Origin of the sequence: Streptomyces sp. NPDC127100, assembly GCF_042724095.1 — a bacterium.
Taxonomy (GTDB): domain Bacteria; phylum Actinomycetota; class Actinomycetes; order Streptomycetales; family Streptomycetaceae; genus Streptomyces.
The window spans coordinates 181,019-237,836 of sequence record NZ_JBHXFL010000002.1 but is presented as its reverse complement, the minus strand read 5'-3'; the positions used below and the strand labels follow the sequence as shown (position 1 = coordinate 237,836).

At 73.2% G+C, this 56,818-nt stretch carries 46 protein-coding genes and 1 tRNA gene (1 of these 47 only partly in view); 27 read left to right on the top strand and 20 right to left on the bottom strand.

Features of this window, described 5'->3' with window-relative positions; genetic code table 11:
- Nucleotides 1-988, bottom strand: the 5' portion of a protein-coding gene (locus ACFWJB_RS03915; RefSeq protein WP_386920087.1) for a HEAT repeat domain-containing protein. Its footprint begins 302 nt before the window's first position; the window shows 988 of its 1,290 coding nt (coding positions 1-988); its start codon is at nucleotides 986-988; the stop codon falls past the left edge of the window.
- A gap of 240 nt (nucleotides 989-1,228) precedes the next feature.
- Between ACFWJB_RS03915 and ACFWJB_RS03910 the strand changes: the two genes are divergently transcribed.
- Nucleotides 1,229-2,041 carry an endonuclease I family protein gene (locus tag ACFWJB_RS03910; RefSeq protein WP_385461917.1) on the top strand — a complete coding sequence of 271 codons (813 nt, stop codon included), beginning with the start codon at nucleotides 1,229-1,231 and terminating at the stop codon, nucleotides 2,039-2,041.
- A gap of 58 nt (nucleotides 2,042-2,099) precedes the next feature.
- On the opposite strand, the gene ACFWJB_RS03905 is transcribed toward ACFWJB_RS03910, so the two are convergent.
- From ACFWJB_RS03905 to ACFWJB_RS03895, 3 genes are all read right to left on the bottom strand, one after another.
- The gene (locus tag ACFWJB_RS03905) at nucleotides 2,100-3,785 is read right to left on the bottom strand and encodes a thiamine pyrophosphate-binding protein (RefSeq protein ID WP_386920085.1); all 1,686 of its coding nucleotides are present in this window, start codon (nucleotides 3,783-3,785) and stop codon (nucleotides 2,100-2,102) included.
- The gene (speB, locus tag ACFWJB_RS03900; RefSeq protein ID WP_385461923.1) at nucleotides 3,782-4,753 is read right to left on the bottom strand and encodes an agmatinase; all 972 of its coding nucleotides are present in this window, start codon (nucleotides 4,751-4,753) and stop codon (nucleotides 3,782-3,784) included. Before speB ends, ACFWJB_RS03905 begins: the two co-directional genes overlap by 4 nt.
- A 61-nt stretch (nucleotides 4,754-4,814) precedes the next feature.
- Nucleotides 4,815-6,284, bottom strand: a complete 1,470-nt coding sequence (locus ACFWJB_RS03895; RefSeq protein ID WP_385461926.1) for a sodium:solute symporter — start codon at nucleotides 6,282-6,284, stop codon at nucleotides 4,815-4,817.
- A gap of 227 nt (nucleotides 6,285-6,511) precedes the next feature.
- Between ACFWJB_RS03895 and ACFWJB_RS03890 the strand changes: the two genes are divergently transcribed.
- Both ACFWJB_RS03890 and ACFWJB_RS03885 read left to right on the top strand, forming a co-directional pair.
- On the top strand, nucleotides 6,512-8,056 hold the full coding sequence (locus tag ACFWJB_RS03890) for a PucR family transcriptional regulator ligand-binding domain-containing protein (protein ID WP_385461929.1): 1,545 nt from the start codon (nucleotides 6,512-6,514) through the stop codon (nucleotides 8,054-8,056).
- Nucleotides 8,057-8,145: 89 nt separating this feature from the next.
- Complete coding sequence (locus tag ACFWJB_RS03885) at nucleotides 8,146-8,937, top strand: phosphatase (RefSeq protein ID WP_385461932.1); 792 nt, start codon at nucleotides 8,146-8,148, stop codon at nucleotides 8,935-8,937.
- A 77-nt stretch (nucleotides 8,938-9,014) separates the two neighbouring features.
- Here ACFWJB_RS03885 and ACFWJB_RS03880 read toward each other — a convergent pair whose 3' ends face one another.
- The 3 genes from ACFWJB_RS03880 to ACFWJB_RS03870 all read right to left on the bottom strand — a co-directional run bounded on the left by ACFWJB_RS03880 (nucleotide 9,015) and on the right by ACFWJB_RS03870 (nucleotide 11,823).
- A complete protein-coding gene (locus ACFWJB_RS03880; protein WP_385461935.1) occupies nucleotides 9,015-9,887 on the bottom strand; it encodes an acyl-CoA thioesterase in 873 nt (290 codons plus the stop codon).
- 10 nt (nucleotides 9,888-9,897) lie between these two features.
- Entirely contained in the window at nucleotides 9,898-11,055 is a 1,158-nt protein-coding gene (locus ACFWJB_RS03875; RefSeq protein WP_385461938.1) for an acyl-CoA dehydrogenase family protein, read from the bottom strand.
- Between the two features lie 144 nt (nucleotides 11,056-11,199).
- The gene (locus ACFWJB_RS03870) at nucleotides 11,200-11,823 is read right to left on the bottom strand and encodes a TetR/AcrR family transcriptional regulator (RefSeq protein WP_386920081.1); all 624 of its coding nucleotides are present in this window, start codon (nucleotides 11,821-11,823) and stop codon (nucleotides 11,200-11,202) included.
- A gap of 97 nt (nucleotides 11,824-11,920) precedes the next feature.
- Here ACFWJB_RS03870 and ACFWJB_RS03865 point away from each other — a divergent pair, with 97 nt between their 5' ends.
- The 10 genes from ACFWJB_RS03865 (at nucleotide 11,921) to ACFWJB_RS03820 (ending at nucleotide 24,992) form a co-directional block, all read left to right on the top strand.
- On the top strand, nucleotides 11,921-13,537 hold the full coding sequence (locus tag ACFWJB_RS03865; protein ID WP_385461944.1) for a carboxyl transferase domain-containing protein: 1,617 nt from the start codon (nucleotides 11,921-11,923) through the stop codon (nucleotides 13,535-13,537).
- Between the two features lie 38 nt (nucleotides 13,538-13,575).
- Nucleotides 13,576-15,591 carry an acetyl/propionyl/methylcrotonyl-CoA carboxylase subunit alpha gene (locus tag ACFWJB_RS03860; RefSeq protein ID WP_385462003.1) on the top strand — a complete coding sequence of 672 codons (2,016 nt, stop codon included), beginning with the start codon at nucleotides 13,576-13,578 and terminating at the stop codon, nucleotides 15,589-15,591.
- On the top strand, nucleotides 15,588-16,535 hold the full coding sequence (locus ACFWJB_RS03855) for a hydroxymethylglutaryl-CoA lyase (protein WP_385461947.1): 948 nt from the start codon (nucleotides 15,588-15,590) through the stop codon (nucleotides 16,533-16,535). The genes ACFWJB_RS03860 and ACFWJB_RS03855 overlap by 4 nt, the downstream gene beginning before the upstream one ends.
- 5 nt (nucleotides 16,536-16,540) lie before the next feature.
- Nucleotides 16,541-17,701, top strand: a complete 1,161-nt coding sequence (locus tag ACFWJB_RS03850) for an acyl-CoA dehydrogenase family protein (RefSeq protein ID WP_385461950.1) — start codon at nucleotides 16,541-16,543, stop codon at nucleotides 17,699-17,701.
- A gap of 118 nt (nucleotides 17,702-17,819) precedes the next feature.
- Nucleotides 17,820-18,869 (top strand): ABC transporter substrate-binding protein, encoded by a 1,050-nt coding sequence (locus ACFWJB_RS03845; RefSeq protein WP_385461953.1) that lies wholly within the window; start codon nucleotides 17,820-17,822, stop codon nucleotides 18,867-18,869.
- Nucleotides 18,870-18,900: 31 nt separating this feature from the next.
- A complete protein-coding gene (locus ACFWJB_RS03840) occupies nucleotides 18,901-19,773 on the top strand; it encodes a siderophore-interacting protein (protein ID WP_386920077.1) in 873 nt (290 codons plus the stop codon).
- Between the two features lie 183 nt (nucleotides 19,774-19,956).
- Complete coding sequence (desA, locus tag ACFWJB_RS03835) at nucleotides 19,957-21,411, top strand: lysine decarboxylase DesA (protein ID WP_386920075.1); 1,455 nt, start codon at nucleotides 19,957-19,959, stop codon at nucleotides 21,409-21,411.
- Nucleotides 21,395-22,678: a lysine N(6)-hydroxylase/L-ornithine N(5)-oxygenase family protein gene (locus ACFWJB_RS03830; protein ID WP_386920073.1), complete on the top strand. Its 1,284-nt coding sequence runs from the start codon at nucleotides 21,395-21,397 to the stop codon at nucleotides 22,676-22,678. Before desA ends, ACFWJB_RS03830 begins: the two co-directional genes overlap by 17 nt.
- Nucleotides 22,675-23,226 carry a GNAT family N-acetyltransferase gene (locus ACFWJB_RS03825; protein WP_385461965.1) on the top strand — a complete coding sequence of 184 codons (552 nt, stop codon included), beginning with the start codon at nucleotides 22,675-22,677 and terminating at the stop codon, nucleotides 23,224-23,226. The genes ACFWJB_RS03830 and ACFWJB_RS03825 overlap by 4 nt, the downstream gene beginning before the upstream one ends.
- Entirely contained in the window at nucleotides 23,223-24,992 is a 1,770-nt protein-coding gene (locus ACFWJB_RS03820; protein ID WP_385461968.1) for an IucA/IucC family protein, read from the top strand. Before ACFWJB_RS03825 ends, ACFWJB_RS03820 begins: the two co-directional genes overlap by 4 nt.
- Before the next feature lie 66 nt (nucleotides 24,993-25,058).
- Here the strand turns inward: ACFWJB_RS03820 and ACFWJB_RS03815 are convergent, their stop codons facing one another.
- The gene (locus tag ACFWJB_RS03815) at nucleotides 25,059-26,663 is read right to left on the bottom strand and encodes a beta-N-acetylhexosaminidase (RefSeq protein WP_385461970.1); all 1,605 of its coding nucleotides are present in this window, start codon (nucleotides 26,661-26,663) and stop codon (nucleotides 25,059-25,061) included.
- Nucleotides 26,664-26,740: 77 nt separating this feature from the next.
- Here ACFWJB_RS03815 and ACFWJB_RS03810 point away from each other — a divergent pair, with 77 nt between their 5' ends.
- The 3 genes from ACFWJB_RS03810 to glmS all read left to right on the top strand — a co-directional run bounded on the left by ACFWJB_RS03810 (nucleotide 26,741) and on the right by glmS (nucleotide 29,884).
- Entirely contained in the window at nucleotides 26,741-27,646 is a 906-nt protein-coding gene (locus ACFWJB_RS03810) for a DUF4429 domain-containing protein (RefSeq protein WP_386920070.1), read from the top strand.
- Nucleotides 27,647-27,770: 124 nt separating this feature from the next.
- A complete protein-coding gene (locus ACFWJB_RS03805; RefSeq protein WP_385462006.1) occupies nucleotides 27,771-28,028 on the top strand; it encodes a hypothetical protein in 258 nt (85 codons plus the stop codon).
- Between the two features lie 38 nt (nucleotides 28,029-28,066).
- Nucleotides 28,067-29,884: a glutamine--fructose-6-phosphate transaminase (isomerizing) gene (gene glmS, locus ACFWJB_RS03800; protein ID WP_385461975.1), complete on the top strand. Its 1,818-nt coding sequence runs from the start codon at nucleotides 28,067-28,069 to the stop codon at nucleotides 29,882-29,884.
- A 75-nt stretch (nucleotides 29,885-29,959) separates the two neighbouring features.
- Here glmS and ACFWJB_RS03795 read toward each other — a convergent pair whose 3' ends face one another.
- Nucleotides 29,960-30,487, bottom strand: a complete 528-nt coding sequence (locus tag ACFWJB_RS03795) for a universal stress protein (RefSeq protein WP_385461981.1) — start codon at nucleotides 30,485-30,487, stop codon at nucleotides 29,960-29,962.
- Nucleotides 30,488-31,298: 811 nt separating this feature from the next.
- On the opposite strand from ACFWJB_RS03795, the gene ACFWJB_RS03790 reads away from it, so the two are divergent.
- From ACFWJB_RS03790 to ACFWJB_RS03780, 3 genes are all read left to right on the top strand, one after another.
- Nucleotides 31,299-32,660: a helix-turn-helix domain-containing protein gene (locus tag ACFWJB_RS03790; protein ID WP_386920067.1), complete on the top strand. Its 1,362-nt coding sequence runs from the start codon at nucleotides 31,299-31,301 to the stop codon at nucleotides 32,658-32,660.
- 55 nt (nucleotides 32,661-32,715) lie between these two features.
- Complete coding sequence (gene orn / locus ACFWJB_RS03785; RefSeq protein ID WP_385461987.1) at nucleotides 32,716-33,318, top strand: oligoribonuclease; 603 nt, start codon at nucleotides 32,716-32,718, stop codon at nucleotides 33,316-33,318.
- Nucleotides 33,319-33,417: 99 nt separating this feature from the next.
- A tRNA-His gene (locus tag ACFWJB_RS03780) sits at nucleotides 33,418-33,490 on the top strand.
- Between the two features lie 83 nt (nucleotides 33,491-33,573).
- Here ACFWJB_RS03780 and ACFWJB_RS03775 read toward each other — a convergent pair.
- From ACFWJB_RS03775 to ACFWJB_RS03755, 5 genes are all read right to left on the bottom strand, one after another.
- Nucleotides 33,574-34,629: a LacI family DNA-binding transcriptional regulator gene (locus ACFWJB_RS03775; RefSeq protein ID WP_385461990.1), complete on the bottom strand. Its 1,056-nt coding sequence runs from the start codon at nucleotides 34,627-34,629 to the stop codon at nucleotides 33,574-33,576.
- 178 nt (nucleotides 34,630-34,807) lie between these two features.
- Nucleotides 34,808-36,262 carry a GH1 family beta-glucosidase gene (locus tag ACFWJB_RS03770; protein ID WP_386920064.1) on the bottom strand — a complete coding sequence of 485 codons (1,455 nt, stop codon included), beginning with the start codon at nucleotides 36,260-36,262 and terminating at the stop codon, nucleotides 34,808-34,810.
- 157 nt (nucleotides 36,263-36,419) lie between these two features.
- Nucleotides 36,420-37,346, bottom strand: coding sequence for a carbohydrate ABC transporter permease (locus tag ACFWJB_RS03765; RefSeq protein ID WP_385461996.1), 927 nt, complete (start codon nucleotides 37,344-37,346; stop codon nucleotides 36,420-36,422).
- A 14-nt stretch (nucleotides 37,347-37,360) separates the two neighbouring features.
- On the bottom strand, nucleotides 37,361-38,353 hold the full coding sequence (locus ACFWJB_RS03760; protein ID WP_385461998.1) for a carbohydrate ABC transporter permease: 993 nt from the start codon (nucleotides 38,351-38,353) through the stop codon (nucleotides 37,361-37,363).
- 522 nt (nucleotides 38,354-38,875) lie between these two features.
- Nucleotides 38,876-40,195: an ABC transporter substrate-binding protein gene (locus ACFWJB_RS03755; RefSeq protein ID WP_385467525.1), complete on the bottom strand. Its 1,320-nt coding sequence runs from the start codon at nucleotides 40,193-40,195 to the stop codon at nucleotides 38,876-38,878.
- Nucleotides 40,196-40,688: 493 nt separating this feature from the next.
- On the opposite strand from ACFWJB_RS03755, the gene ACFWJB_RS03750 reads away from it, so the two are divergent.
- The gene (locus tag ACFWJB_RS03750; protein WP_385467522.1) at nucleotides 40,689-41,732 is read left to right on the top strand and encodes a LacI family DNA-binding transcriptional regulator; all 1,044 of its coding nucleotides are present in this window, start codon (nucleotides 40,689-40,691) and stop codon (nucleotides 41,730-41,732) included.
- A 154-nt stretch (nucleotides 41,733-41,886) separates the two neighbouring features.
- Nucleotides 41,887-43,314: a GH1 family beta-glucosidase gene (locus tag ACFWJB_RS03745; RefSeq protein WP_385467519.1), complete on the top strand. Its 1,428-nt coding sequence runs from the start codon at nucleotides 41,887-41,889 to the stop codon at nucleotides 43,312-43,314.
- Nucleotides 43,315-43,399: 85 nt separating this feature from the next.
- On the opposite strand, the gene ACFWJB_RS03740 is transcribed toward ACFWJB_RS03745, so the two are convergent.
- The 3 genes from ACFWJB_RS03740 to ACFWJB_RS03730 form a co-directional block, all read right to left on the bottom strand.
- A complete protein-coding gene (locus tag ACFWJB_RS03740; protein WP_386920060.1) occupies nucleotides 43,400-44,872 on the bottom strand; it encodes a cellulose binding domain-containing protein in 1,473 nt (490 codons plus the stop codon).
- Nucleotides 44,873-45,002: 130 nt separating this feature from the next.
- The gene (locus ACFWJB_RS03735) at nucleotides 45,003-46,412 is read right to left on the bottom strand and encodes a sensor histidine kinase (protein WP_386920058.1); all 1,410 of its coding nucleotides are present in this window, start codon (nucleotides 46,410-46,412) and stop codon (nucleotides 45,003-45,005) included.
- Entirely contained in the window at nucleotides 46,409-47,128 is a 720-nt protein-coding gene (locus ACFWJB_RS03730; protein ID WP_385467512.1) for a response regulator transcription factor, read from the bottom strand. The genes ACFWJB_RS03735 and ACFWJB_RS03730 overlap by 4 nt, the downstream gene beginning before the upstream one ends.
- A 131-nt stretch (nucleotides 47,129-47,259) precedes the next feature.
- Between ACFWJB_RS03730 and ACFWJB_RS03725 the strand changes: the two genes are divergently transcribed.
- Nucleotides 47,260-47,832 (top strand): hypothetical protein, encoded by a 573-nt coding sequence (locus tag ACFWJB_RS03725; protein WP_385467509.1) that lies wholly within the window; start codon nucleotides 47,260-47,262, stop codon nucleotides 47,830-47,832.
- Nucleotides 47,833-47,845: 13 nt separating this feature from the next.
- Here ACFWJB_RS03725 and ACFWJB_RS03720 read toward each other — a convergent pair whose 3' ends face one another.
- Together ACFWJB_RS03720 and ACFWJB_RS03715 are read right to left on the bottom strand one after the other, a co-directional pair.
- Complete coding sequence (locus ACFWJB_RS03720; protein WP_385467506.1) at nucleotides 47,846-48,715, bottom strand: spermidine synthase; 870 nt, start codon at nucleotides 48,713-48,715, stop codon at nucleotides 47,846-47,848.
- 81 nt (nucleotides 48,716-48,796) lie between these two features.
- Complete coding sequence (locus ACFWJB_RS03715) at nucleotides 48,797-49,201, bottom strand: hypothetical protein (RefSeq protein ID WP_385467503.1); 405 nt, start codon at nucleotides 49,199-49,201, stop codon at nucleotides 48,797-48,799.
- Nucleotides 49,202-49,498: 297 nt separating this feature from the next.
- On the opposite strand from ACFWJB_RS03715, the gene ACFWJB_RS03710 reads away from it, so the two are divergent.
- A complete protein-coding gene (locus ACFWJB_RS03710; protein WP_386920055.1) occupies nucleotides 49,499-50,941 on the top strand; it encodes a hypothetical protein in 1,443 nt (480 codons plus the stop codon).
- A 140-nt stretch (nucleotides 50,942-51,081) separates the two neighbouring features.
- Here ACFWJB_RS03710 and ACFWJB_RS03705 read toward each other — a convergent pair whose 3' ends face one another.
- Nucleotides 51,082-51,684, bottom strand: a complete 603-nt coding sequence (locus ACFWJB_RS03705) for a histidine phosphatase family protein (protein ID WP_385467497.1) — start codon at nucleotides 51,682-51,684, stop codon at nucleotides 51,082-51,084.
- A 193-nt stretch (nucleotides 51,685-51,877) separates the two neighbouring features.
- On the opposite strand from ACFWJB_RS03705, the gene ACFWJB_RS03700 reads away from it, so the two are divergent.
- From ACFWJB_RS03700 to ACFWJB_RS03685, 4 genes are all read left to right on the top strand, one after another.
- Nucleotides 51,878-52,831 carry a phosphatase PAP2 family protein gene (locus tag ACFWJB_RS03700; RefSeq protein WP_385467495.1) on the top strand — a complete coding sequence of 318 codons (954 nt, stop codon included), beginning with the start codon at nucleotides 51,878-51,880 and terminating at the stop codon, nucleotides 52,829-52,831.
- Nucleotides 52,728-53,921 (top strand): hypothetical protein, encoded by a 1,194-nt coding sequence (locus tag ACFWJB_RS03695; RefSeq protein WP_385467492.1) that lies wholly within the window; start codon nucleotides 52,728-52,730, stop codon nucleotides 53,919-53,921. Before ACFWJB_RS03700 ends, ACFWJB_RS03695 begins: the two co-directional genes overlap by 104 nt.
- Nucleotides 53,912-55,516 carry a hypothetical protein gene (locus ACFWJB_RS03690; RefSeq protein WP_386920052.1) on the top strand — a complete coding sequence of 535 codons (1,605 nt, stop codon included), beginning with the start codon at nucleotides 53,912-53,914 and terminating at the stop codon, nucleotides 55,514-55,516. Before ACFWJB_RS03695 ends, ACFWJB_RS03690 begins: the two co-directional genes overlap by 10 nt.
- Nucleotides 55,513-56,818: AAA domain-containing protein (locus ACFWJB_RS03685; protein ID WP_386920050.1), on the top strand; the 1,306-nt coding region annotated here is incomplete at its 3' end. The genes ACFWJB_RS03690 and ACFWJB_RS03685, both read left to right, overlap by 4 nt.

Sequence of the window (56,818 nt, the reverse complement as noted above, 5' to 3'; positions counted from 1 at the left end):
CCTCGGCCACCGCCCAGCCCGAGCCGCCGCCGTGCTCGCCGAAGTGGTACGCCTGGGCGCGGCCGTAGCGGCGGCTCAGCGCGGTGACGGCGCCGAGCACCCCGTCGGCGCGCTCCGGGTCGACGGGGTTGCACCACGCGCCCACGACCAGCGTCCAGCCGTCCACCTCGGGGGTGACGTACACGCGGCGGGGGTCGGGCCAGTCCTCGCTGTCGTGGGCGACGACGCTGTGCCCCAGCGCGAAGGTCGCTAGCCGTTCGCCGTACAGGCCCAGCGACTCGGTGATGCCCGCCCGGTCCCCGCCGGGAACGGCGATCCAGGACGTGGAGCAGTTCTCCAGGGGCTCGGCCCGGTCGTCGAGCGCCTTGATCCGGATCAGCCGCGCGACGGCCGCCCGGTCCCGGTCGGACAGGGCCTCCTCGCCGCCGGCCGAGACCAGCGCCGCGAGGGCCGGGGCACGCAGGGCACCCGGGCCGTCGCGGCGTGTCCGCCGCAGCGGTTCGAGGACGGCGTCCCCCAGCATCGGCAGCACCCACCGGGCGCGCTGGGCCACGCCCGGGTCCGGGTCGGCCACCAGGGGGATCAGCGCCTCGATCACCGGCCCGAGGTCGCCCCGGTACGCGGGGGTGCGGCCGTACGCCACCGAGCACGCGGACTGGATGCCGAAGGCGGCGGACTCGCGCACCGCCGCCGCGGGGTGCGACAGTGCCTCGGCGTAGCGCTCGACCGCCCCCAGACCGCTGAACGCCGCGCCCGCCCGCCGCCGCGCCTCCCCCTCGGGCGCCGCCTCCAGGGCCGCCAGCACGTCCTCGAAGGCCGCCGGCCCGACGGCGTGCAGGAGCAGCTTGATCTGGAACCAGTCCACGGGCGAGGACTCGTCCAGCATCTCGCGCAGCAGGGCGGGCACCGCCGACGGTCCCCGGGACGTCAGGGCCTTGCGCGCGGCCTGCCGCCGCCCCGGGTCGGCCAGGTCCCTGATCAGCTCCACGTCGCCGCCTCCTGTCGCTTCGGTGCGCGGGCGACGCCTCCCGTCGGCCCGGTGCACGAGGGACGCCCACTATGCCCGGGACGCGTCTGACGCCCGGTCACCGGGGGGCGGGCGACGGAGGGACCCTCGTCACGCAATCGCCACCTTCCCTTCACGCGCCTGATCGCATGTCCATGTCACTCTCTGCGGTATCACTCGGACATCAACCCGCGTAGATCCCGCGTAGATCGGACACCCCACATGCTCGCGATCCGCATATTCGCAGGCCGGCGCCGGAAAGCGGTGGCGCTCGCCACGGCCGCCGTGCTCGCCGGCCTCGCCGCGCCGGCCCTGACCGCGGCCCCCGCCACGGCCACCACGAACGACTACGACACGACGTACTACAAGAGCGCGATCGGCAGGACGGGGAGCGGGCTCAAGGCCTCCCTGCACACGATCATCAGCGACCAGACGAAGATCTCGTACTCGGCCGTCTGGAACGCCCTCAAGGTCACCGACCAGGACCCGGCCAACAGCAACAACGTGATCCTGCTGTACTCGGGCACCTCCCGCAGCAAGTCCCTCAACGGCGGTGACGTGGGCGACTGGAACCGCGAGCACGTCTGGGCCAAGTCGCACGGCGACTTCGGCACGGCCACCGGGCCCGGCACCGACCTGCACCACCTGCGGCCCGAGGACGTCCAGGTCAACGGCGTCCGGGGCAACAAGGACTTCGACGACGGCGGCAGCGCCGTGAGCAACGGCGGCGGCAGCCTCACCGACTCCGACTCCTTCGAACCCCGTGACGCGGTCAAGGGCGACGTGGCCCGCATGATCTTCTACATGGCGGTGCGCTACGAGGGCGGCGACGGCTGGGCCGACCTGGAGGTCAACAGCAGCGTGAACAACGGCAGCAACCCGTACATCGGGAAGCTGGCGGTGCTCAAGCAGTGGAACGACGAGGACCCGCCGGACGCCTTCGAGGAGCGCCGCAACCAGGTCATCTACGACTCCTACCAGCACAACCGCAACCCGTTCGTCGACCACCCGGAGTGGGTGGAGGCGATCTGGTAGGCGCCCTCACGCCGGCCGGGGGCGCCTCGCGGCCGCGCGGAGCGCCCCCGCCGCCCGCTCAGTCCAGGTGCGTCGGCGCGAACATCCGCAGCACGGCCGGGAGGACGACCACCGACGGACCCGGTGACGCCAGCGCCCGTGCCAGGTCCGCCTCCAGGGTCCGCGGGGACGTCCGCACGCCCGGCACGCCGAAGGACTCGGCCAGCGCCACGTAGTCCGGGCGGGTCAGCTCCGTCGCCGTCGGCTGCCCGAAGGCGTCCGTCATGTACTCGCGCAGGATGCCGTAGCCGCCGTCGTCGACGATCAGCCAGGTGACGTCCAGGCCGTACTGGCGGGCGGTGGCCAGTTCGGCGATGGAGTACAGGGCGCCGCCGTCCCCCGAGACCGCCAGCACCGGGCGGGTCGGGTCGGCGGCCGCGGCTCCGAGTGCCGCCGGGAAGCCGTAGCCCAGTCCGCCGGCGCCCTGGGCCGAGTGCATGGTGTTGGGGGTCCCGGCGTCGAAGGCCGACCAGGCCCAGTAGGCCAGGATCGTCATGTCCCAGAAGGACGGGGCGCCGGCCGGGAGGGCCCTGCGGACGGCCGCCAGGACGTCCTGCTCCAGGGTGAGGTCCTGGGCGGCGACGCGTTCGCCGACCTTGTCCAGCAGGGTCCGCACGCGCTCCGGGGCCGCCGGGTCGTGCCGTTCGCCGACCGTCTCCAGCAGGGCCTGGAGGGCGAGGCGCGCGTCGGCGTGGATGCCGAGGGCGGGGTGGTTGGACTCCAGCTTGCCGAGGTCCGCCTCGATCTGGATCACCCGGCCGCGCGGCGCGAACGTGTGGTAGTTCGAGGAGAGTTCGCCCAGGCCCGAGCCGACCACCAGCAGGACGTCCGCGTCCTCCAGGAAGTCGGTGGTGTGGCGGTCCTCCAGCCAGGACTGGAGGGAGAGCGGGTGCGTCCACGGGAACGCGCCCTTGCCGCCGAAGGTCGTCACGACCGGGGCCCCGAGCCGCTCCGCGAGCTGCCTGAGCTTGCCCGAGGCGTCGGCGCGGACCACTCCCCCGCCGGCGATGATCGCGGGGCGTTCCGCGCGGGTCAGCAGGTCGGCGGCGACCGCCGTCAGCTCGGGGCGCGGGGGCAGTTCCTCCGGGAAGGTGTCGCCGCCGGTGACCTGCGGAACGAGCGTCTCGGCGAGGAGGACGTCCTGCGGGATCTCCACCCACACGGGACCGTGCGGGACGGTCAGCGCCGACGTCCACGCCTCGGCGATCGCCGACGGGATCTGGGACTGGGTGCGGACGGTGTGGACGGACTTCACCACGCCCCGGAACGAGGCTGCCTGGTCCGGGAGTTCGTGCAGGTAGCCGTGCCGGCCGCCGCCCAGCCCTGCCGTCGGGACCTGGCTGCTGATCGCCAGCACCGGGGCCGACGCCGCCCGCGCCTCCTGGAGCGCGGCGAGGGAGGTGAGGGCTCCGGGGCCGGTGGACAGCAGCAGCGGGGCCGCCTCACCGGTGATCCGGCCGTACGCATCCGCCGCGAACCCGGCGTTGTTCTCCACCCGCAGGCCGATGTAGCGCAGGTCCGAGCGGCGCAGGGCGTCGAACATGCCGAGGGCGTGCTGGCCGGGCAGGCCGAAGACGGTGGTCGCGCCCAGCCCGGCCAGGGTCTCCACGACCAGGTCTCCGCCGTTGCGGCCGGGGGGAGGGTTCAGCGCGGCCTCCGTCTGGGCGGCGGTCGGACGGAGCACCAGGTCGTGGTCGTGGGTCACTTCGCTGCCTTCTCCTGGGCGATCCGGCGGGACATGATCGTGGTCAGTTCGTACGCGGTGTGGGACGCCGCCACCGACGTGATCTCCGCGTGGTCGTACGCGGGGGCCACCTCGACGACGTCCGCCGACACCAGGTTGCAGGAGGCCAGGCCGCGCAGGATCTCCAGCAGCTCGCGCGAGGTCATGCCGCCGGCCTCGGGCGTGCCGGTGCCGGGCGCGTGGGCCGGGTCGAGGCAGTCGATGTCGATGGAGATGTACAGCGGGCGGTCGCCGATGCGCTGCCGCAGCTGGTCGGCGATCTCGTCGGCGCCGCGGCGGTAGACGTCGGCGGAGGTGACGATGCCGAAGCCCATCTTCTCGTCGTCCGTCAGGTCCTTCTTGCCGTACAGCGGGCCGCGGGTGCCCACGTGGGAGAGCGCCTCCGTGTCGAGGACGCCCTCCTCGACCGCGCGCCGGAACGGCGTGCCGTGCGTGTACTCGGCGCCGAAGTAGGTGTCCCAGGTGTCCAGGTGGGCGTCGAAGTGGAGCAGGGCGACCGGGCCGTGCTTCTTGGCGACCGAGCGCAGCAGCGGCAGGGCGATGGTGTGGTCGCCGCCCAGGGTCATCAGGCGGGCGCCGGTGCCGAGCAGGTCGTCGGCGGCGGCCTCGATCGTCTCCACGGCCTCGTTGATGTTGAACGGGTTCACCGCGATGTCGCCGCCGTCGGCGACCTGGGCGAGGGCGAAGGGGGAGGCGTCCTGCGCCGGGTTGTAGGGGCGCAGCAGCCGGGAGGCCTCGCGGATGGCGTTGCCGCCGAACCGGGCGCCGGGCCGGTACGAGACGCCGGAGTCGAACGGCACACCGACCACGGCGACGTCGGCGGTGCCCACCTCGTCCAGGCGGGGCAGCCGGGCGAAGGTCGCGGGCCCGGCGTACCGCGGGACGCGGGAGGAGTCGACGGGGCCGCGGGGCGTCTCGTTGCTGCTCATGAATTGCCTTCCTTCTTACGCTTCTTCGCGTATTTACTGCTCTGTACCGCTCGGTACGACTCTACTGGTGGGCCGGTACCGGTCCGGGGGCGGATTCGGGGGCTTCGGGGGCGCGGCCCGCGAGGCGTGCGCGCCATGCGGCCAGGACGGCCGCGTCGGTGGGCCGGGTCGCCAGGGAGACGGCGACGTAGGCGGCGAGGGAGGCCGGCAGGCCGTAGTACACGGGCTCGTTGGCGAGGATGCCGTAGCCGGCCATGAGGCCGACGACCGCGAGGCCGCCGACCACGACGGCGGCCAGGGCGCCCTGCGCGGTGCCGCGCTTCCACAGCAGGCCGCCGAGGATGGGCACCAGGAGGCCGCCGACGAGGAGGTTGTAGGCGACGGTGAGCGCCTCGACGACGTCGTTCAGGGCGATCGCGGTGCCGATCACGGCGAGGCCCATGACGAGGATGAAGGCGCGGTTGCCCCGGACCTCGTCGTGCTCCTCGTCCGTGCCGCGCACCGCGCCGCGCAGCCGGGACCAGATGTCGTTGTTGGCGACGGTGGCGCAGGCGATGAGGGCGCCGGAGGACGTGGACATCACCGCGGCCAGCGCGGCGGCCAGCACCAGGCCGCGCACCCCGACGGGGAGTTCGTCCTTGACGATGGTGGCGAAGGCGTCGTCGGGGCTGCCGAGCTTCGGGTAGAGGACCTTGGCGGCCGTGCCGATGACGGCGCCGGCGACCGCGTAGACCAGGCAGTAGGTGCCGGCGACGGTGCCGCCCCACTTGGCGGTGCGGTCGCTGCCGGCGGTGAAGACGCGCTGCCAGATGTCCTGCCCGATGAGCATGCCGAAGGTGTAGATCAGGACGTAGGTGAAGATCGTCTCGCCGCCGACGCCGAGCGGGTCGAAGTACGAGGTCGGCAGCTTGGCCCTCATCTCGCCGAAGCCGCCGGCCTTGACGACGGCGATGGGCAGCAGCAGGAGCAGCACGCCGATGGTCTTCACCACGAACTGCACCATGTCGGTGAGCGTGATGGACCACATGCCGCCGAGGGTGGAGTAGGCGACGACGATCGTGCCGCCCAGGACGATCGCGACGGTGCGGTTCACGTCGAAGAGGACGTCGAAGATCGTGGCGTAGGCGATGGTGGAGGTGACGGCCAGCATCAGCGTGTACGCCCACATGACCAGGCCCGAGATGACGCCGGCCCGGCCGCCGTAGCGCAGGTCCAGCATCTCGGAGACGGTGTAGACCTTCAGGCGGGCGATGCGGGCGGAGAAGAAGAGCGACAGGGCGAGCAGGCCGAGGCCGATGGTGACGACCATCCAGGCGCCGGAGAGGCCGTACTGGTAGCCCAGGCCGACGCCGCCGATGGTGGACGCGCCGCCGAGGACGATCGCCGCCATGGTGCCCGAGTACATCGCGGGGCCGAGGCGGCGCCCGGCGACGAGGAACTCGCTCTTGGACCTGGCGCGGCGCATGCCCCACCAGCCCATGGCGAGCATGCCGGCGAGATAGACGACGATCACTGTGTAGTCGACGGCCATGGGGGCCTCCTTCGCGCACTCGGTCGGTGGCGTGTCGTGCTGACGGGAGTGGTCCGGACGGACGGTCCGGTCGGCGCCTCGCGGGGACATCCGCCCGTACCCGCGGCAGCCGGCCCCGATCCCGGGGGTGGGGATCGCGGTCCGGATCGACACTAGGTGGCCGAAAAGCGGCTGCGAAGTGTACGTTTCATCCACTCGGAACGGCTTGAGTGGAGGGATCGTCCATCATGCGGGAACCGGTCGCTCCGCCCACACCCCCCGTGTCCCTCGCGGCGCTGCTGTCCCGTGAGGACCTCGCCCTGCGCCAGATCGCCGGGCCCCCCGCGGCGGAGGTGGCCGTCCACTGGGCGCACACCTCCGAGATGGCCGACCCCTACCCCTATCTGCTGGGCGGCGAGCTGCTGCTGACGGCCGGCGTGCACATCCCGCCGGAGGCGGGGGCGGACTACTTCGAGGCGTACGCCGCCCGGATCGTGGCGGCCGGCGGCGCGGCCCTCGGCTTCGGGGTGGCGCCGGTGCACGACACGGTGCCCCCGGCGCTGGTCGCCGCCTGCGAGGAGCACGGGCTGCCGCTGGTGGAGGTGCCGCCGCGGACGACGTTCTCCGGCGTGGCCCGCGCCGTGTGGCAGCTGATGGCCCGGGAGCGGCTGGCCGAGCTGCGGCGGGTGTCCGAGGCCCAGCAGCAGCTGGCCGCCGCCGCCTCCCGGCCGGACCCGGTGCCGTCGGTGCTGCGCCGGCTGGCGACGCGGCTCGACGGCCGGGCGGTGCTGTACGGGCCGGAGGGCGCCGAGATCGCGGCGGCCGGGCGGGAGCCGGGGGACGAGGTGCGCGGGGCCCTGGCGGAGCTGGCCCGGTTCGTCACCAGCCGGGCCTCCACGACCGCCACCGACACGGCCGACGGCACCCGTCTCGCGGCCTACGCCCTCGGCGCCGGCGGGGGCTTCGTCCTCGGGGTCGCGGCCCCGCGGCGGGGGGCCGGGGACCACACCATCGCGTCGGTCGCCGCGGTGCTGCTCTCGCTGCTGACCGGCGAGCACCAGAGCGGCACGGGCGCGGCCCGTTCGTCGGCCCTGGTGCGGCTGCTGCTGGGCGCCCGTCCCGAGGAGGTCGCGTCCCTGCTCGGCGGCGAGGGCACCCGCTGGCACGTCGTCCACGCCCGGCCGGACTCCGGCGGCCCCGACCCGGTGGCGGCCTCCGCCCTGGGCGCCGCCCTCGGCTCCCCGCTGGTCGACCCGGCCGGCGACGTCGTACGCGTCCTGGTGCCGGCCGCGCCCGGGACGCCGGGCGGGACGAGTGCCCCCGCCGGGCCGGGCACCCCGGCGACCGCGCCCCGGGCGGAGGCCCACGCCGGGCCCGGTGCCTTCCCGGTCGCGCGGCGGGGCTGGACGCTGGGGGTCAGTGCCGCCGTCGGCCCGGCGGACTGGGCGGTCGCCGACGGGCAGGCGGCGCGGGCGCTGGCGCGGGCGCGGGCCACCCGGGTGCCGCTGGTGCGGCATGCCGCCCGGCCCGCCCTGGCCGACCTGGTCCCGGAGGCCGAGGCCGAGGCGCACGCCCGTGCGCTCCTCGCCCCCGTCGCGGCCGTGCCGGCGCTGACGGAGACGCTGCGCGCCTGGCTCTCCCTGCACGGCAACTGGGACCGCACCGCCGTCGCCCTGTCCGTGCACCGCAACACCGTCCGCCAGCGCATCGCCCGCTGCGCGGCCCTGCTGGAGGCCGACCTGGACGACGCGGACGTGCGGATGGAGCTGTGGTTCGCGCTGCGCGGCCCGTGACCGGCGCGCGGGGCAACACCCCGTGTCCCGGCGGGGGATACCCCGGATACCCCGAAGACGCCGACGGTCGGCTGCCTCACAATGGAGCCATGCCGATACCCGGGACACCCCAGCGCGCCGAGCTCGTCGAACACCTCGTCAGAACGCGTATCGCGGGCGACGTCGCCACTCCCCGCGAGAACAACCTCTCCCACTACCGGAAGCTGGCGAACGGCGACCGCAACTACTGGCTCGGGCTGGAGCTGGGCGACCGCTGGAGCGACGAGCAGGACGTGCTCGCGGTGATGGCGGAGCGGGTCGGCGTCAACGACGACCCGGAGTACCGGTACGGCCAGGACACCATCGACCCCGAGCTGACCGTGGCCGCGCTGGAGCGCCTGGCCGGGCGGCTGCGCAAGGCCGCGGACGGCGGGCAGCGGGTGCTGTTCGCCACCGGTCACCCGGGCGGGCTGCTCGACGTGCACCGCGCCACGGCCGACGCGCTGCGCGCCGCCGGCTGCGAGATCGTGGTGATCCCGGAGGGGCTGACCACGGAGGAGGGCTACGTCCAGCAGTTCGCGGACGTGGCGGTGCTGGAGCACGGCGCCTCGCTGTGGCACACGCACTCCGGGGAGCCGGTGAAGGCCATCCTGACCGGTCTGGAGCGCGCCGGCCGCCCGCTGCCCGACCTGGTCGTCGCCGACCACGGCTGGGCCGGCGGTGCCGGCCAGTACGGCGTCGACTCCGTGGGGTACGCCGACTGCAACGACCCGGCGCTGTTCCTCGCCGAGTCCGAGGGGACCGTCCAGGTCGCCGTGCCGCTGGACGACCACGTGGTCAGCCCGCGCCACTACGACCCGATGACGGCGTACCTGCTGGCGGAGGCGGGGCTCGCCCGGTGACGCGGGCCCGGATCGCGGCATGACGAAGGCGGCGGGCACCGTGCGGGTGCCCGCCGCCGGTCCGGGCGGCCTGCCGCTCAGCGCTCCCGCGGGACGCGCACCAGGCCCTCCTGGATGACCGAGAGGGCGAGCCGCCCGTCCTGCGTGTAGATGCGGGCCTGGCCGAGGCCCCGGCCGCCGGACGCGGACGGCGACTGCTGGTCGTACAGCAGCCACTCGTCGGCGCGGAACGGCCGGTGGAACCACATGGCGTGGTCCAGCGAGGCCCCGACGACGTCCCCGACGGCCCAGCCGCCCCGGCCGTGCGCGAGCAGCACGGAGTCGAGGAGGGTCATGTCGGAGACGTACGTGGCGAGCACGACGTGCAGGAGGGGGTCGTCCGCGAGCTTGCCGTTGGTGCGGAACCACACCTGGGAGTGCGGCTCGCGCGGCGCGCCGAAGTCACCGAACGGCGGGTCGTCGACGTAGCGCAGGTCGACGGCGGCCCGGGCCTCGAGGAACCGTTCCACCGTGTCGGCGGGCAGGTGCGGGTAGCCGCGCAGCCGCTCCTCGCCGGTGGGGAGGGTCGCCGGGTCCGGGGCGGCCGGCATCGGCGCCTGGTGGTCCAGGCCCTCCTCGTACGTCTGGAAGGACGCCGACAGGCCGAAGATCGGCTTGCCGTGCTGGACCGCGACCACCCGCCGGGTGGTGAAGGAGCGGCCGTCGCGCAGGCGGTCGACGTTGTAGACGATGGGCGCGCCGGGGTCGCCGGGACGCAGGAAGTACGCGTGCAGGGAGTGCGCGAACCGGTCCTCGGGGACCGTGCGCCCGGCGGCCACCAGGGCCTGGGCGGCCACCTGCCCGCCGAAGACCCGGGGGACGACGGCGGAACGGGAGTGGCCGCGGTAGATGTCCTCCTCGATCCGCTCGAGGTCGAGCAGATCGAGGAGGGACTGGAGTGCCTCGCTCATGTCCCGCGGCTTACAGGCCCATGTTCTTCGCGATGATCGACTTCATGATCTCGCTGGTGCCGCCGTAGATGCGGTTGACGCGGTTGTCCGCGTACAGGCGGGCGATCGGGTACTCGTTCATGTAGCCGTAGCCGCCGTGGAGCTGGAGGCAGCGGTCGATGACGCGGTGGGCGACCTCGGTGCAGAACAGCTTGGCGCTGGCGGCCTCGGCGGGGGTGAGCTCACCGGCGTCCAGGGCCTCGGTCGCGCGGTCGGCGACGGCCTCGGCGGCGTCCACCTCGGCCTGGCAGGCGGCCAGCTCGAACTTGGTGTTCTGGAAGTGGGCGACCGGCTTGCCGAAGACGGTGCGGTCCTGCACGTACTGCTTGGCGAAGCGGACGGCGGCCTTGGCCTGGGCGTAGGCGCCGAAGGCGATGCCCCAGCGCTCGGAGGCCAGGTTGTGGCCGAGGTAGTAGAAGCCCTTGTTCTCCTCGCCGAGCAGGTCCTCGACGGGGACCTTGACGTCGACGAAGGCGAGCTCGGCGGTGTCGGAGGTGCGCAGGCCCAGCTTGTCCAGCTTGCGGCCGACGGAGTAGCCCTCGGACTTGGTGTCCACGGCGAACAGGGAGATGCCGTGGCGGCGGTCCTCGGCCGTGGGCGCGGCGGTGCGGGCGCAGACGATGACCCGGTCGGCGTGGACGCCGCCGGTGATGAAGGTCTTGGCGCCGTTGAGGACGTAGTGGGTGCCGTCCTCGGAGAGCCTGGCGGTGGACTTCATGCCGGCGAGGTCGGAACCGGTGCCCGGCTCCGTCATCGCGATGGCCCACATCTCCTCGCCGGTGACGAACTTCGGCAGGTAGCGCTTCTTCTGCTCGTCCGTGGCCAGCATGTTGATGTACGGCAGCGCGAGCAGCACGTGCACGCCGGAGCCGCCGAACTGGACGCCCGCGCGGGCGGTCTCCTCGTAGAGGACGGCCTCGAACTTGTGGCTCTCCATGCCGGCGCCGCCGAACTCCTCGGGCACGTTGATGCCGAAGATGCCCAGCTCACCGAGCTTGTAGTAGAACTCGCGCGGCGCCTGGCCCGCGGCGAACCACTCGTCGTAGACGGGGACGACCTCGGCCTCGATGAAGGCCCGGAGGGTCTCCCGGAACGCCTCGTGGTCCTCGTTGAACACCGTACGGCGCACGGCGCCACCTCCAGGGTACGTGTCTAAGCGCTTGCTCAGACTTCACCGTACCGGCGGGTAGGGAGAGGCGTCCAGAGCGGGGGGCGGGTAACCCTCGTCACTCCGGGGCGGCCGGACGCCGCCCCCGCCCCTACGCCTCCGCCCCTACGCCTCCGCCACCGCCGCGAAGGCCCCCCGCGCCATGCGGTGCAGCAGCGCGGCCGTCACCGCGCGGCCGGGGAGGGAGCCGGGCCGGCCCAGGTGCGGGGTGGAGTTCAGCAGGCCGAAGACCGAGTGGACCGCCGAGCGGGCGCTCGGTTCGGCCACGGCCGGGTACACCTCGCGCACGACCCCGACCCACAGCTCCACGTACTGCCGCTGCAGCTGCCGCACCATCTTGCGGTCGGCGTCCCGGAGGCGGTCCAGCTCGCGGTCGTGCAGGGTGATGAGCGGGCGGTCGTCGAGCGCGAAGTCGATGTGCCCCTCGATGAGCGAGTCGAGGACCGCCTCGGAACCCGTCCCGGACCCCCCGCCGGAGCCGGCCACCCCCTCGGCCTCCGCCAGCCGCCGCCTGGCGCCGGTCAGCAGCTGGCCGCTGATCCCGACCAGCAGCTCGGCGAGCATCGCGTCCTTGCCGGGGAAGTGCCGGTAGAGACCGGGGCCGCTGATCCCGACCGCGGCGCCTATCTCGTCGACGCCGACGCCGTGGAAGCCGCGCTCGGCGAAGAGCCGGGCGGCTTCCTTGAGGATCTGCTCGCGGCGGGTGGGGGCGTCGGTTCTGGTGGCCATGGGATCGATTCTAGACAGGGAGGTTAGCGGTCGTTAACCTGAGGGAAATGCGTTAACGCTCATTAACTGGTCGACCACTGGGTGAGGGGACCGCAGGATGCACGAGGCACCGGAGCTGACGAGCGCGGCAGATCCCGCGTCGGAGGCCTTTCGGGCCAACGAGGAGGCGCACCGCGTCCTCGTGGAGGAGCTGCGCGCCAAGCTGGCGGCGGCCCGGCTCGGCGGCGGTGAGCGGGCCAGGGCCCGGCACACCGCGCGCGGCAAGCTGCTGCCGCGCGACCGCGTGGACACGCTGCTGGACGCGGGCTCGCCGTTCCTGGAGCTGGCGCCGCTCGCGGCCGACGGGCTGTACGACGGCCAGGCCCCGGCGGCCGGCGTGATCGCCGGCATCGGCCGGGTCGGCGGCCGGGAGTGCGTGATCGTCGCCAACGACGCCACGGTCAAGGGCGGCACCTACTACCCGATGACCGTGAAGAAGCACCTGCGCGCGCAGGAGGTGGCGCTGGAGAACCGGCTGCCGTGCCTCTACCTCGTCGACTCCGGGGGCGCCTTCCTGCCGATGCAGGACGAGGTCTTCCCCGACCGCGAGCACTTCGGGCGGATCTTCTACAACCAGGCCCGGATGTCGGGCGCCGGCATCCCCCAGATCGCCGCCGTCCTCGGCTCCTGCACGGCCGGCGGGGCGTACGTCCCGGCGATGAGCGACGAGGCGGTGATCGTCCGCAACCAGGGGACGATCTTCCTGGGCGGCCCTCCCCTGGTGAAGGCGGCCACCGGCGAGGTGGTGACCGCGGAGGAGCTGGGCGGCGGTGAGGTCCACTCCCGCGTCTCGGGCGTGACCGACCACCTCGCCGAGGACGACGCGCACGCGCTGCGGATCGTCCGGCAGATCGTCTCCACCCTGCCCGAGCGCGGCCCGCTCCCCTGGAGCGTCCAGGCCTCCGTCGAGCCGAAGGCGGACCCGCAGGGGCTGTACGGCGCGGTCCCGGTGGACTCCCGTACCCCCTACGACGTCCGCGAGGTCATCGCGCGGGTGGTGGACGGCTCGCGGTTCGCCGAGTTCAAGTCCGAGTACGGGCAGACCCTCGTCACCGGCTTCGCCCGCATCCACGGTCACCCGGTGGGGATCGTCGCCAACAACGGCATCCTGTTCTCCGAGTCCGCCCAGAAGGGCGCCCACTTCGTCGAGCTGTGCGACCAGCGCGGCATCCCCCTGGTCTTCCTCCAGAACATCTCCGGCTTCATGGTCGGCAGGGACTACGAGGCGGGCGGCATCGCCAAGCACGGCGCCAAGATGGTGACGGCGGTCGCCTGCACGCGCGTGCCGAAGCTGACCGTCGTGGTCGGCGGGTCGTACGGCGCGGGCAACTACTCGATGTGCGGCCGGGCGTACTCGCCGCGCTTCCTGTGGATGTGGCCCAACGCCAAGATCTCCGTGATGGGCGGCGAGCAGGCCGCGTCCGTGCTGGCCACGGTCAAGCGGGACCAGCTCGAGGGACGCGGGGAGGACTGGCCCGCGGAGGAGGAAGAGGACTTCAAGGCGCCGATCCGCGCCCAGTACGAGCGGCAGGGGAACGCCTACTACGCGACCGCCCGCCTGTGGGACGACGGGGTCATCGAGCCCGCCGACACCCGGCGGGTGCTGGGGCTGGCCCTGACCGCGTGTGCCAACGCGCCGCTGGGCGACCCCCAGTTCGGCATCTTCCGGATGTGAGGAGGGGACCCATGGGAAACACAGACGAGGCTTCACGCATGTTCGACACCGTGCTCGTCGCCAACCGGGGCGAGATCGCCGTCCGCGTCATCCGGACGCTGCGGACGCTGGGCGTGCGCTCGGTGGCGGTCTTCTCCGACGCCGACGCGGACGCCCGGCACGTACGGGAGGCCGACACCGCGGTGCGGATCGGCCCGGCTCCGGCGGCGGAGAGCTACCTGTCCGTGGAGCGGCTGCTCGAGGCGGCGGCCCGCACGGGGGCGCAGGCCGTCCACCCGGGGTACGGCTTCCTCGCCGAGAACGCCGGTTTCGCCCGGGCCTGCGAGGAGGCGGGGTTGGTCTTCATCGGGCCGTCCGCCGACGCCATCGCCCTGATGGGCGACAAGATCCGGGCCAAGGAGACGGTGAAGGCGGCCGGGGTGCCGGTGGTGCCCGGCTCCAGCGGCAGCGGCCTGACGGACGCGCAACTCGCCGACGCGGCCCGCGGGATCGGCATGCCGGTGCTGCTGAAGCCGTCGGCCGGCGGGGGCGGCAAGGGCATGCGGCTGGTGCGGGACGCCGCGGTGCTCGCCGACGAGATCGCCGCCGCCCGCCGCGAGGCCCGCGCCTCCTTCGGCGACGACACGCTGCTGGTGGAGCGGTGGATCGACCGGCCCCGGCACATCGAGATCCAGGTCCTGGCCGACGGCCACGGGAACGTCGTGCACCTGGGCGAGCGCGAGTGCTCGCTCCAGCGCCGGCACCAGAAGATCATCGAGGAGGCGCCGAGCGTCCTCCTCGACGAGGCCACGCGGGCCGCGATGGGCGAGGCGGCCGTGCAGGCGGCACGCTCCTGCGGCTACCGGGGCGCGGGCACGGTGGAGTTCATCGTCCCGGGCGGCGACCCCTCGCAGTACTACTTCATGGAGATGAACACCCGCCTCCAGGTGGAGCACCCGGTGACCGAGCTGGTCACGGGCCTGGACCTGGTGGAGTGGCAGCTGCGGGTCGCGGCGGGCGAGCCGCTCGGCGTCGCCCAGGCGGACGTCCGGCTGACCGGGCACGCGGTCGAGGCCCGGCTGTGCGCGGAGGACCCTTCGCGCGGGTTCCTGCCGTCCGGCGGCACGGTGCTGCGGCTGTACGAGCCGGAGGGCGACGGCGTGCGCACCGACTCGGGGCTCAGCGAGGGCACCGAGGTCGGCAGCCTCTACGACCCGATGCTGTCCAAGGTGATCGCGTACGGCCCCGACCGCGCCACGGCGCTGCGCAAGCTGCGGGCGGCCCTCGCCCGGACGGTGACGCTGGGCGTGCAGACCAACGCCGGGTTCCTGCGCCGGCTCCTCGCCCACCCGGCGGTGGTGGCGGGCGAGCTGGACACCGGGCTGGTGGAGCGGGACGTGGACAGCCTCGTCCCGGACGAGGTGGCGCCGGAGGTCTACGCGGCGGCGGCGCTGCTGCGCCGGGCGGCGCCGGCGCCGGCCGCGCCCGCCACCGGCTGGTCGGACCCGTTCGACGCCGCGGACGGCTGGCGCCTGGGCGGGGAGCGGGCCTGGACCCCGTACCACCTGCGCGTGCCGGGCCGGGATCCGGTCACCGTGCGGGTGCGCAGCACGCCGGACGGCGGGACCGAGCTGCTGGCGGAGGGCGCGGAGGAGCCCCTGCGCGCGTCCGCGGTCACCCGGTCGGGCGACGGGCACCGGTACGCGTTCCGGCTCGACGGCGTCACCCACACCTTCGCCGCGCTGCCGGACGGCACCTGGCTGGGCCGCGACGGCGACGCCTGGCAGGTGCGCGACCACGACCCGGTCGCCGCCTCGCTGAGCCGCGCCGCCCACGCGGGCGCCGACTCGCTGACCGCGCCCATGCCGGGCACGGTGACGGTGGTGAAGGTGGCCGTCGGCGACGAGGTCACGGCCGGGCAGAGCCTGCTGGTGGTGGAGGCGATGAAGATGGAGCACGTCGTCTCCGCCCCGCACGCGGGCACCGTCACGGAGCTGGACGTGGCGCCGGGCACGACGGTCGCCATGGACCAGGTGCTGGCGGTCATCGCCCCGGCGGAGGAGGAGACGGTATGAACGCCCCGGAGCTGGGCCTGCCCATGGCCGTGCCCGCCGAGGGCCTGCCCGCGCGGGTCCGGATCCACGAGGTCGGCGCCCGGGACGGCCTGCAGAACGAGAAGGCGACCGTCCCGACGGCCGTCAAGGCGGAGTTCATCCGCCGCCTCGCCGGGACGGGCCTGACCACCATCGAGGCGACGAGCTTCGTCCACCCCGAGTGGGTCCCGCAGCTGGCGGACGCCGAGGACCTCTACCCGGAGGTGTCCGGCCTGCCGGTGTCGCTGCCGGTCCTGGTGCCCAACGAGCGCGGCCTGGACCGCGCGCTGGCGCTGGGCGCCCGGGGCGTGGCGGTCTTCGCGAGCGCCACCGAGGCCTTCGCCCGGGCGAACCTCAACCGCACGGTGGACGAGGCGCTGGCGATGTTCGAGCCGGTGGTGGCCCGGGCGAAGGGACAGAACGTCCACGTCCGGGGCTATCTCTCGATGTGCTTCGGCGATCCGTGGGAGGGCCCGGTCCCCGTCCCCCAGGTGGTGCGGGTCTGCAGGGCCCTGCTGGACATGGGCTGCGACGAGCTGAGCCTCGGCGACACCATCGGGGTGGCGACCCCGGGCCATGTGACGGCCCTGCTCACCGCGCTGGCCGAGGCGGACGTGCCCGTGTCCGCGCTGGGCGTGCACTTCCACGACACCTACGGCCAGGCCCTGGCCAACACGCTGGCCGCCCTCCGGCAGGGCGTCACCACGGTCGACGCCTCCGCCGGCGGGCTGGGCGGCTGTCCGTACGCCAAGTCCGCCACCGGCAATCTCGCCACCGAAGACCTCGTGTGGATGCTGCGGGGCCTCGGCATCGACACCGGCGTCGACCTCGGCCGTCTCGTCGCCACAAGCGTCTGGATGGCCGCCCACCTGGGCCGACCCAGCCCGTCCCGCACCGTACGAGCCCTCTCCCACCAGGAGCAGTGACAGCCATGGACCACAAGCTCTCCCCCGAACTCGAGGAACTCCGCCGCACGGTCGAGGAGTTCGCCCACGACGTGGTGGCACCCAAGATCGGTGACTTCTACGAGCGGCACGAGTTCCCGTACGAGATCGTCCGCGAGATGGGCCGCATGGGCCTGTTCGGGCTGCCGTTCCCGGAGGAGTACGGCGGCATGGGCGGTGACTACTTCGCGCTGGGCGTGGCCCTGGAGGAACTGGCCCGGGTGGACTCGTCGGTGGCGATCACCCTGGAGGCCGGTGTCTCGCTGGGCGCGATGCCGGTCCACCTGTTCGGCACCGAGGAGCAGAAGCGCGAGTGGCTGCCCCGGCTTTGCTCGGGCGAGATCCTGGGCGCGTTCGGCCTGACGGAGCCGGACGGCGGCAGCGACGCGGGCGCGACCCGGACCACGGCCCGCCTGGACGAGGCCACGAACGAGTGGGTGATCAACGGCACCAAGTGCTTCATCACCAACTCGGGCACCGACATCACCGGCCTGGTCACGGTCACGGCGGTCACGGGCCGCAAGCCGGACGGCCGCCCGCTCATCTCGGCGATCATCGTCCCCTCCGGCACCCCGGGCTTCACGGTGGCCGCCCCGTACTCGAAGGTCGGCTGGAACGCGTCGGACACCCGTGAGCTGTCCTTCGCCGACGTCCGGGTGCCGGCGGAGAACCTGCTGGGCGAACAGGGCCGCGGCTACGCCCAGTTCCTGCGCATCCTGGACGAGGGACGGGTCGCCATCGCCGCGCTGGGCACCGGTCTCGCGCAGGGCTGCGTGGACGAGTCGGTGGCGTACGCGAAGGAGCGCCACGCCTTCGGCCGGCCGATCGGGGCGAACCAGGCGATCCAGTTCAAGATCGCCGACATGGAGATGAAGGCCCACACGTCCCGTCTCGCCTGGCGCGACGCGGCCTCCCGCCTGGTGGCGGGCGAGCCGTTCAAGAAGGAGGCGGCGCTGGCGAAGCTGTACTCGTCGACGGTCGCGGTCGACAACGCCCGGGACGCCACGCAGATCCACGGCGGCTACGGATTCATGAACGAGTACCCCGTGGCCCGCATGTGGCGGGACGCCAAGATCCTGGAGATCGGCGAGGGCACGAGCGAGGTCCAGCGGATGCTGATCGCCCGTGAGCTGGGCCTGGTGAGCTGAACGGGGCCGCCCGGACGGGGCGGTCCGCACCCGGCCACTGGACAAGATCTGAGGTTAGGCTAACCTTTCCTCGAATTGTCCGGCGGACGTTCCGCCCCGTTCGAAAGCGGCCCACACCATGTCCAACGCCAGCGCTGCCCACCTGACCCGTCGTGGAATCCTCGCCGCCGGGGGCGTCCTCGGCCTCGGTGCCGTGCTCGCGGCCTGCGGGGGCGACGACGCGAAGAGCGGCGGCTCGGGCGACGGGTCGGGCGGCGCGGCCAAGGCGGGCCCCTGGTCCTTCAAGGACGACCGCGGCACGACCGTGAAGCTGGACAAGGTGCCGGCGAACATCGTCGCCTTCACCGGCGTCGCCGCCGCGCTCTGGGACTACGGCGTCCAGGTCAAGGGCGTCTTCGGCCCCACCACGACCAAGGACGGCAAGCCCGACGTCCAGGCGGGCGACATGGACGTCAGCAAGGTCACCGTCCTCGGCAACGAGTGGGGCAAGCTCGACGTCGAGAAGTACGTGGGCCTCCAGCCCGAACTGCTCGCCACCACGACGTTCGACACCGCGGGCACCCTCTGGTCGGTCCCCGAGGAGTCCAAGGACAAGATCGCGAAGCTGGCGCCCAGCGTGGCGATCTCGGTCTTCGACCGCCAGCTCACCCAGCCGCTCCAGCGCATGTGGGAGCTGGCCGAGTCGCTCGGCGCGGACATGAAGGCCCGGAAGGTCACCGACGCGAAGGCGGCCTTCGACAAGGCGGCGGCCCGGCTGCGCGCCGCCGCCAAGGCCAAGCCCGAGATCAAGGTGCTGGCCGGTTCCGCCAGCCCGGAGCTGTTCTACGTCTCCGGCACCAACCTGTCCGTCGACCTCGAGTACTTCAAGGCCCTCGGCGTGAACTTCGTCGAGCCCTCCGAGGACGCCAAGAAGGCGACCGGCGGCTGGTTCGAGAGCCTGAGCTGGGAGAACGTCGACAAGTACCCGGCCGACGTCATCATCATGGACGACCGCTCCTCGACCATCCAGCCCGCCGACATCACCGAGGGCACCTGGAAGCAGCTCCCCGCGGTCAAGGCCGGCCAGGTCATCGCCCGTTCCCCCGAGCCGATCCTGTCCTACGACAAGTGCGCGCCGCTGCTCGACAAGCTCGCCGAGGCCATCGAGAACGCGAAGAAGGTCAGCTGACCGCGTCCGCCCCGACTCGCAGGAGCCACCCGTGACGACTGCCGTAGCCGCCCCGTTCCGTTTCTTCTCCCTCCAGGTCGTACGGACGCGGCGGCTCGGCCCGTCCCTGACCCGGGTCACCTTCGCCGGGCCCGACCTCGCCGCCTTCCGCTCCGACGGGCGCGACCAGTCCCTGTCGCTCTTCCTGCCGCACCCCGGCCGGCCGGAGCCGGTGGTGCCCGTCGAACTCGGGGACGGCTGGTGGCAGGCGTGGCGTGAACTGCCGGACGACGTACGGGCGGTGATGCGCTCCTACACCCTGCGGGACCTGCGCCGGGACGCCGTCGGGAACACCGAGGAGATCGACGTCGACTTCGTCCTGCACGGCGTCGGACCGGGCGGGCCGGAGGCCGCGGTGCAGGCGGGTCCCGCCTCCCGCTGGGCCGCCCGGGCCGCCGCCGGCGACCGGGTCCTGCTGCTGGGGCCGGCGGTCGCCGACAACCGGGCGATCCGCTTCCGGCCGCCCGGGGACACCGACCTGGTCGTCGTCTGGGGCGACGAGACCGCCCTCCCCGCCGCCTCGGCCGCCGTCGAGTCCCTGCCGGCCGGCACCCGCGCCCGCGTGTGGCTGGAGGTGCCGCACGCCGAGGACGTGCAGGAGCTGACCACCGCGGCGGACGCCGAGATCACCTGGCTGGTCCGGGACGGGGCCGACGACCCGGCCGGCCTCGCGCTCTACGCGCTGCGGGCGGCCCGGCTGCCGTCCGCCCGGAACCCGTACGTCTGGATCGCCGGCGAGTCGGGCCGCGTCAAGCGGCTGCGCCGCCACTTCGTGGGCGAGCGCGGCATCGACCGGCGCCGCGTCACCTTCGTCGGCTACTGGCGGCAGGGCCTGACGGAGGAACAGCTCCGCGCGCAGGGCTGACGCACGGCGGCCCGCCGCACCTCAACTCGCCCTCTGTGACGGCTGGTTGGGACGCGAGTGACGGCCATCACGTGGACGCACGTCTATGGCCAGCGCCAGTTAGGTTAGGCTAACCTAAGTTCCGAAGCCCGGGCTCCGCCCCCTTCCGTCCCTCTCGGACCGTCCCCACCGGAGGACCCCCACATGCGCTCGCACCTGCTCAACGACACCACCGCGGAGCAGTACCGCCGTTCCGTGACCCAGGGAGTCGAGCGGGTGGCCGCCAAACTCGCCACCACCCAGCGGCCGTTCACCGGCGTCACGGTCGACGACCTCGCCCCCCGCATCGACGGGATCGACCTCGACCGGCCGCTGCACGACACGGCCGCGGTCCTGGACGAGCTGGAGGACGTCTACCTCCGCGACGCGGTCTACTTCCACCACCCCCGCTACCTCGCGCACCTCAACTGCCCGGTCGTCATCCCCGCCGTGCTCGCCGAGGCGGTCCTGACCGCCGTCAACTCCTCCCTCGACACCTGGGACCAGTCGGCCGGCGGCACCCTCATCGAGCGGAAGCTGATCGACTGGACGACCGCCCGCGCCGGCCTCGGCCCCGCCGCCGACGGCGTGTTCACCTCCGGCGGCACCCAGTCCAACCTCCAGGCGCTGCTGCTGGCCCGCGAGGAGGCCAAGCCAGGGGAAGGGGGGGCCGACCTCGCGAAACTGCGCGTCTTCGCCTCCGAGGTCAGCCACTTCAGCGTCCAGAAGTCGGCGAAGCTGCTCGGTCTCGGCCCCGACGCCGTCGTCGCGGTCCCCGTCGACCACGACAAGCGCCTCCAGACCGTCGCCCTCGCCCGCGAGCTGGAGCGCTGTGCCGCGGACGGCCTGGTCCCCATGGCCGTCGTCGCCACCGCCGGCACCACCGACTTCGGCTCCATCGACCCGCTGCCGGAGATCGCCGCGCTGTGCGCCCAGTACGGGGTGTGGATGCACGTGGACGCCGCCTACGGCTGCGGACTCCTCGCCTCCCTGAAGTACCGGGACCGGCTGACCGGCATCGAGCGCGCCGACTCGGTCACCGTCGACTACCACAAGTCCTTCTTCCAGCCGGTGAGTTCATCCGCCCTGCTGGTTCGGGACGCGGCCACCCTGCGCCACGCCACCTACCACGCGGAGTACCTCAACCCGCGCCGGATGGTGCGCGAGCGCATCCCCAACCAGGTCGACAAGTCCCTCCAGACCACCCGCCGCTTCGACGCCCTCAAGCTGTGGATGACGCTGCGCGTGATGGGCGCCGACGGCATCGGCGAACTCTTCGACGAGGTGTGCGACCTCGCCGCCGAGGGCTGGCAACTGCTCGCCGCCGACCCGCGCTTCGACGTGGTCGTCGAGCCGAGCCTGTCCACGCTGGTCTTCCGCTACATCCCGGCGGCCGTCGCCGAGCCCGCGGAGATCGACCGCGCCAACCTGTACGCCCGCAAGGCCCTGTTCGCCTCCGGCGACGCGGTGGTCGCGGGCACCAAGGTGGCCGGCCGCCACTACCTGAAATTCACCCTGCTGAACCCCGAGACGACCACGGCCGACATCGCCGCCGTCCTCGACCTGATCGCCGGCCACGCCGAGCAGTACCTGGGAGAGTCCCTTGACCGCGCTTCCTGAAGCCAGTGCCCCGTACGACTTCGTGGGGATCGGCCTCGGCCCCTTCAACCTCGGCCTCGCCTGCCTCACCGAGCCCATCGCCGGACTCGACGGCGTCTTCCTGGAGTCCAAGCCGGACTTCGAGTGGCACGCCGGCATGTTCCTGGACGGCGCCCACCTCCAGACCCCGTTCATGTCGGACCTGGTCACCCTCGCCGACCCGACGTCCCCCTACTCCTTCCTCAACTACCTGAAGGAGAAGGGCCGGCTCTACGCGTTCTACATCCGCGAGAACTTCTACCCGCTGCGCGTCGAGTACGACGACTACTGCCGCTGGGCCGCGAACAAGCTGAGCAGCGTCCGCTTCTCCACGACGGTCACGGAGGTGACGTACGACGAGACGGACGAGCTGTACGTCGTCGCCACCACGTCCGGCGACACCTACCGCGCCCGCCACCTCGTCCTCGGCACCGGCACGCCGCCGCACGTCCCGGACGCCTGCCGCGGCCTGGCCGGCGACTTCCTGCACAACTCCCGCTACGTCCAGCACCGGGCGGAGCTGCAGAAGAAGAAGTCGATCACGCTGGTCGGCAGCGGCCAGTCCGCCGCCGAGATCTACTACGACCTGCTCGGCGAGATCGACGTCCACGGCTACCGGCTGAACTGGGTGACGCGCTCCCCGCGCTTCTTCCCGCTGGAGTACACCAAGCTCACGCTGGAGATGACCTCCCCGGAGTACGTGGACTACTACCACGCGCTGCCCGAGACGACCCGCTACCGCCTCACGTCCGAGCAGAAGGGCCTGTTCAAGGGCATCGACGGCGACCTGATCAACGAGATATTCGACCTGCTGTACCAGAAGCGGCTCGGCGGTCCCGTCCCCACCCGGCTGCTCACCAACTCGGCACTGACCAGCGCCCGGTACGCCGACGGCACGTACACGCTCGGCTTCCGCCAGGAGGAGCAGGGCAAGGACTTCGAGATCGAGTCCGACGGCCTGGTCCTGGCCACCGGCTACCGGTACACCGAGCCGGAGTTCCTCAAGCCCGTCCGGGACCGGCTGCGCCACGACTCCCGGGGCAACTTCGACGTCGCCCGCAACTACAGCGTCGACGTCACGGGCCGGGGCGTGTTCCTGCAGAACGCGGGTGTCCACGCCCACAGCATCACCAGCCCCGACCTGGGCATGGGTGCCTACCGCAACAGCTGCATCATCCGGGAGCTGCTCGGTGGCACCGAGTACTACCCGGTCGAGAAGACCATCGCGTTCCAGGAGTTCGCCGTATGAGCACCCCCACCGCCGCGCAGATCGGCGCCCTCACCCTGCGTCCCCTCGACCCGCTGAAGGACGCCGTCCTGCTGCACGGGTGGGTCACCCACCCGAAGTCGGCCTTCTGGATGATGCAGGACGCCACGCTGGTGGACGTCGAGCGTGCCTACATGGAGATGGCCGCCGACGAGCACCACCACGCCTACCTCGGCCTGCACGACGGCGTCCCCGCCTTCCTGATGGAGAAGTACGACCCGGCCCACCGCGAGCTGACCGGCCTGTACGAGCCGGAGCCCGGCGACGTCGGCATGCACTTCCTGGTCGCCCCCACCGACCGGCCGGTGCACGGCTTCACCCGGGCGGTGATCACCGCCGTGATGACCGAGCTGTTCGCCGACCCGGCGACCGCCCGCGTGGTCGTCGAGCCGGACGTCGGCAACAAGGCCGTCCACGCCCTGAACGCGGCCGTCGGATTCGTGCCGGAGCGCGAGATCCAGAAGCCGGAGAAGAGGGCGCTGCTGAGCTTCTGCACCCGCGAGCGGTTCGAGGAGGCGGTGTCCGCATGAGCCCGGCCGACACCGTGGCGCACCTCTCCCCCGAGCGCTGGGAGCGGGCCAACCGCCTCCTGGTCCGCAAGGCGCTGGCCGAGTTCACGCACGAGCGGCTGCTCACGCCCGAGCGGGACGGGGACGGCTACGTCGTCCGCAGCGACGACGGCCAGACCCGGTACCGCTTCACCGCCACCGTCCGCGCCCTGGACCACTGGCAGGTGGACGCCGACTCGATCACCCGCCACCGCGACGGGGCGGAACTCCCGATCGCCGCACTGGACTTCCTCGTCGAGCTGAAGGAGTCCCTGGGGCTGAGCGACGAGATCCTGCCGGTCTACCTGGAGGAGATCTCCTCCACCCTGTCCGGCACCTGCTACAAGCTCACCAAGCCGCGGGTCACCTCCGCCGAGCTGGCGAGGAGCGGCTTCCAGGCCGTCGAGACCGGCATGACCGAGGGCCACCCCTGTTTCGTCGCCAACAACGGGCGGCTGGGCTTCGGCATCGACGACTACCTGTCGTACGCCCCCGAGACCGCGAACCCGGTCCGGCTGGTGTGGCTGGCCGCCCACCGCTCGCGGGCGGCGTTCACGGCGGGCGTCGGCGTCGAGTACGAGTCCTTCGTCCGGGACGAGCTGGGCGAGGCGACCGTCGAGCGCTTCCACGGCGTCCTGCGCGAGCGGGGCCTGGACCCGGCCGACTACCTGTTCATCCCGGTCCATCCCTGGCAGTGGTGGAACAAGCTCACCGTCACCTTCGCCGCCGAGGTCGCCCGGCAGCACCTGGTGTGCCTGGGCGAGGGCGACGACGAGTACCTGGCCCAGCAGTCCATCCGCACCTTCTTCAACACCTCGCACCCCGGGAAGCACTACGTGAAGACGGCCCTGTCCGTCCTCAACATGGGCTTCATGCGCGGCCTGTCGGCGGCCTACATGGAGGCCACCCCCGCCATCAACGACTGGCTCGCCCAGCTCATCGAGGGCGACCCGGTGCTGAAGTCGACGGGCCTGACGATCATCCGGGAGCGGGCGGCCGTCGGCTACCGGCACCTGGAGTACGAGCGGGCCACCGACCGCTACTCGCCGTACCGCAAGATGCTGGCCGCGCTGTGGCGGGAGAGCCCGGTGCCCTCGCTCCAGGAGGGCGAGACCCTGGCGACGATGGCCTCCCTGGTCCACGTCGACCACGAGGGCGCCTCCTTCGCGGGCGCGCTGATCGAGCGGTCGGGGCTCGCCCCCACCGAGTGGCTGCGGCACTACCTGCGGGCCTACTTCGTCCCGCTGCTGCACAGCTTCTACGCCTACGACCTGGTCTACATGCCGCACGGGGAGAACGTGATCCTCGTGCTGAAGGACGGGGTCGTGCAGCGGGCGGTCTACAAGGACATCGCCGAGGAGATCGCGGTGATGGACCCGGACGCCGTACTGCCGCCGGCCGTCTCGCGCATCGCCGTGGACGTCCCCGACGACAAGAAGCTGCTGTCGATCTTCACGGACGTCTTCGACTGCTTCTTCCGGTTCCTCGCCGCCGGCCTCGCCGAGGAGGGGGTCCTGGAGGAGGACGGCTTCTGGCGGACGGTCGCGGAGGTCACCCGCGCCTACCAGGAGTCGGTGCCGGAGCTGGCCGACAAGTTCGCCCGGTACGACATGTTCGCCCCCGAGTTCGCGCTGTCCTGCCTCAACCGGCTCCAGCTTCGCGACAACCGGCAGATGGTGGACCTGGCGGACCCGTCCGGCGCGCTGCAGCTGGTGGGGAACCTGACGAACCCCATCGCGGGCCTGTAGCGGGCCCCCACGAGCGGACGGGCACCCCGGAGACGGTCCTCCGGGGTGCCCGTCGGTATCGGCGGGTCAGTTCGTCCAGGGCACCTGGGGCGAGCGGTAGTAGTCGATCCCCAGTGCCTCCCAGCGCGGCGCCTGCGCGGCGAGCCGCTCCTTGTAGGTGTCCCAGTCGTGCGTGGCGGCCGGGGACCAGCCCAGTTCGGCGACGCCCGGCAGCCTCGGGAAGGCCATGAACTCGAGCTGGTCCGGTGCGGACAGGGTCTCCGTCCACATCGGCGCCTCCACGCCCCGGACCGCGGAGGCCGGCACGCCCGGCAGATAGGCGTCCGGGTTCCAGTCGTAGGACCGCTGGACCTCCACGTAGCCCGCCCAGGACAGGCCCAGCGGGGTGTCCTTGGTGTACTTCATGTCGAGGTAGGTCCGGTCGGCGGGCGAGACGATCAGGCCGGTGCCGTTCTGCGCGGCCTTGGCGACCTGGGCCTTCTCCGCGGCGCTGGTGCCGTCCAGACCCCAGTACTGGGCGAGCGCGCCCTTGGCCGGGGCGGCGCCGGTCAGCTGGTGCCAGCCGACCACCGTCTTGCCGTACTCGGCGACGATCGGCTGCACCCGGTCCATGAACTTCACGTAGTCCTCGTGCGGCGTGGAGTGCGCCTCGTCGCCGCCGATGTGGAGGTAGCGGCCGGGGGTGAGCGCGGCCAGTTCGCGCACCACGTCGTCCACGAAGTCGTAGGTGAGGTCCTTGCCGACGCACAGCGAACTGAAGCCGACGCTGGTGCCGGTGTACAGCGGGGGCGCCTTGCCGTCGCAGTTCAGCTCGGCGTAGGAGGCGAGGGCCGCGTTGGTGTGACCCGGCATGTCGATCTCGGGGACGACCTCCAGGTGGCGGGAGGCCGCGTACCGCACGATCTCCTTGTAGTCGTCCTTGGTGTAGTGGCCGCCGGGGCCGCCGCCGACCTCGGTGGAGCCGCCGTAGGTGGCCAGGCGCGGCCAGGAGTCGATGGCGATGCGCCAGCCCTGGTCGTCACTGAGGTGCAGGTGGAGCTTGTTGAGCTTGTAGAGGGCGAGCCGGTCGATGTAGCCCTTGACCTCGTCGACGGTGAAGAAGTGCCGGGAGACGTCCAGCATGGCGCCGCGCCAGCCGTAGCGCGGGGTGTCCTCGACGGTGCCGCCCGCGACCAGCCAGGGGCCGGGCTGCACGGTCCTCTTCTCGACGGACGCGGGGAGGAGTTGGCGCAGGGTCTGGACGCCGTGGAAGAGGCCGGCGGGCCCGGCGGCGGTGATGGTGACGCCGGAGCGGCCGCTGTCGAGGCGGTAGCCCTCGTCGCCGTACGGTCCCTTGGCCAGGCGGAGCCGGATGCCGCCGTCGCCGTGGGAGGTGACGGGCAGGCGGTAGCCCGTGGAGGGCCGCAGGACGTCCGCGAGGTAGTCGCCGACGCGGCGGGCCTCGCGCGAGTCGCCGACGCGGATGTGGGTGCCGTTGGTGATGCGGTACGGGGAGCCGCCGGGGTCGACCGAGGACGGGGCGGGGATCACCCGGTCCAGGGGGATCGCGGCCGCCTCCGGGGCGGGGGCCGCCCCGACGGTGAAGGCTCCGGCCGCCGCCACGAACAGCAGCGACCCGAGCAGCCGGGTCAGACGGGGAGTCGTTCCGCGGTGCCGTTGGTGCCGTCTCACGTGCTCTCCCTTCACGATGGGTATAGACCACTCTCCCGCACAACCGCCGCGCACAGAAGCGGTGGAACAATCTCGGCATGGCGGAAATCATCCAGAAGGACGGCACGTGGGTCTTCGACGGCGACACCCTGCGACTGACGCCCGGGCGCGACAGGAACGTCGGCCTGCTCCGCCGGGAACTGGGTGAACTGCTCGTCCCGCTGCGGGCGTTGGCGGGCATATCGTTCGAGCAGGGCAAGAAGTCCGGGCGGCTCAGGCTGCGCTTGCGGGACGGCGCCGACCCGTTGCTCCAGGCGACCGGCGGCCGGCTGGCCGAGCCGCACGACCCGTACCAGCTGATCGTGGACTCCGACCGGTACGGCGTCGCCGAGTACCTGGTCGACGAGGTGCGCAACGCCCTGCTGCTGGAGCAGGTCCCCTCCGGCCCGGTCGACGCCTATCTGCTGGCGGGGCCCTCCGTCCCCCTGTCGGTGTCCGCCGGGGACGGCACGGCGAGCTTCGACGGCGAGCGGGTGCGGCTGGAGTGGAAGTGGCAGGCGGAGGACGCCAAGTCCGCCGGCGGCCCGCGCACCCTGCCGCTCGCGGACATCACCGCGGTGGAGTGGCAGCCGTCGGCGGGCCTGGAGAACGGCCATCTCCGCTTCACCGTGCGGGCCGCGCCGGCCAAGGTGCCGCCCAAGTACGACCCCAACGCCGTCGAGCTGTGGGGGTTCAAGAGGGACCCGCTGATGGCCCTGGTGGCGGCCGCCGTGCAGGCCCGGCTCCCGCACCCGGCGGGTCCGCCCGCCCTGGAGGGCGCGTCCCCGGCCGAGCCCGCCGCGGACCCCGCCCCGGGCCCCGCGCCGGCCGCGGCTCCGGTCGCCGGGGACGACCACGACGCACTGCTGCGGCGGCTGCGGGAGCTGGGCGGACTGCACCGCGACGGGATCCTGACGGACGAGGAGTTCGCGCTGGCCAAGGCGGCCGTGCTCAAGCGGCTGTGAACCGGGGGCGCCGCCACGGGAGGGACGGCCTCCGACCAGCCGCCCATAAGAGTTTCGTCGGCACCTTGCCCGATATCGGGCAGGTTTCTTGCGAAAGCCCCGCTCGTACCCCAAGATCTACCGGGTGCACGACGAACTCGTTGATCATCTGACGCGGTCCACTCCCCTCAGCCGGGGCGAGGCGCTGCGGGTGGTCCAGGACGTGCTCGCCTACTTCGACGAGACGACCGAGGAGTACGTCCGTCGCCGCCACCGCGAGCTCCAGGCCCAGGGCCTGGTGAACGCGACGATCTTCGAACGGATCGCGGCGGAACTGAAGTACCGCGCGGTGGCACCGCCGGAGCTGACGCTCCGCCAGTTGCGCCGCATCGTCTACGGCTGAGAGGCCGTCGGACACGAGACCTGCGAGGAATACGGTATATGTGCGGAATCGTCGGATACATCGGCAAGCGTGACGTCGCGCCCCTGCTGCTGGAGGGCCTCCAGCGCCTGGAGTACCGCGGCTACGACTCGGCGGGCATCGTCGTCACCTCCCCGAAGACGGCCGGCCTGAAGATGGTCAAGGCCAAGGGCCGCGTCCGCGACCTGGAGGCCAAGGTCCCGGCGCGCTTCAAGGGCACCACCGGCATCGCCCACACCCGCTGGGCCACCCACGGCGCCCCCTCCGACGTGAACGCCCACCCGCACATGTCGGCCGACAACAAGGTCGCCGTCGTGCACAACGGCATCATCGACAACGCCGCCGACCTGCGCCGCAAGCTGGAGGCGGACGGCGTCGAGTTCCTCTCCGAGACCGACACCGAGGTCCTCGTCCACCTCATCGCCCGCTCCGAGGCGGAGAAGCTGGAGGACAAGGTCCGCGAGACCCTCCGGGTGATCGAGGGCACGTACGGCATCGCCGTCATGCACGCCGACTTCCCCGAGCGCATCGTCGTCGCCCGCAACGGCTCGCCGGTCGTCCTCGGCATCGGCGAGAAGGAGATGTTCGTCGCCTCCGACATCGCCGCGCTGGTCGCCCACACCCGGCAGATAGTCACCCTCGACGACGGCGAGATGGCCACCCTCAAGGCCGACGACTTCCGCACCTACACCACCGAGGGCACCCGCACCACGTCGGAGCCCACCACCGTGGAGTGGGAGGCCGCCTCCTACGACATGGGCGGCCACGACACCTACATGCACAAGGAGATCCACGAGCAGGCCGAGGCCGTGGACCGCGTGCTGCGCGGCCGGATCGACGACCGCTTCTCCACCGTGCACCTGGGCGGCCTCAACCTGGACGCCCGCGACGCGCGCGCCGTGCGCCGCGTGAAGATCCTCGGCTGCGGCACCTCGTACCACGCGGGCCAGATCGGCGCCCAGATGATCGAGGAGCTGGCCCGCATCCCCGCGGACGCAGAGCCGGCCTCCGAGTTCCGCTACCGCAACGCGGTCGTCGACCCCGACACCCTCTACATCGCCGTCTCCCAGTCCGGCGAGACCTACGACGTGCTGGCCGCCGTGCAGGAGCTGAAGCGCAAGGGCGCCCGCGTCCTCGGCATCGTCAACGTGGTCGGCTCGGCGATCGCCCGCGAGGCGGACGGCGGCATGTACGTGCACGCCGGCCCCGAGGTCTGCGTCGTCTCCACCAAGTGCTTCACCAACACCTGCGTCGCCTTCGCGCTGCTGGCCCTGCACCTGGGCCGCACCCGCGACCTGTCCGTGCGCGACGGCAAGCGGATCATCGAGGGCCTGCGCAGGCTGCCCGCGCAGATCGCCGAGATGCTGGAGCAGGAGGAGGAGATCAAGAAGCTGGCCGCGCAGTACGCCGACGCCCGCTCGATGCTCTTCATCGGCCGCGTCCGGGGCTACCCGGTGGCCCGCGAGGCCTCCCTGAAGCTCAAGGAGGTCTCCTACATCCACGCCGAGGCCTACCCGGCCTCCGAGCTCAAGCACGGCCCGCTCGCCCTGATCGAGCCCGCCCTGCCGACGGTCGCGATCGTGCCGGACGACGACCTGCTGGAGAAGAACCGCGCGGCCATGGAGGAGATCAAGGCCCGCAGCGGCCAGATCCTCGCCGTCGCCCACCGGGAGCAGGAGAAGGCCGACCACACCATCGTCGTCCCGAAGAACGAGGACGAGCTCGACCCGATCCTCATGGGCATCCCGCTCCAGCTCCTCGCGTACCACACGGCCCTGGCCCTGGGCCGGGACATCGACAAGCCGCGCAACCTCGCCAAGTCCGTCACGGTGGAGTAGCACACCGGCGGAACGCCGGAACGGCCCCGCACGTGTTCGTGCGGGGCCGTTCGCGGGACGAGGGAGCTCCGGACGTCAGGGGATGACCACCACGGGCCGCTGCGCCCGCTTGGCGAGGCGCCCGGCGACGGAGCCGAAGAGCCGGCCCACGAGGCCGTGACTGGAGCCGACGACGATCGCGTCCGCCTCGTACTCCCGCCCCACCTCCTCGAGTTCGTGGCAGATGTCACCGCCGCGCTCGACCAGGATCCAGGGCACCTCGGTGAGGTAGTCGGCACACGCCAGCTCCAGACCCAGCACCTCGGTGCGGTGGTCCGGGACGTCGACGAAGACGGGTGGTTCGCAGCCCGCCCACACCGTGGTCGGCAGCCGGTTGGCGACGTGCACGATGACCAGGCCCGAGCCGAGCCGGCGCGCCATGCCGATGGCGTACGCGAGAGCGCGCTCGCTGGAGGTGGAGCCGTCGAAGCCCACGACGACACCGTGCTTGAAGGCTGGGTCGCACGACTGGCGTGGCTCTCCGGCCGCCAGGGGCTCGGCCGCCGTAGGTTCGGCGACGGGCCGCTTGCGGTCCGCGGGTTCGAAGAATTCGTGACCGGCCATGGCTGTCTCGGCGTTTACATCCTCTATGGGGGGCAACATGTGCGGCGGAGCAGTGTCCGGGAACTGTCTTCCCAACCCCATACCCCCAAGGGTACGGCGCCACGCCTCCTTCGCCCAGATCCCGCGCGGGGTCCGCCGCGGGTTCCCCGGAGCATGCCCGAGGGGGCGCCCGTAACGCAATGGTTGCTGCGCTGTACAGGCGGTTTGCACGGGATTCAACTGCCGGTGCCCCCGGCCGCGGCCCGTCGTGACCGGAGGACCGGCCGGACGTCGCTCTCCGTGAACCGGGCCGGCGGCGCCGCCGACGCGGGGACGGGATCACCGGTCCGGTCCGCCGGGCGGCGTTCGGCCGCGGCCTCGTCCCGGTCCTGCGGGGCGGGTCCGGGGGTGCGCGCCACGCCGGGTGAAAAACACCGGTCGGTTGACCGGTTTCCGCGCACGAGTCCGCTTCTTTTCAGCCAACTTCCACGGGGGTCTCCCCCCTGACCCGAATCACCCCCCAACCCCCGTTCCACCTGCACGGACAGGGTCTCGGGGCCCCCGCGCACCCTATGTGGATTGGCCACTGCCACAAGGCGCACTTCCCTGTGGCGCCCCGGAGTGCAACCCTTCGTGATCGACTGCTTCACGCCAAGTTGCCATGTCGACAATGTCCCAAGTGCCGAACCGGCCACCTCGGTACGACGGGACGCAGTAGATTCGATCTTGACTGTCTACGGCGGGGGACTCGTGCAGGACCGAGGGGAAACGTGTTGGAGCGACAGACCCGAAAGGTTGAGGGCGCCGCGACCACCGAGGGGGGCTTAGCGGGATGAGCCACGACTCCACTGCCGCGCCGGAAGCCGCGGCCCGGAAGCTGTCCGGGCGACGCCGCAAGGAGATCGTCGCGGTGCTGCTGTTCAGCGGCGGCCCCATCTTCGAGAGTTCCATACCGCTGTCGGTGTTCGGCATCGACCGCCAGGACGCCGGCGTGCCGCGCTACCGACTGCTGGTGTGCGCCGGTGAGGAGGGCCCCCTGCGGACCACAGGGGGACTCGAACTCACCGCGCCGCAGGGCCTGGAGGCGATCTCCCGGGCCGGCACCGTCGTCGTGCCGGCCTGGCGGTCGATCACCTCTCCACCGCCGGAGGAGGCGCTCGACGCCCTGCGCCGGGCGCACGAGGAGGGGGCCCGCATCGTCGGGCTGTGCACCGGCGCCTTCGTCCTGGCGGCGGCGGGCCTGCTGGACGGCCGCCCGGCGACCACCCACTGGATGTACGCGCCGACGCTGGCCAAGCGCTATCCGTCGGTGCACGTCGATCCGCGCGAGCTGTTCGTGGACGACGGCGACGTCCTGACGTCGGCGGGCACGGCGGCGGGCATCGACCTGTGCCTGCACATCGTGCGCACGGACCACGGCAACGAGGCGGCCGGCGCCCTGGCCCGGCGTCTGGTGGTGCCCCCGCGCCGCAGCGGCGGCCAGGAGCGCTACCTCGACCGGTCTTTACCGGAGGAGATCGGCGCCGACCCGCTCGCCGAGGTCGTCGCCTGGGCGCTGGAGCACCTCCACGAGCAGTTCGACGTGGAGACGCTGGCGGCCCGCGCGTACATGAGCCGGCGCACCTTCGACCGCCGCTTCCGCTCGCTGACCGGCAGCGCGCCGCTCCAGTGGCTGATCACCCAGCGGGTGCTCCAGGCGCAGCGGCTGCTGGAGACGTCCGACTACTCGGTGGACGAGGTCGCGGGCCGCTGCGGCTTCCGTTCGCCGGTGGCGCTGCGCGGCCACTTCCGCCGCCAGCTGGGCTCCTCCCCCGCCGCCTACCGGGCCGCCTACCGGGCCCGCCGCCCGCAGGGCGACCGGCCGGTGGACGCGGAGGGCGGCGGCGCGGGCCCGTCCCGGCTGCCCGCCCCGTACGAGGCCGGGCAGCAGCCGGCCGGTGTGCCGGTGGAGAGCCAGGTCCCGTTCCAGACCCGCCGCCCCCGGGGCCGGCCCGCCGGGGCGCGCCGGCGGGGGCTGCGCCGCCCCCCGTGCCTTCACCTCGGGGCGCGCGGGGCGGGCCCACGGCCCGCCCGGCGCTCCCGGCCGTCCGGCCCTCCCCCACGCCGGGCAGGGCGGACCCACTCAGCCCGTCCGGCGTTCGCGGACGAGGCCGCCCAGGCCGAAGCGGGGGTCCGGGGGCGGCAGCTCCCGTGAGGCCGGCATCGACGCCGGGGGTCCATGCACCGGACGCCCGCCGTAGGGTGGCCCCATGAACGATCGCATGGTGTGGATCGACTGCGAGATGACCGGCCTCTCGCTGTCCGACGACGCGCTCATCGAGGTGGCCGCCCTCGTCACCGACTCCGAGCTGAACGTGCTCGGCGAGGGCGTCGACATCGTCATCCGTCCGCCGGAGCGGGCCCTGGAGACGATGCCGGAGGTGGTGCGGGAGATGCACACCGCGTCCGGCCTGCTCGCCGAGCTCGAGGGCGGCACGACGCTGGCGGACGCCGAGGCGCAGGTCCTGGCGTACGTGCGGGAGCACGTGAAGGAACCCGGCAAGGCCCCCCTGTGCGGCAACTCGGTCGGCACCGACCGCGGCTTCCTGCTGAGGGACATGCCGACACTGGAGAACTACCTCCACTACCGGATCGTGGACGTCTCCTCGGTCAAGGAGCTGGCCCGGCGCTGGTACCCGCGGGCCTACTTCAACAGTCCCGAGAAGAACGGCAACCACCGCGCCCTCGCCGACATCCGCGAGTCCATCGCCGAGCTGCGCTACTACCGCGAGGCCGTCTTCGTCCCGCAGCCCGGCCCCGACTCCGACACGGCCAAGGCGATCGCCGCCAAGCACGTCGTGTCCGCCCCTTAGGGGCGCCGGGAAAGGCGGGCGCGAGCACCCCTTCGGACCCTGTACACTTTTTCTCAGCCGGTCGGGGAACCCCGCAAAAGGTTCCGACTACCGGCCATGGTGGGTGTAGCTCAGCTGGTAGAGCACCTGGTTGTGGTCCAGGATGCCGCGGGTTCAAGTCCCGTCACTCACCCTGATCGATCAGCCGGTGACCTTCGGAAGAAGGTCACCGGCTGATGTGCGTGTGGGGGCGCGAGCGGACCCGCGCCCCCCCGTTCACGACGAGGCGCGCTCCACCAGCTCCGTCGCCAGCACCACCTGGTGCCGCTCCCGCCCCCCGGTCCCCGCCGGCCGGCGGTCCGCGATCTCGGTCAGCAGCAGGTCGATCATCGCGCGGCCCATCTCCTCGATGGGCTGCCGGACGCTGGTCAGCGGCGGGTCCAGGTGGCGGGCGATCGCCGAGTCGTCGTAGCCGACCAGCGCCACGTCGTCCGGGATGCGCCGGCCCGCCTCGCGCAGCGCCTGGCGCGCGCCGGCCGCGGTGACGTCCGAGGCGGCGAAGACCGCGTCCAGGTCCGGGCAGCGGCGCAGCAGCTCCGTCATCGCGCGCCGGCCGCCCTCCTCGGTGAAGTCGCCCGGCTCGATCAGCTCGGCCGCGTCGCCGAGTCCCCCGTCGCGCAGGGCGTCGCGGTAGCCGTCGACGCGCCGCTGGGCGCCGTAGACGTCGAGGTGGCCGGTGATGTGGGCTATGCGGCCGCGGCCCCGGGACATCAGGTGCTCGACGGCCGAGCGGGCGCCGCCGTAGTTGTCGGAGTCCACGGACGCCAGCGTCTCAGCCGCGGAGCGCGGGCCGCTGATCACCGCCGGGATGTCCAGCTGGGTCAGCATGTCGGGCAGCGGGTCGTCGGCGTGCACCGAGACCAGCAGGACGCCGTCCACCCGGTGCGCGGCCAGGTACTGGGCGAGCCGCTGCCGTTCCCGGTCGCTGCCCGCGAAGATCAGCAGCAGCTGCATCTCGGTGTCGGTGATCTCCGCGCCGACACCGCGCAGCATGTCCGAGAAGTAGGGCTCGGCGAAGAACCGCGTCTCCGGCTCCGGGACGACCAGCGCGATCGCGTCGGTGCGGTTGGCCGCGAGCGCCCGGGCGGCGGTGTTCGGGACGTAGCCGAGTTCCGCGACGGCCGCCTCGACGGCCGCCCGGGTCGCGTCGCTGACCCGGGGCGAGCCGTTGATCACCCGGGAGACCGTGCCGCGGCCGACGCCGGCCCGGGCGGCCACCTCCTCGAGGGTCGGGCGTCTGACGCCCCGGCTCCGCCCACCGTTGACCGCCATGGTCGTCGCCCTTCCCTCGCAGCTGTCCGGCCAGGAATCTAACAGCCCCGGCTCGTTGCCCTCCCGCCCCCATCGTGCCTCGTGGGCGGCGGAATTCCCCCCTCCGTGCGGTGGAGGGACCGCGAGGGCGCGACCGGCAGGTGGTCGCGCCCTCGCGGTGGCCGAGTGCGGCAGGGGCTCAGCCGAGTTCGCCGGCGGGCAGCGCGTTGCGCCGGATCACGTCGGCGTACCAGTGGGCGCTCGCCTTCGGGATGCGGCGCTGGGAGGAGTAGTCGACGTAGACGGCGCCGAAGCGCTTCGAGTAGCCGTAGGACCACTCGAAGTTGTCCAGCAGGGACCACAGGAAGTAGCCGCGGACGTCCGCGCCGTCGGCGACCGCCCGGCGCACGGCGTCCAGGTGGGTGCGGAGGTAGGCGATGCGCTGCGGGTCGTTGACCCGGCCCTCCGGGGAGACGTAGTCGTCGAAGGCGGCGCCGTTCTCGGTGACCATCAGCGGCAGGCCGGGGTGGGACTTCGACAGGCCGGTGAGCAGGGTGTGCAGTCCGTCCGCGTCGATGGCCCAGTTCATCGCGGTCAGGTCGTCGTTGGCGAGGTGGAAGGCCACGTGCTCGGAGCCCGTCCACGGCGAGTGGTCGCTCGCGCCGTGTCCGTCGTTCCGGGTGGAGCCGGTGCCCTCGGTGGGCAGGGAGACCACGGTCGGCGAGTAGTAGTTGACGCCGAGCACGTCGATCGGGCGGGAGATCTCCGCCAGGTCGCCGTCCTTCACCAGCGCGTTCCAGTCGACGAGGTGCGCGGTGTCGGCGATCAGGTCCTCGGGGTAGGCGCCGTCGAGGAGGGGGCCGGTGAAGATCCGGTTGCCGACGGCGTCGATGCGGCGGGCCGCCTCGGCGTCCCCGGGGGCGTCGGTGAGGGGGCGCACCTGGTGCAGGTTGAGGGTGATGGACGTCTGCGCGGTCGGCGGCAGGGCCTCGCGCAGGACGCCGACCGCCTTGCCGTGGGCCAGGTTGAGGTGGTGGGCGGCGCGCAGGGTGGCGGCCGGGTCGGTGCGGCCCGGGGCGTGCACGCCGGAGCCGTAGCCCAGGAAGGCGCTGCACCACGGCTCGTTGAGGGTGGTCCACACGCCGACGCGGTCGCCGAGGGCGCGGGCCATGATGGCGGCGTACTCGGCGAAGCGGTCGGCGGTGTCGCGCTGCGGCCAGCCGCCGGCGTCCTCCAGCTCCTGGGGCAGGTCCCAGTGGTAGAGGGTGGCGACGGGGGTGATGCCCGCCTCGAGGAGCTCGTCGGTGAGGCGGCGGTAGAAGTCCAGGCCGCGTTCGACGGCGGGACCGCGGCCGGTGGGCTGGACCCGGGACCAGGAGACGGAGAAGCGGTACGCCTTCAGGCCGAGGTCCTTCATCAGGGCCACGTCGTCGCGGTACCGGTGGTAGTGGTCGGCGGCGATGTCGCCGGTGTCGCCGTTGCGGACCTTGCCGGGGGTGTGGCTGAAGGTGTCCCAGATGGAGGGCGTGCGGCCGTCCTCGGCGGCGGCGCCCTCCACCTGGTAGGCGGCGGTGGCGGCGCCCCAGACGAAGCCCGTCGGGAAGGAGGTGCCGGTGGCCGGCTGGGCGGGGGTCTCGGGTCGTACGGCGGTCATGGTGAGAACGCTCCCAAATGGCGTGAGGAGGTGCCGGGCGGTGGGGCCCGGCGGTGCGGGAAGGCGGGGTGGGGCGCGGGGACGGGCGCCCGGGGTCCGGCAGGGCCCGGGTGCGGGCCGGGCCCTGCCGGGCGGCGCGGGGCGGGGCGGACGAGGGTCAGCCCTTGACGGCGCCCGCCATGATGCCTCCGACGATCTGCTTGCCGAAGACGACGAAGACCACCAGCAGCGGCAGGGTGCTGATCAGCGCTCCGGCCATGACGATGCTCTGGTCGGGGGTGTAGGAGGCGCTGAGCTGTCCGAGCGCGACCTGGATGGTGGGGTTCTCCTGGTTCAGCGCGAGGAAGGGCCAGAAGAAGTCGTTCCACGCCTGGACGAAGGTGAGCATGCCGAGCACCATCATCGCGGGCCGGGCCGCGGGCAGGACGACGTTCCACACGATGCGGAGGTTGTTCGCCCCGTCCACCTTGGCCGCCTCGATGAGTTCGTACGGCAGGGCCTCGATGAGGTACTGGCGCATGAAGAAGACGCCGAAGGCGCCGACCAGGGTCGGGAAGATCACCGACTCCAGCTCTCCGCTCCAGCCGATGTCCGACATCATCATGAACAGCGGCACGACGCTGAGCTGCGGCGGGATGGTGAGGGTGGCGATGACCGCGGTCATCAGCACGTTCCGGCCGCGGAAGCGCATCTTGGCGAAGGCGTACCCGGCCAGCGTGCAGAAGAACAGCGTGGCCGCGGTGATGGAGCCGGCCACGATGGCGCTGTTGACGATGGCCTTGCCGAGGTTGGCCTGTTCCCAGGCCGCTTCGAGGTTGCTGAACAGCCGGCCGCCCGGCAGGAACGGCGGCGGGGTGTCGAGGACCCGCTGCTGGTCGTGCGAGGCGGCCACCAGCGTCCAGTACAGGGGGAAGAGGGACCCCAGGCCGACGACGGCCAGCGCGAGGTAGGTGAAGGGGCCGCCCTTGAGCTGCTGGCCGGCGCCGATCCGCAGGCGGCGGCCCTTGCCGCCGCCCGAGCCGGGGGCCTCGGCCACCGGGGCCGGGCCGGGGGCGGTCTTGTAGGGAGTACTTGTCGTGGTCATCGTTGTCGCTCCCGTCAGGCCGCGCTCTTGCGCACGAACCGGCTGACGATCCAGTTGATCAGGGCGATGAGCAGCAGCAGGACGAGCATGGCCCAGGCCACGGCGGCGGCCGGGCCGAGGTGCTGGAGCTTCCAGCCGTAGTTGAAGAGGTAGATGCTGAGCGTCTCGTACTGGTGCTCGCTGCCGCCGACGGCGCCGAGCGTGCCGCCCTGCAGCAGGAGCGGCTCACCGAAGAGCTGCATGGAGCCGATGGTCGAGATGACGATGGTGAACAGGATCGTCGGCCGCAGCGCGGGGATGGTCACCTTGCGGAACTGCTGCCAGCGCGAGGCGCCGTCGATCGACGCCGCCTCGTACAGGTCGGTCGGCACGGCCTGCATGGCCGCCAGGTAGATCAGGGCGTTGTAGCCGGTCCAGCGCCAGATCACGATGATCGAGATGGCGATCTTGGACGTCCAGTGGCCGTTGCCCCAGTCGATGTCCCCCGCGCCGAAGAAGCCCAGCACCCAGTTGAGGAGTCCGCCGTCGGCCCGGAACACCAGGGCGAAGACCAGGGCGGCGGTCGCGACCGAGGTGGCGTACGGGGTGAGGATGATCGTCCGCCAGAAGGTGCTGGCGCGCAGCTTGTAGTTGAGCAGGTGCGCCAGGCCCAGCGCGACCAGCAGCTGCGGGACGGTCGAGATGACGCCGATGATGAAGGTGTTGGAGACGGCCGTCCAGAACTCGGAGTCCTGGAGGATCTTGGAGAAGTTCTCGAAGCCGACCCACTCGGACTGGTCGAGGCTCGTCATCTCCACCCGGTGCAGGGCGATCCACCCGGTGTAGAGGAGCGGGTAGAGCCCGAAGGCACCGAAGATGAGGAAGAAGGGGGCGATGTACGCGTACGGCGACACCTTGTCGTCGAGGCGCCACAGTCGCGAACGCCACGGGCTGCGTCCTCGGGACGCGGCGCCGGAGCCGCCGGTGAGCGGAGTCTTGGCACCCCGTGCGGGGGTTGTCGTTGCCACGGAGGGAGTCCTTCCCTGGGAGGTCGGGCCGGGTAGGGGCGGGAGGTGGGGCGGTGGGCCGGACGCCCGTCCCGCCGGTCCCTGCCCCCGCTGTGCGGCACGGTGCCGGGCGGCTCGCGCGGCTGCCCGCGGTGCGTGCGGCGGCCGGCGGCGCGGGCCCCGGTGCGGGGTGCCGTACGGCCGGTGGCGGGTGCCCGCTCCGGCGGCGGTCGCGGTGCCGGTCGCGGGGATCGGGGTGGGGCCGGGTCGGTCGAGGTGGGGCCGGGGTCGGTGGGCTCGGGCGGCGCCGCGGGGTGCGAACCGTGTCCGCCCGTACCGCGCCGACGGCACGGACGGACACGGGCGGCACCCCGCGACCGGGTGCGGACCGACGCCGCGCAGCAGACCCGCCGCGGACGGCCGGGTCTGCTGCGGACGTCACCCGCGCCCGCGGGCGGGGGCCGTCGTACCTCTACGGCCCCCGCCGTGCGCACGGTGCGGGCGGTGCGGGGCGGCTGGTTGGACCGCCCGCACCGGCGCGGGTCAGCCGATGGCCTTGTCGATCGTCTCGACCGCCGCGTCCCAGGCCTTGTCGGGCTTGGTGCCCCGCTGCTCCATGTTGTTGATCTGCGTGGAGATCGTGTCCTTGATGACGCCGTCCTTCGGGCCGAGCACCGCCACCGGGATGGACTTGGCCTCCTCGGCGTACAGCTGGCCGACGGGGGCGTTGTTGAAGTACGAGAGCTTCGCGTTCTTCACGTCGTCGAGCGCGTAGGCGCCCTGGTTGGACGGGAAGACACCGACGGCCTTGAACACGGCGGCCTGCTGCTCGGGCGCGGTCAGCCACTTGACCAGCTCGGTGGCCTCCTTGACGTGCTTGCCGCTCTTGGGCACGGTCAGGAAGGAGCCGCCCCAGTTGGCCGCGGTCGCGCCGGGCGCACGCGAGATGTCCCACTTGCCGGCGAAGTCGTTGCCGGAGTAGTTCTCGATCTGCAGGGACATCCAGGCCGGGCACACGACGGTGGCCACGGTGCCCTTGCGCAGCGCCGCCTTCCAGGGGTCCTGGAACTGCGGCACGCCCTGGCTCAGCTTCTTCTCCGCGGCCTCGGCGGCGAGGTCCCAGCCCTTCTGCACCGACGGGCTGTCCTTGTATATCGCCTTGCCGTCGGCGTCGTAGTACTGGCTCTCGGCGGAGCTGACGACACCGTTGAACATGGCGCTGGCGGAGTCCATGAAGTAAGTGCCCTCAGGCGCCTTCTTCTTGTACTGCTCGCCGAGCTGGATGTAGTCCTCCCAGCCGCCCTGGACCGCCTTGGCGACCTCCTCGCGGTCGGTCGGCAGGCCCGCCTTCTCGAAGAGGTCCCTGCGGTAGCAGAGCGACATCGGGCCGATGTCGGTACCGGCGCCGATGACCTGGCCGTCCTTGCTGGTGGCCTGCTTGGCCTTCCAGTCGACCCACTGGCTGGTGTCGATGCTGCCCTTGAGGTCGGTGAACTTGTCCGCCTGGGTGTCCACGACCTCCTTGATGCGGGCCACCTCGACGCCGACGACGTCTCCCAGACCGGCGCCCGAGTTCAGCTGCTGAAGGAGCTTCGGGTAGTAGTCCTGCTCGTTGGCCGTGGTCTCCTCCTTCACCTCGATGTTCGGGTGAAGCTGCTGGTACTTCTCGAAGAGACCGGCCTCCTTGTAGCCGAACTGCCCGTAGTCGGCCACCTTGAGGACGATCTTCCCGTCGGATTCCGAGGAGTCCGAGTCGCTGTCGCTGCTGCAGGCGGTCAGCAGCAGCGCCGAGGCCGTCAGGACCGACGTGGTCAGGGCCGCTGCTCTGCGGCCACGGACGCCGCCGGTTCGGGTGATGCGCATTCCACTACTCCTTGTTCCAGTGGGAACGGGGACCTCAGGAATCAGACCGCCGGGTTCGACGGTCCGGACCTGCCCTCTCGGTTCGAGCAGCGGCCAGCCCAGAGCAACGCGGCAAGCGGTGCGAAGATGCTGGTCAACGGTGTGCCATGCGAGGTGGAGGGAAGGGCCGATGGTGCTTCGTTCCGTACGGAAGCCGGCCCCGGAACTCCGTGGGACCGCTCCCACGCGGCTTGCCCCGAAGACTCGTCGGTGGCGGGCCCAAGTGTCAAGACTTGAAAACGGCGTTGTTGCGCAAGCGTGTTCCGCGCGTCACGGGAATGTGTCGCACCGCCGGGGCGCCGTCACCCGCGACCCGTAGCTGGAAATCCGAAATCCCGCAGGTCACGGGCGAGTTGACGCTCACCCGGGGGCGCGGAGGGGGCCGTGCGGGCGAGGGTCGCGCTTTCTGGGCGAGAATGAATCCGGTCCCGCACCGAACGCCGGAAGGTGAACGATGAGCCCTGCCGAACAGCCGCCCACCGCCGCGGACGTCCGGCGCCCGACCCTGAACGCGGTGGCCGCACGCGCCGGCGTCGGCCGCGGCACGGTCTCCCGGGTCATCAACGGCTCCCCGAAGGTCAGCGACCGCTCCCGCGCGGCCGTGGAGCGGGCGATCGCCGAACTCGGCTACGTCCCCAACCCGGCCGCCCGTTCCCTCGTCACCCGGCGCACCGACTCCGTGGCCCTGGTGGTCCCCGACGCGCAGACCCGGCTGTTCTCCGAGCCCTACTTCTCGGACATCATCCGGGGCGTGTCCGCCGGGCTGGCGGACGCGGGGATGCGCATGCTGCTGGTGATGGTGCACGACGAGAAGGAGTACGCGCGGCTCGCCCCGTACCTGTCCGGGCAGCGCGTGGACGGGGTGCTGATGGTGGCGGTGCACAGCGACGACACGCTGCCCGACCAGCTGGAGGCGCTGGCCATTCCGACCGTGCTGGCCGGCCGGCGGGGCGACCGGGAGCCGCTGGGGCACGTCCGCGCGGACAACCGCGGCGGCGCCCGGGGCGCGGTCCGGCATCTGCTGACGAGCGGCCGCCGGGCCGTCGGCACCATCACCGGGCCGCTCGACATGGAGGCGGCGCGCGAACGGCTCGACGGCTACCGCGAGGCGCTGCGGGACGCCGGTGCCGCCGTCGCCGAGGAGCTGGTCGCGAACGGCGACTTCACCGAGGAGGGCGGGCGCGCGGCCATGCGGGAGCTGCTGCGCCGCCGTCCCGACCTGGACGCGGTCTTCGCCGCCTCGGACGTGATGGCCTCCGGCGCCGTGCTGGAGCTGCGCGCCGCGGGCCGGCGGGTGCCGGGCGACGTGGCCGTCATCGGGTTCGACGACTCCATCGTGGCCCGGCACGTCGACCCGCCGCTGACCAGCGTCCGGCAGCCGCTGGAGGAGATGGGCCGCACCATGGCGCGGCTGCTGCTGGACGAGATCGCCGACCGGGGGTCCGGGCACCGCGGGGTGGTCCTGCCGACGCGGCTGGTGGTGCGGGAGTCGGCCTGAGCGGCCACCCGCGGACACGGGTCCGGAAGGCCGGCGGGTCCGGCCGGACCAGCGCGGCCCGGAGGGGGCGGCCGAAGTCGGCGGGGTGGCGGGGGTTTCACTGTGGGAGCGCTCCCATGCATAATGGGGCCCCCGACCCCGTGGGAGCGATTCCATGTCAGTACCGACGCCCGTCTCCTTTCCTCCTGCCTTCCTCTGGGGCGCCGCGACCTCGGCGTACCAGATCGAGGGCGCGGTGCGGGAGGACGGCCGCACCCCCTCGATCTGGGACACCTTCAGTCACACGCCGGGGAAGACGGCCGGTGGTGACACCGGTGACATCGCTGTCGACCACTACCACCGCTACCGCGACGACGTGGCGCTGATGGCGGAACTGGGTCTGGGCGCCTACCGCTTCTCCGTCTCCTGGCCCCGCGTGCAGCCGACCGGCCGCGGTCCGGCCGTCCAGCGCGGTCTGGACTTCTACCGCCGTCTGGTCGACGAGCTGCTGGCCGCCGGCATCAAGCCCGCCGTCACCCTCTACCACTGGGACCTGCCGCAGGAGCTGGAGGACGCGGGCGGCTGGCCGGCGCGGGACACGGCGTACCGGTTCGCCGAGTACGCGCAGATCGTCGGCGACGCGCTCGGCGACCGCGTGGAACAGTGGATCACCCTCAACGAGCCGTGGTGCGCGGCCTTCCTGGGCTACGCCTCCGGGGTGCACGCGCCCGGCCGGACCGACCCGGCGGCCGCGCTGCGCGCCGCCCACCACCTGAACCTGGCGCACGGCCTGGGCACGGTGGCCCTGCGTTCGGTGATGCCGGCCCGCAACTCGGTGGCGGTCAGCCTCAACACCTCGGTCGTCCGGCCGCTGTCCCAGCAGCCCGCGGACCTGGCTGCGGCGCGGAGGATCGACGACCTGTCCGGCGGGATCTTCCACGGCCCGATGCTGCACGGCGCCTACCCCGAGACCCTGCTCGAGGCGACGGCGCCGGTCACCGACTGGTCGCACGTCCAGGACGGCGACCTGGGGCTGATCCGCCAGCCGCTGGACGCGATCTGCCTCAACTACTACACGCCCACCGTGGTGTCGGCGGCCGACGCGGACTCGCGCGTCCCGCGGGCCGACGGGCACGGGGCGAGCGACCACTCGCCGTGGCCGGCCGCGGAGGACGTGGCGTTCCACCAGCCGCCGGGCGAGCAGACGGCGATGGGCTGGACCGTCGACCCCACCGGCCTGCACGAGCTGATCATGCGTTATCACCGGGAGGCCCCCGGCCTGCCGCTGTACATCAGCGAGAACGGCGCCGCCTACGACGACAAGCCCGCCGCGGACGGCACCGTCCACGACCCCGAGCGGGTCGCCTACCTGGACGGCCACCTCAAGGCGGTCCGCCGGGCCATCGCGGACGGCGCGGACGTGCGCGGCTACTACCTGTGGTCGCTGCTGGACAACTTCGAGTGGGCCTACGGCTACGAGAAGCGGTTCGGCGCGGTCTACGTCGACTACGCCTCCCAGGAGCGCGTCCCCAAGGCGAGCGCGCTGTGGTACGGGCGGGCGGCCCGCACGGGGACGCTCCCGCCACTGGACCCGTCCGAGTAGACCTGCCGGGGAGGGGTCGAGCGGGTCCGGGGCGCGGCGTCCACGGGGGGAGCCGCGCCCCGGGCCACCGGGGTGCCGAGCGGGGTCAGTTGTAGGCGGCGAAGGCCTTGGAGAAGGCCGACGGCTCCTGGAGGACGGAGCTGCACGTGGCGTCGGCCTGCGGCTTGGTGCCGCCCGCGCACTGCTTGTCGCGGGTCGCCGACCACATGGACAGCCAGGCCAGGTCCTTGGACCGGGCGAACCGGACCAGCTGGGCGGCGTCGTCGACCGTGAAGATCTCGGTGACGACGTCGTTGACGCCGATCATCGGAGTGACGGCGACCGTGCGCCAGGCCGCGCTGTCGGAGAGGCCGAGGACGCTCTTGATCTGCGCCTGGGTGGCGGTGGCGGCCTGCTCGGCGTAGGTGCCCATGTCGCCGCTGTACGCCGGGCCGTAGTCCATCGCCATGATGTTGACGGTGTCGATCCGCACGCCGTTCTGCCGGGCGTTCGCGAGGAGGTCGACGCCGGCCTGGGTCAGGCCCTCGGGCATGACGGGCAGGGTGAAGGAGACGTCCAGGTCCGGGTGCCGCTTCCGCAGGGCGGTGACGGCCTGGGCGCGGCGGGTGTTGGCGGCCGTGTCGGGCAGGGCGCCGCCCTCGACGTCGAAGTCGACCTTGGTGAGCCCGTAGGTGTCCACGACCTTGCCGTACGCCGCCGCCAGGGCGTCGGCCGAGGCGCACGTCGTCGCCAGCTCGGATCCGGACGCGCCGCCGAAGGAGACGCGCACGTCGCCGCCCTTGGCGCGCAGGGCGCCTATCTGCCGTGCCACGGCGTCGCTCGCGAGGTCGGTGACGCCGCCCCACTTGGGGGTGCAGCCGCCGCCGTCGGTGACGAAGGCCAGGTGGTAGTTCTTCACGCCGGTCGCCTCGGCGTTCGCGACGAGGTCGAAGGCCGGGTAGAGGGAGGTGTCGACGTAGGGCGCGAAGCCGGCGCCGCCCGTGGTGCCTTCGCCGGGGGTCCCGGAGGGGGCCGGGGTGGTGGCCGTGGCGGTCGGTGCCGGTGTCGGCTCGGCGGGGGCGGAGGCCGTGGGTGTGGGTGCCGGGGTCGGGGGCTGGGACGGGCGGCCGCTGGGTTCGGGGGTGGCGCCGTCGTCCGCCGAGCAGGCCGCGCCGTCGACACGGCATCCGGTCGGGTCCTGGGTGCCGTCGACGACGAAGCCGACGGTGACGGACTCGCCGGCCCTCAGGCCGTCCGTGTCCCACTTCGGCCCGGTCACGGTGACGTGCCGGCCGCTGACGCTGTGCTCGGCGTTCCACAGCGAGCCCAGTCCGGCGCCCGGGGGCAGGTCGAACTCCAGCGTCCAGTCCTTCTTCGCGGCCGGGCTGTTGTTGGTGACGACGTACTGCGCGGTGTAGCCCGTCGACCACTCGCTCGTCCTGGTGTAGGCGGCCCCGACTCCGGCGGCCTGGGCGGTGCCGGTGAGCAGCAGCGCGCCGCCGCCGGCCACGGCCGCGGCGACGAGCGCGCCGATCACCTTGTTCCTGCCGGAGACCCTGCGCCGGTGCGTGCTGCTCATCTCGTGCCTGCCTTCGCTGTTCAGGGAGCCCTGCGGGGGAGGTGCGGGGCGGGGGTGCGGCAGCACGCTAGCGATGCGGAACCGGTCAAACCGGTTGTTCCGGGCGGGGGTTGGTGATCTTAGGGTGCGCTTAAGGGAGGGATCGGGACCGGTTAAAGGGCAAGCTCCGGCGGGGCTGCCGGCGGCGGCGCACCGCTCCCCGGTGGCCCCGCCGCACGGGTGCCGTGCGCCCGTCGAGCTGGATCCAGACGCGCACCTCGGTCCCGCCGAGCACGGACGAGCCGATGCGGACGTCCCCGCCCGTCGACTCGGCGAGCCGGCGCACGATGTCCAGGCCGAGCCCGGTCGACCCGTCGGCGCCCGATCCCCGGCCGCGGGCCATCGCCGCCTCGGGGTCGGATATGCCGGGGCCCGCGTCCGACACGAGCACGATCACCGCGTCCTCGCCGTTGTGCAGGTCGACCGCGAAGGCGGTGCCCTCGGCGGTGTGCCGGAAGACGTTGCCGAGGAGGGCGTCGAGGGCCGCGGCCAGGTCGGCACGGGCCACGGGTATGCGCACCGGCCGGTCGGCGCCGGCCATCCGCCACTTGCGGCCTTCGTCCTCGGCGAGCGCGGACCAGAAGGCCATTCGCTCGCGGACCACCTCGGCCGCGTCGCACCCGGCGCCGGGACCGGCCGCGGCGGTCTGGGGCTTGGCGTCCCGGGCGGTGCGGATGATGGTGTCGACCTCGCGCTCCAGCTGCTCGACCGCGGCCCGGGTCTGCTCGGCGGCCGGACCGTCGCCGAGCGAGGCCGCGTTGAGCCGCAGCACGGTCAGCGGGGTGCGCAGGCGGTGGGACAGGTCGGCGGCCAGCTCCCGCTCGTTGGCGAGGAGCTGGACGACCTGGTCGGCCATGGAGTTGAACGCGACCGCCGCGAGCCGCAGTTCGGTCGGTCCTTCCTCGGGCACGCGGGCGCCCAGCTTGCCCTCCCCCAGCTCGTGCGCGCCCTCCAGCAGCTTCCGCGCCGGCCGCACCATGCGCACGCCCAGCCGGTCGGCGACCGCGACGGAGCCGACGATCAGCGCGGCGCCGACCGCGGCGAGCACCGTCCAGGCCGTGCCGACCCCGTTGGTGACCTCGGACTCGGGGACGTACACCTCGACGACGGCGATCTCGCCGGAGCTGAGCGCGACCGGCTGGAGCAGCGTCGAGCCGCCGGGCACCTCCGCGGTGGAGGCGCGCCCCATCTCGCGTACGGCGGCGATGTCCTCGTCCGTGGCGCGCCGCCGGCCGATGTCGGTGCCGGCGCCGCTGCCTCCGGACGCCGGGAGGTGCACCGACATCCCGGCGTCCGAGCCCGCGGAGGCGACGACGCGCTCCAGCTGGTCCCGGTCGGTGGTGATGGACAGCGCGGGGGCGACGGCGGCGGCCTCCCGCTCGGCGTTCGAGAAAGCGCGGTCCCGGGCCATCTCCCGGACGACGAGTCCGAGCGGGACGGCGAAGGCGATCACGACCATGGCGGTGACCGCCAGCGACACCTTGACCAGGGCCCACCTCATCGTGGCGGCTCCGCCCCCGGAGGCCCGGTGACCGGAGGCTCCAGCTTCACGCCCACGCCGCGCAGGGTGTGCAGATAGCGGGGCTTGGCGGCGGTCTCGCCCAGCTTCCGGCGCAGCCAGGACAGATGGACGTCGATGGTCTGGTCGTCGCCGTAGGACTGCTGCCAGACCTCGGCGAGCAGCTCCTTGCGGGGGACGACCACTCCGGGGCGGCCGGCGAGGAAGGCGAGCAGGTCGAACTCGCGCCGGGTCAGGTCGAGGCGTGCGCCGTCCAGTTCCGCCTGGCGGCGCAGGGGGTCGACGGTCAGGCCGCCGACGCGCAGGACGGTGGGTGGCGGGGCCTCTCCGGTGCCGGTGCGGGCGCGGCGCAGGACGGCCGCCATGCGGGCCGACAGGTGCTCGACCGAGAACGGCTTGGTGAGGTAGTCGTCCGCGCCCGCGTTCAGCAGCCGGACGACCTCCGCCTCGTCGTCCCGGGCGGTGGCGACGATAACGGGCACGTCGGTGATGCCGCGCAGCATCTTCAGCGCCTCGGAGCCGTCGAGGTCGGGCAGTCCGAGGTCGAGGATCACCACGTCGAACCGGTTGTGGGCGACCTCGCGCAGCGCCTCCAGCGCCGTGCCGACGCTGCGCACGAGGTGCGAGGCGTCGGTCAGGTGCCGGATGAGCGCCGAGCGTACGAACTGGTCGTCCTCGACCACGAGCACACTTGCCATGGGCGGCACCGTACGCCATGCGGAGGAGCCCGGCGCGGGCCTGTGGACAACTCCGGGCGGGGCTCCGGGCCCGCCTGTGGACAACCCCGACCGGGCGACACGTGTGTGACGCGTGAGGCAGTATGGCCGCGATGCGCAGAGGACTCGTACACGTACTGGCCTGGCTGCTCGCCACCGGCGCCGCGGTCACGCTGTCGTGGTGGGGCGTGCACACGGTGATGGCGGGCACGGCCTACGACGCGCCCCGCGCCCTGCCCGTCACGGTGGCCGACGCGGCCGTGCGGGACACGGCGGGTCCACGGGCGTCGGAGCCGTCGGTGTCGTCCACCAGGCGCCCCTCGCCGTCGGGCAGTCCGTCCGCCGGTCCGTCCGACGGCCCCTCGGTGAAGCCGAGTCGGACACCCGGCGGCACCGGTCCGGCGCCGTCGCGGCCCGCGCCGGCCACCACCCCCGCCGGCCCGGGCCCCTCCCCCACCGCCTCCGGACGGGTCCGGAGCTACGAGACCGACGGGGGGCGCGCGGTGTTCGACCTCGGGACGTCGTCGGCGTCGCTGGTGTCGGCGACGCCGGGTGCGGGCTGGTCGATGCAGGTGTGGAAGACGGAGTCGTGGATCCGGGTGGAGTTCACCTCGGGCGCGGACCGGGTGTCGGTCTTCTGCACCTGGCACGACGGCCCGCCGCGGGTGGAGATCGGCAGCTACTGAGCCGGCCGCCCGGTCACCGGAAGGCCGAGGCAGGCGGCGCGGGCGAGGCGACCGCGTCCGCGTCCGTCACGGGCCGGGCCCCTCCGGTGAAGTCGGCCAGCGCCCTGCCGTGTTCCACGCGCGCGGAGTGCGGGTCCGAGGCGGCGCGGCGGGTGAGTTCGGCGAGGGGCAGCGGGCGGTCGCAGGCGGCGAGGACGGCGTTGCCGAAGCGTTTGCCGCGCAGCACGGCGGGGTCGGCGATCAGGGCGAGTTCGGGGAAGCGTGCGGCGGCGGTGGCGATCTGGCCGCGCAGGTGGGCGAGGGGCGGGCCGTCGGCGAGGTTGGCGACGTAGACCCCGCCGGGGGCGAGCGCGCGCCGTACCTCGTCGAGGAACTCGGTGGACGTCAGGTGTGCCGGGGTGCGGGCTCCGCCGAACACGTCCGCGACGACCAGGTCCGCCCAGCCGTCGGGCACCTTGGCGAGGCCGGCGCGGGCATCGGTGGAGCGGACCCGGATCCGGGCGGCGGGGTCCAGCGGCAGTTCGCGCCGGACCAGTTGGACCAGGGCGGCGTCCCGCTCGACGACCTGCTGGGTGGAGCGGGGGCGGGTGGCGGCGACGTAGCGGGCGAGGGTGAGGGCGCCGCCGCCGAGGTGCACGGCGTGGACGGGCTTTCCGGGCGGGGCGGCCAGGTCGATGACGTGCCCGATGCGGCGCTGGTACTCGAACGACAGGTACGCCGGGTCGTCCAGGTCGACGTGCGACTGCGGGGCGCCGTCGATCAGCAGGGTCCAGGCCCGCGCCCGCTCCCGGTCGGGTATCAGCTCGGCGCGTCCGCCGTCGACGTCCTCGACGACGGTCTCCGCGGCTGCGCGCCCGCGGCGGGCGTTCCTGGACTTTCCCATCGGACCATTATCGGACGCCGCCGTCGCGCCCACCGCCCCCGCGCCCGGCCGTCCGGACCGCGGCGGGCGGCGGCGCGGTGCTCAGCGGCAGTTGTCCGCGGCCTCGATCAGCCGGGCCGCCTCCCCCAGCGCGGCCCGCAGCACGGCGGGGTCGGTCGCGAGGTCCGCGTCGCCGGGCGGCAGCAGCCAGTCCGCGCCCTCCACCGGCGGTTCGGGGACCGGGGCGAGCTTCGTCCCCCGGCCGTCCGTCTCCGTGCAGGTGCTGCCCGGTACGTCCCAGGCGGCGGCCGTCCCCGGGGGCACCAGGAAGCCGAGGGTGTCGCAGCCGTGGTCGTGGAGCACGCTGCCCACCGCCTCGCCGGCTCCCCGCCTGAGGATGTCGACGGCCTCCAGCCCTTGCCGCGTCGGCACGGTGACGACGTCGCAGCCGCCTTCGCCGTCCGGATCGCGGGCGTCTGCGCGGTCACTGATCGGGCTGGTCTCCATGCCGGCCTCCACCACGGAACTCCTCTTCTGACGAGCGGGTCGGGAGTCGGGGGCCTCCCGGTCCACTGGGTGAAACGCGGCGGAGCGTCAACGGCTACGGCACAAGTCCGCCGCAAAGGATGGCACTTCATGGCAGATCCCGGATGAGATATCCGGTTTTGTGGTCAAACAGCGCGTGGCGAGTCCGTCACAGACGGTACGTTCTAGCTCGCCGGAAACAGGGTGGCAAACGGGAGAATCCCCGTATTACCCACCTTTACCGGCGTGGTTCGACGGTTCGTACGAGAGGACCCGGCCATGGCGTCGTCAACGGTGACCTCCGCCCAGCCCGACCGGCCACCGCGGCCGAACCTCGCGTTCCGGCGCCTGCGCGGCCGGCGTTCGCCGGCCGAGTTCGCGGCGGCGGTCCGCCGTGCCGCGCGTGAGATCGGCGAGCAGGTCAGTTGTGACGCGCGCTACATCGGCCGCGTGGAGGCGGGCGAGATCCGCTGCCCCAACTACGCGTACGAGCGGGTGTTCCTGCACATGTTCCCCGGCCGCACGCTCACCGACCTGGGGTTCGCGCCCCGCTCGTCGGTAAGGGGCCGCCGGGCACGCACGGACGAGGGCGCGCTCCCGGCGCACCTCGACCGGCCGCCGTGCGCCCCGACTGAGAAAGCCGGGGCGGGCGAGCCGTATGACACGCACAACCCGTTCGACACGCACGACAACAACAACAAGGAGAGCGACGTGCTGCGTCGCGCATTCATGACGAGCGGCGTCACCGTGGCCGCCGCCTCGCTGGGCCCCCTGGGCTTCGCCGCCGACGCCGCGGCGGCGCCGCGCGCGGCGCGCCGGGCCGGGACGAGCGACGCGGGAGCCCTCGAAGAGGCCGTCCGCCGGATCCGGCTGCTCGACGACCGGCACGGCGCCGACGGTCTCTACCGGCGCGCGGTGGCACCGCTGCGGGCCGCGTACGCGCTGCTGGACGCCGGCGCGACCCGGCAGGCGACGGCGGACCGGCTCTGTTCGGGCGCCGGGGAACTGGCCATCTCGGTGGGCTGGCTGGCCCACGACTCGGGGCGTTTCGACGACGCGCGCTCCCACTACGCCGAGGCCCTCGCCACCGCCCGGATGACCGACGACCCGGGCCTGGAGGCGCACGCCTTCTGCAACACGGCGTTCCTCGCCCGGGACGCCGGCCGGCCCCGCGAGGCGGTACGGGCGGCCCAGGCCGCGCAGCGCGCCGCCCGGCCGCTGGGGTCGCCGCGGCTGATGTCCCTGCTCGCGCTGCGCGAGGCGGGCGGCTGGGCGGGACTCGCGGACCGCGTCGGCTGCGAGCAGGCGCTGATCCGTGCGCAGGCCCTCTTCCAGCGGGGCCCCTCGGACGCCGACCCCGAGTGGATGAGCTTCTACGGGGAGGCCGAGCTGGAGGGGCTGGAGGCGCAGTGCTGGTCGACGCTCGGCGACTGGACGCGGGCGGCCGGGCACGCGCGGCGGGCGGCCGCACTCCAGGACCCGCACTTCGCGCGGAACCTCGCGCTGTACTCGGCGGAACTGGCCGACGACCTGGCGCGCGGCGGGCGGCCCGACGAGGCGGCCGGGGCGGGGATGCGGGTGCTGGATCTGCTGGGCGAGGTCCAGTCGTCGCGGATCCGGACGATGCTGGCGGGGACGGCGCGGGTGCTGCTGCCGCATCGGCGGGCGTCGGGGGTGTCGGCGTTTCTGGAGCGGCACGCGTCCGTTCCGCGGACGGCCTGACCGGCCGGGGGGGCGCGGTGACCGGCGTCGGAGTGGACCGAGGGGACGGGTCGCGCGCCAGGCGCTGGGGGGGTGCCTCCCAGGCCGTTCAGGCGCTGGGGGAGGCACGACTGCCCGCAGCTTCGGGATGGCGGGTGGTGTCAGGAGTGGTCGGTGAGGTGGCCCTGGTCGTTCCAGGATTCGATGGCCGGTTCGCCGTAGGCCCAGCCCAGGATCGACAGGGACGTCGGGTTGAGACGTATGCGGGCCGCGAAGTCCAGCGGCAGGCCCAGCCACCGGGCGCCGATCGACCGCAGGATGTGTCCGTGGGCGAAGACCAGCACGTCGCGGTCCGCCTCCCGCGCCCACGCGACCACCTCGTCAGCGCGCGCGGTGACGTCCGCCGGGCTCTCGCCCTCCGGGACCCCGTCCCGCCAGATCAGCCAGCCGGGCCGGACCGCCTGGATCTCGTCCGGCTTCATGCCCTCGTACGCCCCGTAGTCCCACTCCATCAGCGTGTCCCAGGTACGGGCGCGCTCGCCGAAGCCGGCGAGTTCGCAGGTCTCGTGGGCGCGTGACAGCGGGCTGGTGCGCACCTCGACGCCGGGCAGGCCGTCCAGCGGCCCCCGGTGCAGACGCTCACCGAGCAGCTTGGCCCCGCGCCTGCCCTCCTCCAGCAGCGGCACGTCGGTCCTGCCGGTGTGCTTGCCGGACAGCGACCACTCGGTCTGTCCGTGCCGGGCCAGCAGGATGCGCGGTGCCATGGAGGGGCCTTTCCGGGAGCGGTGTCGGAGGGGACCCCTCCATCATCGCGCACACCGTGCCCGGGCAACCCGGGGGGACGTCCCGGCGTCTTCCAGGGCCGGGGGCGCTCCGCGGGGAGGGTCCCCGGACGCCGTAGAGTGGCACGCCCGGCGCCGTCGGGCACGCGCGAGAAGAAGGGGGAGGGCGATCGGATTGCCGCACACCGAGACACCGGGCACCGAGGCGACCTCGCAGACCCGGCTCCGCTGGTGGACCGAGCTCCCGCTGATCGTCCTCGTGTACGCCTGCTACTCCGCGGGCCGCCTCCTCGTGCGCGGTGACGTCTCGGACGCCGTCGACCACGGGCTGGCGCTGCTGCGCATCGAGAAAGCGCTGTTCCTCAACGCGGAACACCCGCTCAACCGGCTCTTCACCCGCGAACCGTGGCTCGGCGTCCCGGCCGACTTCTGGTACGCGTCCCTGCACTACGTCGTCACCCCGGCCGTCCTGGTCTGGCTGTTCCGGTCCCGCGCCGTGCGCTACCGGGCCGCCCGGACCTGGCTGATGACGTCCACGTTCATCGGGCTGATCGGCTTCACGCTGCTGCCGACCTGCCCGCCCCGGCTGCTGGACGCGAGCCACGGGTTCGTCGACACGATGGCCCACTACAGCTCGTACGGCTGGTGGGGCGGCGAGGCGAGCGCGCCGCGCGGACTGGGCGGGATGACCAACCAGTACGCGGCCATGCCGAGCCTGCACGTCGGCTGGGCGCTGTGGTGCGGCGTGATGCTGTGGCGCCACGGCGGCACGCGCGCGGCGAAGGTGGCCGGTGTCGTCTACCCGCTGGTGACGACGATCGTGGTGATGGGCACCGCGAACCACTACTTCCTCGACGCGGTGGCGGGCGCCGCCGTGATGGGCGCGGGGTTCCTGCTGGCGCCGTTCGTGATGCGGGTCGCGGACCGGGCACGGACCCGGATCACCGCACGTTTCGCCCCCGCCCCGCAGGCTTCCGGCGACGCTGGTTCCCCGATTGTCAGTGGCGGATGCCAGACTTCCGCGGGTGAGCGATTTCCACGGCAGCGCGAGCAGCGGTTCGGAGCGGGAGCCGAGCCGGACGCCTCCCCCACGGACGCGGGGAACGAGACTCCGGCACCGGCTCGCTGAGCTGCGCGGTCCCGACGTCCCCGCGAAGGCGCTGGACGCGCGGGCCCTGGCCGCCCTCGCGGCCAACCCGGGGTGCAGACGGCGCGCGATCCTCGACGGCGCCGGCGTGGACAAGGGCTCGCTGGCGAGTGCGCTCGGTTCGCCGTCGGTCTTCGGTCAGTCGCAGTTCGCGTTCACGCGGGGCAACGCCTTCGAGGCGCGGGTCAAGGCGGACGGCGGCGCCGAGCTGCTGCGGCTCGTGCACGAGAAGCTGGACCGGGGCGCCGAGCCGCCCGCCGGGGCGCGGGTGCCCGACCTGTCGGCGACCGGCCCCGAGGGCCGCGCGGCGCGCACCTCGCTGGCGCTGCGGGAGGCCGCACAGGCGTCCGGCACCTGGACGCTCCTGGACCACCCGATGCTGGCCCTGGACGTCGCCGGCTCCCCCGCCTTCCTCGAGCCGGACGCGGTGGTGGTCCACCCGGACGGCACCTGGACGGTCGTCGAGATCAAGTCCTTCCCGATGCTGGACGGCTCCGCCGACCCGGCGAAGGTGGGCGCCGCCGCCCGGCAGGCCGCGGTGTACGTGCTGGCGCTCGAGCGGGTCGCCGCCCGGCTCGACCCGGCCCCGCGGGTAAGCCACCGCGTCCTGCTCGTCTGCCCCAAGGACTTCTCCAACCTGCCGACCGCGTCCGCCGTCGACGTGCGCAAGCAGCGTGCGGTGACCGGCCGGCAGCTCGCCCGCCTCACCCGCATCGAGGAGATCGCCGACACGCTCCCCGAGGGCGTCTGCTTCTCCCCCGGGCTGCCGGCCGACGAGCTGACGGCCGCGGTCGAGGCGGTCCCGGCGACGTACGCGCCGGAGTGCCTGTCCGCGTGCGAACTCGCCTTCCACTGCCGTGCCCGCTCCCGCGGGGCCGGTGCGGTGACCTCGCTGGGCCGCCCGGTGCGGGCCGAGCTCGGCGGGCTGTCCACGGTGGACGACGTGCTGGCGGCGGCCCGCGGGGAGGCCGGCGACCCGGCCGACCCGGCGGTGGCCGCGCTGCGCCGGGCCGCCGAGCTGCGGGCCGAGGCGCTGGCGTCGGTGGGCGGCGAGGTGGCCGCGTGTCGCTGATCACCACGCTCGCCCGGCTCGAGGCGGTGCGCAGCGGCCGCGCGCAGCCCGCCGCCACCGTCCGGCACCGGCACCTGTCCGACCGGCCCCTCGTCTTCGTGCCGCTGATCACCGCCGGTGAGGCGGGCGCCCCGCTCGGCGCGCTGGTCGGCACCGACCGGGACACGCCGCACCTGCTGGTCGTCCCGCAGCCCCGCGACCGCGACCTGCGCTTCGCGTTCCTGGCCGAGCTGGCCGGGATCGTCCTGCCGCACGTCGAGTCGTACGCCGACAGTGTCGAGGCCGCCGAGCGCACCGAGACGGACCCGGAGACCGGCAAGCGGATCAAGGTCGAGGTCGACCTGTGCGCGGACGCGGCGCAGCTGATCGTGCCCAGCCGCGCGGGCATCGACTTCGTACGGCTGCTCGGCCGGTCCATGCGCTTCCGGCGGACGGCGGAGCAGGACCCGGAGACGCCGCATCCCGCGCCGCCGAGGGTGCCGCTGCTCGGCCGGTGGCTGACCCACTTCGGCGAGCGGGCGCGGGTGCCCGGCTCCTCCCTCCTCCTCGCCATGACCGACCTGCTGGGCCGGCACTGGGCGACCGGGCAGTCGACCCTGGAGGACCAGCACCTGGGGGCGCTGCTGGCGTGGATCGCTCCGCCGGACGGGGGGCCGAGCGGCGCCGAGGCGGCGCGCCACGCCGAACTCGCCCGCGACGCCGACGGCCAGCTGCGGTGCCCGCCCGCGGGCCCGGCGACCGACCCGGCCTTCGACAACAAGCTGCTCGCGCCCGCCATCGAGCGCTACGACCGTGCCCGCACCGCGCTGGCCGCCGCCGAGGACGGTCTGGAGGCCGACGAGCGGCTGGGCGCGCTCACCGCCGCCGAGCGGGAGATCCGCGCCCTGGTGGAGAGCCGTACGCGGCCCACCTGGGACGCGGTGTGGCAGGGCCTGGACCTGCTGCGGGAGCTGCCCGCCGGGGCGCACGTCGAGGACCGGTGGACGCGCGACCGCTGGTCGTTCACCTCCCACCGCGACCGCATCCTCGCCGGTGAGCCCCCGCAGCCGCGCCGGGACGACGCGGTGACGGCGGCGAACAAGCTCGCGACGCGCGAGCGGGAGCAGGCCCGGCTGGAGGCGCAGGAGGCGCTGGACGATCCGCTGGTGATGGCCGCGCGGCGGCTGTCCGGGGAGGCGTTCGCCGGCGAGGTCGTGGACGTGGTCATGGCGTACAGCGAGAGCAAGCGGCCCAGTCCGCGGCCGCTGGTCACGGTGCGCACGGACGACCGGCCGCACCTGGGCGAGCGGGTGAAGGTGTACCGGTCGCTGGGCGGCAAGCCGCAGGCGGCGGAGTACGTCGGCCCGGCCGGGGACGAGGAGGGCGTGCTGGTGCTGCGCATCGTGGACAAGATGGGCCGCGGCAAGGAGCCCGAGGCCGGGTCGGTGCCGGAGAAGGGCGACCTGGTCTGCTTCACGCTGTTCGAGCACGAACAGCGGGGCGGGGCGAGGCTGCCCGACCCGGACCGGACACCGTGGACGCACGGCGGGCCGCCCGGCGAGTCCGCCGCCGTGCCCGAGCCCGCCGACGCACCGACCGCGGAGGACGTCCTGTGACCGCCGAGGCCACCACCGCACCCGTCGCGGCCGCCTTCGATCCGGGGGCCGAGGCCGCCCGCGCCACCGCGGCGATCCTGCACGACACCCTGCACGGCACGGAGCGCGGCGTCGTCGTGGACTCCCCGCCCGGCGCCGGCAAGTCCACGCTCGTGGTGCGGGCGGCGCTGGAGCTGGCCGAGGCCGGACGCCCGCTGATGGTGGTGGCGCAGACCAACGCCCAGGTGGACGACCTGGTCCTGCGGCTCGCCGAGAAGAACCCGGACCTCCCGGTGGGCCGCCTGCACAGCAGCGACGCCGATCCGTATGACAAGGCGCTCGACGACCTGGCAAACGTCCGCAAGTCGGCGAAGGCCGCGGACCTCGCCGGTCAGGCCGTGGTCCTGTCGACGGCCGCGAAGTGGGCGCACGTCACGGTGGACGAGCCGTGGCGGCACGCGATCGTCGACGAGGCGTACCAGATGCGCTCCGACTCGCTGCTGGCCGTGGCCGGTCTGTTCGAGCGGGCGCTGTTCGTGGGCGACCCGGGTCAGCTGGACCCGTTCGCGACGGTGGGCAGCGAGCAGTGGGCGGGGCTGTCGTACGACCCGTCGGCCTCCGCGGTGACGACCCTCCTCGCCCACAACCCGGGCCTGCCGCAGCACCGGCTGCCGGTGTCGTGGCGGCTCCCGGCGTCGGCGGCGCCGCTGGTGTCGGCGGCGTTCTACCCGTACACGCCGTTCCGCAGCGGCACGGGTCACGGCGACCGGAGCCTGGCCTTCGCGGTGCCGTCGGACGGCTCGGGGCCCGACCGGGTGATCGACGAGGCCGCCGCCTCGGGCTGGGGCCTGCTGGAGCTGCCGGCCCGGCACACCCCGCGCACGGACCCGGAGGCCGTGCGGGCGGTGGCGGCGGTGGTGCGCCGGCTGCTCGACCGCGGGGGCGCGGCGTCCTCCGAGCGCTCCCCGGACCCGGCCCCGCTGACCGCCGGCCGCATCGCGGTGGGCACCGCGCACCGGGACCAGGCGGCGGCGGTCCGGGCGGCGCTGGCCGACCTGGGGGTGCGGGACGTGACGGTGGACACGGCGAACCGGCTCCAGGGCCGGGAGTACGACGTGACGGTCGTCCTGCACCCGCTCTCCGGCCGCCCCGACGCGACCGCCTTCCATCTGGAGACGGGCCGCCTGTGCGTCCTGGCCTCCCGGCACCGGCACGCGTGCATCGTGGTGTGCCGCGAGGGGGTGGACGCCCTGCTGGACGAGTACCCGTCGACGGAGCCGGTCCAGCTCGGAACGCTGGTGAAGTTCCCGGACGGGTGGGAGG

Coding starts and splice junctions, on each gene's coding strand:
- ACFWJB_RS03910 (WP_385461917.1), top strand. CDS start 1,229: ATGCTCGCGATCCGCATATTCGCAGGCCGGCGCCGGAAAGCGGTGGCG.
- speB (WP_385461923.1), bottom strand. CDS start 4,753: ATGAGCAGCAACGAGACGCCCCGCGGCCCCGTCGACTCCTCCCGCGTC.
- ACFWJB_RS03895 (WP_385461926.1), bottom strand. CDS start 6,284: ATGGCCGTCGACTACACAGTGATCGTCGTCTATCTCGCCGGCATGCTC.
- ACFWJB_RS03890 (WP_385461929.1), top strand. CDS start 6,512: ATGCGGGAACCGGTCGCTCCGCCCACACCCCCCGTGTCCCTCGCGGCG.
- ACFWJB_RS03885 (WP_385461932.1), top strand. CDS start 8,146: ATGCCGATACCCGGGACACCCCAGCGCGCCGAGCTCGTCGAACACCTC.
- ACFWJB_RS03880 (WP_385461935.1), bottom strand. CDS start 9,887: ATGAGCGAGGCACTCCAGTCCCTCCTCGATCTGCTCGACCTCGAGCGG.
- ACFWJB_RS03870 (WP_386920081.1), bottom strand. CDS start 11,823: ATGGCCACCAGAACCGACGCCCCCACCCGCCGCGAGCAGATCCTCAAG.
- ACFWJB_RS03865 (WP_385461944.1), top strand. CDS start 11,921: ATGCACGAGGCACCGGAGCTGACGAGCGCGGCAGATCCCGCGTCGGAG.
- ACFWJB_RS03860 (WP_385462003.1), top strand. CDS start 13,576: ATGTTCGACACCGTGCTCGTCGCCAACCGGGGCGAGATCGCCGTCCGC.
- ACFWJB_RS03855 (WP_385461947.1), top strand. CDS start 15,588: ATGAACGCCCCGGAGCTGGGCCTGCCCATGGCCGTGCCCGCCGAGGGC.
- ACFWJB_RS03850 (WP_385461950.1), top strand. CDS start 16,541: ATGGACCACAAGCTCTCCCCCGAACTCGAGGAACTCCGCCGCACGGTC.
- ACFWJB_RS03845 (WP_385461953.1), top strand. CDS start 17,820: ATGTCCAACGCCAGCGCTGCCCACCTGACCCGTCGTGGAATCCTCGCC.
- desA (WP_386920075.1), top strand. CDS start 19,957: ATGCGCTCGCACCTGCTCAACGACACCACCGCGGAGCAGTACCGCCGT.
- ACFWJB_RS03825 (WP_385461965.1), top strand. CDS start 22,675: ATGAGCACCCCCACCGCCGCGCAGATCGGCGCCCTCACCCTGCGTCCC.
- ACFWJB_RS03820 (WP_385461968.1), top strand. CDS start 23,223: ATGAGCCCGGCCGACACCGTGGCGCACCTCTCCCCCGAGCGCTGGGAG.
- ACFWJB_RS03810 (WP_386920070.1), top strand. CDS start 26,741: ATGGCGGAAATCATCCAGAAGGACGGCACGTGGGTCTTCGACGGCGAC.
- glmS (WP_385461975.1), top strand. CDS start 28,067: ATGTGCGGAATCGTCGGATACATCGGCAAGCGTGACGTCGCGCCCCTG.
- ACFWJB_RS03795 (WP_385461981.1), bottom strand. CDS start 30,487: ATGGCCGGTCACGAATTCTTCGAACCCGCGGACCGCAAGCGGCCCGTC.
- ACFWJB_RS03790 (WP_386920067.1), top strand. CDS start 31,299: ATGAGCCACGACTCCACTGCCGCGCCGGAAGCCGCGGCCCGGAAGCTG.
- orn (WP_385461987.1), top strand. CDS start 32,716: ATGAACGATCGCATGGTGTGGATCGACTGCGAGATGACCGGCCTCTCG.
- ACFWJB_RS03775 (WP_385461990.1), bottom strand. CDS start 34,629: ATGGCGGTCAACGGTGGGCGGAGCCGGGGCGTCAGACGCCCGACCCTC.
- ACFWJB_RS03770 (WP_386920064.1), bottom strand. CDS start 36,262: ATGACCGCCGTACGACCCGAGACCCCCGCCCAGCCGGCCACCGGCACC.
- ACFWJB_RS03765 (WP_385461996.1), bottom strand. CDS start 37,346: ATGACCACGACAAGTACTCCCTACAAGACCGCCCCCGGCCCGGCCCCG.
- ACFWJB_RS03755 (WP_385467525.1), bottom strand. CDS start 40,195: ATGCGCATCACCCGAACCGGCGGCGTCCGTGGCCGCAGAGCAGCGGCC.
- ACFWJB_RS03750 (WP_385467522.1), top strand. CDS start 40,689: ATGAGCCCTGCCGAACAGCCGCCCACCGCCGCGGACGTCCGGCGCCCG.
- ACFWJB_RS03745 (WP_385467519.1), top strand. CDS start 41,887: ATGTCAGTACCGACGCCCGTCTCCTTTCCTCCTGCCTTCCTCTGGGGC.
- ACFWJB_RS03740 (WP_386920060.1), bottom strand. CDS start 44,872: ATGAGCAGCACGCACCGGCGCAGGGTCTCCGGCAGGAACAAGGTGATC.
- ACFWJB_RS03735 (WP_386920058.1), bottom strand. CDS start 46,412: ATGAGGTGGGCCCTGGTCAAGGTGTCGCTGGCGGTCACCGCCATGGTC.
- ACFWJB_RS03730 (WP_385467512.1), bottom strand. CDS start 47,128: ATGGCAAGTGTGCTCGTGGTCGAGGACGACCAGTTCGTACGCTCGGCG.
- ACFWJB_RS03725 (WP_385467509.1), top strand. CDS start 47,260: ATGCGCAGAGGACTCGTACACGTACTGGCCTGGCTGCTCGCCACCGGC.
- ACFWJB_RS03720 (WP_385467506.1), bottom strand. CDS start 48,715: ATGGGAAAGTCCAGGAACGCCCGCCGCGGGCGCGCAGCCGCGGAGACC.
- ACFWJB_RS03715 (WP_385467503.1), bottom strand. CDS start 49,201: ATGGAGACCAGCCCGATCAGTGACCGCGCAGACGCCCGCGATCCGGAC.
- ACFWJB_RS03710 (WP_386920055.1), top strand. CDS start 49,499: ATGGCGTCGTCAACGGTGACCTCCGCCCAGCCCGACCGGCCACCGCGG.
- ACFWJB_RS03705 (WP_385467497.1), bottom strand. CDS start 51,684: ATGGCACCGCGCATCCTGCTGGCCCGGCACGGACAGACCGAGTGGTCG.